This window comes from Propionibacterium cyclohexanicum, assembly GCF_900111365.1.
Taxonomy (GTDB): Bacteria; Actinomycetota; Actinomycetes; order Propionibacteriales; family Propionibacteriaceae; genus Propionibacterium; species Propionibacterium cyclohexanicum.
The window spans coordinates 1-54,248 of sequence record NZ_FOGZ01000020.1 but is presented as its reverse complement, the minus strand read 5'-3'; the positions used below and the strand labels follow the sequence as shown (position 1 = coordinate 54,248).

Annotated in this window: 48 protein-coding genes, 4 tRNA genes and 1 pseudogene; 11 read left to right on the top strand and 42 right to left on the bottom strand. The window is 66.6% G+C overall.

What is annotated here, in order from left to right:
• Positions 1–447 precede the first annotated feature (447 nt).
• The 5 genes from rplA to BMX93_RS09710 form a co-directional block, all read right to left on the bottom strand.
• Positions 448–1,155, bottom strand: a complete 708-nt coding sequence (gene rplA / locus BMX93_RS09730) for a 50S ribosomal protein L1 (RefSeq protein ID WP_091970503.1) — start codon at positions 1,153–1,155, stop codon at positions 448–450.
• Between the two features lie 103 nt (positions 1,156–1,258).
• Positions 1,259–1,690 (bottom strand): 50S ribosomal protein L11, encoded by a 432-nt coding sequence (gene rplK, locus BMX93_RS09725; protein WP_091970501.1) that lies wholly within the window; start codon positions 1,688–1,690, stop codon positions 1,259–1,261.
• 108 nt (positions 1,691–1,798) lie between these two features.
• Entirely contained in the window at positions 1,799–2,653 is an 855-nt protein-coding gene (gene nusG / locus BMX93_RS09720) for a transcription termination/antitermination protein NusG (RefSeq protein ID WP_091970499.1), read from the bottom strand.
• A 19-nt stretch (positions 2,654–2,672) separates the two neighbouring features.
• Positions 2,673–3,251 carry a preprotein translocase subunit SecE gene (gene secE / locus BMX93_RS13335; protein WP_245725817.1) on the bottom strand — a complete coding sequence of 193 codons (579 nt, stop codon included), beginning with the start codon at positions 3,249–3,251 and terminating at the stop codon, positions 2,673–2,675.
• Between the two features lie 173 nt (positions 3,252–3,424).
• Positions 3,425–3,497: transfer RNA gene (locus tag BMX93_RS09710), tRNA-Trp, on the bottom strand.
• Between the two features lie 272 nt (positions 3,498–3,769).
• Between BMX93_RS09710 and BMX93_RS09705 the strand changes: the two genes are divergently transcribed.
• Complete coding sequence (locus BMX93_RS09705; protein ID WP_091970497.1) at positions 3,770–5,332, top strand: sugar transferase; 1,563 nt, start codon at positions 3,770–3,772, stop codon at positions 5,330–5,332.
• Between the two features lie 39 nt (positions 5,333–5,371).
• Here BMX93_RS09705 and BMX93_RS09700 read toward each other — a convergent pair whose 3' ends face one another.
• The 6 genes from BMX93_RS09700 to BMX93_RS09675 form a co-directional block, all read right to left on the bottom strand.
• On the bottom strand, positions 5,372–5,989 hold the full coding sequence (locus BMX93_RS09700; protein ID WP_091970495.1) for an arsenate reductase/protein-tyrosine-phosphatase family protein: 618 nt from the start codon (positions 5,987–5,989) through the stop codon (positions 5,372–5,374).
• A 71-nt stretch (positions 5,990–6,060) separates the two neighbouring features.
• Positions 6,061–7,128, bottom strand: coding sequence for an LCP family protein (locus BMX93_RS09695; protein ID WP_091970494.1), 1,068 nt, complete (start codon positions 7,126–7,128; stop codon positions 6,061–6,063).
• A 131-nt stretch (positions 7,129–7,259) separates the two neighbouring features.
• Positions 7,260–8,693: a hypothetical protein gene (locus BMX93_RS09690; protein WP_091970492.1), complete on the bottom strand. Its 1,434-nt coding sequence runs from the start codon at positions 8,691–8,693 to the stop codon at positions 7,260–7,262.
• A gap of 49 nt (positions 8,694–8,742) precedes the next feature.
• Positions 8,743–9,870, bottom strand: coding sequence for a UDP-N-acetylmuramate dehydrogenase (locus tag BMX93_RS09685; RefSeq protein ID WP_091970520.1), 1,128 nt, complete (start codon positions 9,868–9,870; stop codon positions 8,743–8,745).
• A gap of 41 nt (positions 9,871–9,911) precedes the next feature.
• Complete coding sequence (locus tag BMX93_RS09680; protein WP_091970490.1) at positions 9,912–10,346, bottom strand: MaoC/PaaZ C-terminal domain-containing protein; 435 nt, start codon at positions 10,344–10,346, stop codon at positions 9,912–9,914.
• The gene (locus tag BMX93_RS09675; RefSeq protein WP_091970487.1) at positions 10,343–10,777 is read right to left on the bottom strand and encodes an FAS1-like dehydratase domain-containing protein; all 435 of its coding nucleotides are present in this window, start codon (positions 10,775–10,777) and stop codon (positions 10,343–10,345) included. Before BMX93_RS09675 ends, BMX93_RS09680 begins: the two co-directional genes overlap by 4 nt.
• A gap of 154 nt (positions 10,778–10,931) precedes the next feature.
• On the opposite strand from BMX93_RS09675, the gene BMX93_RS09670 reads away from it, so the two are divergent.
• Together BMX93_RS09670 and BMX93_RS09665 are read left to right on the top strand one after the other, a co-directional pair.
• The gene (locus tag BMX93_RS09670) at positions 10,932–11,411 is read left to right on the top strand and encodes a DUF2975 domain-containing protein (protein WP_091970485.1); all 480 of its coding nucleotides are present in this window, start codon (positions 10,932–10,934) and stop codon (positions 11,409–11,411) included.
• Complete coding sequence (locus BMX93_RS09665) at positions 11,411–11,665, top strand: helix-turn-helix domain-containing protein (protein WP_091970484.1); 255 nt, start codon at positions 11,411–11,413, stop codon at positions 11,663–11,665. The genes BMX93_RS09670 and BMX93_RS09665 overlap by 1 nt, the downstream gene beginning before the upstream one ends.
• Before the next feature lie 101 nt (positions 11,666–11,766).
• Here the strand turns inward: BMX93_RS09665 and rpmG are convergent, their stop codons facing one another.
• The 3 genes from rpmG to BMX93_RS09650 form a co-directional block, all read right to left on the bottom strand.
• Positions 11,767–11,937, bottom strand: coding sequence for a 50S ribosomal protein L33 (rpmG, locus tag BMX93_RS09660; RefSeq protein ID WP_091970482.1), 171 nt, complete (start codon positions 11,935–11,937; stop codon positions 11,767–11,769).
• 90 nt (positions 11,938–12,027) lie between these two features.
• Positions 12,028–12,103, bottom strand: a tRNA-Met gene (locus BMX93_RS09655).
• 73 nt (positions 12,104–12,176) lie between these two features.
• Positions 12,177–12,249: transfer RNA gene (locus BMX93_RS09650), tRNA-Thr, on the bottom strand.
• Positions 12,250–12,418: 169 nt separating this feature from the next.
• Between BMX93_RS09650 and BMX93_RS09645 the strand changes: the two genes are divergently transcribed.
• Entirely contained in the window at positions 12,419–13,147 is a 729-nt protein-coding gene (locus BMX93_RS09645) for a purine-nucleoside phosphorylase (RefSeq protein ID WP_091970480.1), read from the top strand.
• Here BMX93_RS09645 and ahpF read toward each other — a convergent pair.
• From ahpF to BMX93_RS09620, 5 genes are all read right to left on the bottom strand, one after another.
• Positions 13,102–14,715, bottom strand: coding sequence for an alkyl hydroperoxide reductase subunit F (gene ahpF / locus BMX93_RS09640; RefSeq protein WP_091970478.1), 1,614 nt, complete (start codon positions 14,713–14,715; stop codon positions 13,102–13,104). The two genes, BMX93_RS09645 and ahpF, sit on opposite strands and share 46 nt — an antisense overlap.
• A 96-nt stretch (positions 14,716–14,811) precedes the next feature.
• Complete coding sequence (gene ahpC / locus BMX93_RS09635) at positions 14,812–15,375, bottom strand: alkyl hydroperoxide reductase subunit C (RefSeq protein ID WP_091970476.1); 564 nt, start codon at positions 15,373–15,375, stop codon at positions 14,812–14,814.
• A 206-nt stretch (positions 15,376–15,581) separates the two neighbouring features.
• A tRNA-Tyr gene (locus BMX93_RS09630) sits at positions 15,582–15,663 on the bottom strand.
• A gap of 80 nt (positions 15,664–15,743) precedes the next feature.
• The gene (locus BMX93_RS09625) at positions 15,744–16,199 is read right to left on the bottom strand and encodes a hypothetical protein (protein ID WP_091970474.1); all 456 of its coding nucleotides are present in this window, start codon (positions 16,197–16,199) and stop codon (positions 15,744–15,746) included.
• A 75-nt stretch (positions 16,200–16,274) separates the two neighbouring features.
• The gene (locus BMX93_RS09620) at positions 16,275–16,796 is read right to left on the bottom strand and encodes a hypothetical protein (RefSeq protein WP_143052876.1); all 522 of its coding nucleotides are present in this window, start codon (positions 16,794–16,796) and stop codon (positions 16,275–16,277) included.
• A gap of 118 nt (positions 16,797–16,914) precedes the next feature.
• On the opposite strand from BMX93_RS09620, the gene BMX93_RS09615 reads away from it, so the two are divergent.
• Positions 16,915–17,850: an exodeoxyribonuclease III gene (locus BMX93_RS09615; protein ID WP_218139295.1), complete on the top strand. Its 936-nt coding sequence runs from the start codon at positions 16,915–16,917 to the stop codon at positions 17,848–17,850.
• Here BMX93_RS09615 and mptB read toward each other — a convergent pair.
• The gene (mptB, locus tag BMX93_RS09610) at positions 17,844–19,442 is read right to left on the bottom strand and encodes a polyprenol phosphomannose-dependent alpha 1,6 mannosyltransferase MptB (RefSeq protein ID WP_091970516.1); all 1,599 of its coding nucleotides are present in this window, start codon (positions 19,440–19,442) and stop codon (positions 17,844–17,846) included. The two genes, BMX93_RS09615 and mptB, sit on opposite strands and share 7 nt — an antisense overlap.
• A 191-nt stretch (positions 19,443–19,633) precedes the next feature.
• Here mptB and BMX93_RS09605 point away from each other — a divergent pair.
• The 3 genes and pseudogenes from BMX93_RS09605 to BMX93_RS09595 all read left to right on the top strand — a co-directional run.
• A pseudogene (locus BMX93_RS09605) lies at positions 19,634–21,478 on the top strand (2-oxoacid:acceptor oxidoreductase subunit alpha); the annotation flags it as partial.
• A 110-nt stretch (positions 21,479–21,588) separates the two neighbouring features.
• The gene (locus BMX93_RS09600) at positions 21,589–22,683 is read left to right on the top strand and encodes a 2-oxoacid:ferredoxin oxidoreductase subunit beta (protein WP_091970468.1); all 1,095 of its coding nucleotides are present in this window, start codon (positions 21,589–21,591) and stop codon (positions 22,681–22,683) included.
• A 93-nt stretch (positions 22,684–22,776) separates the two neighbouring features.
• A complete protein-coding gene (locus BMX93_RS09595; RefSeq protein WP_091970514.1) occupies positions 22,777–24,741 on the top strand; it encodes a M13 family metallopeptidase in 1,965 nt (654 codons plus the stop codon).
• An 11-nt stretch (positions 24,742–24,752) separates the two neighbouring features.
• Here the strand turns inward: BMX93_RS09595 and BMX93_RS09590 are convergent, their stop codons facing one another.
• From BMX93_RS09590 to BMX93_RS09515, 16 genes are all read right to left on the bottom strand, one after another.
• Positions 24,753–25,730 carry a polyprenyl synthetase family protein gene (locus tag BMX93_RS09590; RefSeq protein ID WP_091970466.1) on the bottom strand — a complete coding sequence of 326 codons (978 nt, stop codon included), beginning with the start codon at positions 25,728–25,730 and terminating at the stop codon, positions 24,753–24,755.
• Positions 25,731–25,741: 11 nt separating this feature from the next.
• Positions 25,742–27,298, bottom strand: coding sequence for an NADH-quinone oxidoreductase subunit NuoN (nuoN, locus tag BMX93_RS09585; RefSeq protein WP_091970464.1), 1,557 nt, complete (start codon positions 27,296–27,298; stop codon positions 25,742–25,744).
• Between the two features lie 3 nt (positions 27,299–27,301).
• A complete protein-coding gene (locus BMX93_RS09580; protein WP_091970512.1) occupies positions 27,302–28,819 on the bottom strand; it encodes an NADH-quinone oxidoreductase subunit M in 1,518 nt (505 codons plus the stop codon).
• 13 nt (positions 28,820–28,832) lie between these two features.
• Positions 28,833–30,740 carry an NADH-quinone oxidoreductase subunit L gene (gene nuoL / locus BMX93_RS09575; RefSeq protein ID WP_281245660.1) on the bottom strand — a complete coding sequence of 636 codons (1,908 nt, stop codon included), beginning with the start codon at positions 30,738–30,740 and terminating at the stop codon, positions 28,833–28,835.
• 10 nt (positions 30,741–30,750) lie between these two features.
• Positions 30,751–31,050 carry an NADH-quinone oxidoreductase subunit NuoK gene (nuoK, locus tag BMX93_RS09570; RefSeq protein WP_091970461.1) on the bottom strand — a complete coding sequence of 100 codons (300 nt, stop codon included), beginning with the start codon at positions 31,048–31,050 and terminating at the stop codon, positions 30,751–30,753.
• Positions 31,047–31,937 carry an NADH-quinone oxidoreductase subunit J gene (locus BMX93_RS09565; protein ID WP_091970459.1) on the bottom strand — a complete coding sequence of 297 codons (891 nt, stop codon included), beginning with the start codon at positions 31,935–31,937 and terminating at the stop codon, positions 31,047–31,049. Before BMX93_RS09565 ends, nuoK begins: the two co-directional genes overlap by 4 nt.
• Positions 31,934–32,503, bottom strand: a complete 570-nt coding sequence (gene nuoI, locus BMX93_RS09560) for an NADH-quinone oxidoreductase subunit NuoI (protein WP_091970457.1) — start codon at positions 32,501–32,503, stop codon at positions 31,934–31,936. Before nuoI ends, BMX93_RS09565 begins: the two co-directional genes overlap by 4 nt.
• A complete protein-coding gene (gene nuoH, locus BMX93_RS09555; protein WP_091970455.1) occupies positions 32,503–33,867 on the bottom strand; it encodes an NADH-quinone oxidoreductase subunit NuoH in 1,365 nt (454 codons plus the stop codon). Before nuoH ends, nuoI begins: the two co-directional genes overlap by 1 nt.
• Positions 33,864–36,329, bottom strand: a complete 2,466-nt coding sequence (locus BMX93_RS09550) for an NADH-quinone oxidoreductase subunit G (protein WP_091970453.1) — start codon at positions 36,327–36,329, stop codon at positions 33,864–33,866. Before BMX93_RS09550 ends, nuoH begins: the two co-directional genes overlap by 4 nt.
• Positions 36,326–37,654 carry an NADH-quinone oxidoreductase subunit NuoF gene (nuoF, locus tag BMX93_RS09545; RefSeq protein WP_091970451.1) on the bottom strand — a complete coding sequence of 443 codons (1,329 nt, stop codon included), beginning with the start codon at positions 37,652–37,654 and terminating at the stop codon, positions 36,326–36,328. The genes BMX93_RS09550 and nuoF overlap by 4 nt, the downstream gene beginning before the upstream one ends.
• A complete protein-coding gene (gene nuoE / locus BMX93_RS09540; RefSeq protein WP_091970508.1) occupies positions 37,651–38,391 on the bottom strand; it encodes an NADH-quinone oxidoreductase subunit NuoE in 741 nt (246 codons plus the stop codon). Before nuoE ends, nuoF begins: the two co-directional genes overlap by 4 nt.
• Positions 38,392–38,453: 62 nt before the next feature.
• A complete protein-coding gene (locus BMX93_RS09535; RefSeq protein WP_091970449.1) occupies positions 38,454–39,809 on the bottom strand; it encodes an NADH-quinone oxidoreductase subunit D in 1,356 nt (451 codons plus the stop codon).
• On the bottom strand, positions 39,806–40,621 hold the full coding sequence (locus BMX93_RS09530) for an NADH-quinone oxidoreductase subunit C (protein ID WP_091970447.1): 816 nt from the start codon (positions 40,619–40,621) through the stop codon (positions 39,806–39,808). Before BMX93_RS09530 ends, BMX93_RS09535 begins: the two co-directional genes overlap by 4 nt.
• Positions 40,618–41,175 (bottom strand): NuoB/complex I 20 kDa subunit family protein, encoded by a 558-nt coding sequence (locus BMX93_RS09525; protein WP_091970445.1) that lies wholly within the window; start codon positions 41,173–41,175, stop codon positions 40,618–40,620. The genes BMX93_RS09530 and BMX93_RS09525 overlap by 4 nt, the downstream gene beginning before the upstream one ends.
• 12 nt (positions 41,176–41,187) lie before the next feature.
• Positions 41,188–41,553: an NADH-quinone oxidoreductase subunit A gene (locus tag BMX93_RS09520; RefSeq protein ID WP_177170170.1), complete on the bottom strand. Its 366-nt coding sequence runs from the start codon at positions 41,551–41,553 to the stop codon at positions 41,188–41,190.
• Between the two features lie 99 nt (positions 41,554–41,652).
• Positions 41,653–43,005 carry a geranylgeranyl reductase family protein gene (locus tag BMX93_RS09515; RefSeq protein ID WP_091970442.1) on the bottom strand — a complete coding sequence of 451 codons (1,353 nt, stop codon included), beginning with the start codon at positions 43,003–43,005 and terminating at the stop codon, positions 41,653–41,655.
• Between the two features lie 252 nt (positions 43,006–43,257).
• Between BMX93_RS09515 and BMX93_RS09510 the strand changes: the two genes are divergently transcribed.
• Positions 43,258–44,499 (top strand): chorismate-binding protein, encoded by a 1,242-nt coding sequence (locus BMX93_RS09510; RefSeq protein ID WP_091970439.1) that lies wholly within the window; start codon positions 43,258–43,260, stop codon positions 44,497–44,499.
• A 56-nt stretch (positions 44,500–44,555) separates the two neighbouring features.
• On the opposite strand, the gene BMX93_RS09505 is transcribed toward BMX93_RS09510, so the two are convergent.
• Positions 44,556–46,352, bottom strand: a complete 1,797-nt coding sequence (locus tag BMX93_RS09505) for a DUF6297 family protein (protein WP_342735982.1) — start codon at positions 46,350–46,352, stop codon at positions 44,556–44,558.
• Positions 46,349–47,041 carry an ABC transporter ATP-binding protein gene (locus BMX93_RS09500; RefSeq protein WP_177170169.1) on the bottom strand — a complete coding sequence of 231 codons (693 nt, stop codon included), beginning with the start codon at positions 47,039–47,041 and terminating at the stop codon, positions 46,349–46,351. Before BMX93_RS09500 ends, BMX93_RS09505 begins: the two co-directional genes overlap by 4 nt.
• Positions 47,042–47,158: 117 nt before the next feature.
• Here BMX93_RS09500 and BMX93_RS09495 point away from each other — a divergent pair, with 117 nt between their 5' ends.
• Positions 47,159–47,854: a demethylmenaquinone methyltransferase gene (locus tag BMX93_RS09495; RefSeq protein ID WP_218139294.1), complete on the top strand. Its 696-nt coding sequence runs from the start codon at positions 47,159–47,161 to the stop codon at positions 47,852–47,854.
• 3 nt (positions 47,855–47,857) lie between these two features.
• The gene (locus BMX93_RS09490; protein WP_091970437.1) at positions 47,858–49,702 is read left to right on the top strand and encodes a TM0106 family RecB-like putative nuclease; all 1,845 of its coding nucleotides are present in this window, start codon (positions 47,858–47,860) and stop codon (positions 49,700–49,702) included.
• 276 nt (positions 49,703–49,978) lie between these two features.
• Here the strand turns inward: BMX93_RS09490 and BMX93_RS09485 are convergent, their stop codons facing one another.
• From BMX93_RS09485 to BMX93_RS09480, 4 genes are all read right to left on the bottom strand, one after another.
• The gene (locus BMX93_RS09485; protein WP_143052875.1) at positions 49,979–50,284 is read right to left on the bottom strand and encodes an RHS repeat-associated core domain-containing protein; all 306 of its coding nucleotides are present in this window, start codon (positions 50,282–50,284) and stop codon (positions 49,979–49,981) included.
• A gap of 155 nt (positions 50,285–50,439) precedes the next feature.
• Entirely contained in the window at positions 50,440–50,976 is a 537-nt protein-coding gene (locus BMX93_RS12770; RefSeq protein ID WP_143052874.1) for a hypothetical protein, read from the bottom strand.
• 2,008 nt (positions 50,977–52,984) lie between these two features.
• Positions 52,985–53,545 (bottom strand): hypothetical protein, encoded by a 561-nt coding sequence (locus BMX93_RS12765; RefSeq protein ID WP_218139293.1) that lies wholly within the window; start codon positions 53,543–53,545, stop codon positions 52,985–52,987.
• A 58-nt stretch (positions 53,546–53,603) separates the two neighbouring features.
• A complete protein-coding gene (locus tag BMX93_RS09480) occupies positions 53,604–54,077 on the bottom strand; it encodes a hypothetical protein (protein WP_143052872.1) in 474 nt (157 codons plus the stop codon).
• Between the last annotated feature and the right edge of the window lie 171 nt (positions 54,078–54,248).

The window sequence follows — 54,248 nt, the reverse complement described above, 5'->3', positions numbered from 1 at the left end:
CCCTCGGCTTCCGCAACCTCACCAACTACATCGCCCGCAGCCTGCTCGAGACCGGCGGCTTCAGACCCCACCTACACCCTCATCTGTGAAGAGCCCCTTTCCTGGTCCAGTCCGGCGGGGTGGTACACCCATCCCGCCGGCATCTGGCCCGGGGTGGACTGGGGCGTGTGCGGCTGGCGCGTCGCGGTCCGGGGCACTGCTGCCCGGCCACTCGCGGGCAGGGATGGGAGTGACGAGGTGGTGGCGTCCGGCGCTGGCGTGGTCACGCGACCATGCTAATCACCGGGCGGCACCCTTTCGGCACGATGACCGATCGGCAAGGGCGCGCAGGGCAATCGCCTGAGAATGCATGACTGGGCCGATCCCAGGAGATCGGCCCAGTCATGACGCGTAGCGGGCGCGCGGTGGGTGACCGATGATCACCCTCACGCCCTCAGTCTGCCTCGATCAGTTCGCGAATTCGGCGGGACGGGCGGCCAATGGGTCGACCTGCACCCCCGGGCCCATCGTGGTGGACAACGTGATCTTCTTCACATAGCGGCCCTTGGAGGTGCTGGGACGCAGGCGATAGATCTCGGCCGCGGCGGCCCGATAGTTCTCCGCGAGTGCGTCCTTGCCGAAGCTGAGGCGGCCGATGATGAACTGCAGGTTCGCGTGCCGGTCAACCCGGAACTCGATCTTGCCGCCCTTGATGTCAGACACCGCCTTGGTGACGTCCATGGTCACGGTACCGGTCTTCGGGTTGGGCATGAGTCCGCGCGGACCGAGCACCCGGCCCAGACGGCCCACCTTGCCCATCATGTCGGGAGTGGCGACCACCGCGTCGAAGTCGAGGTAACCCTCGGTGACCCGCGCGATGAGCTCATCGGCGCCGACCTCATCGGCGCCGGCCGCAACGGCCTCGTCCGCCTTGGCGCCCTGGGCGAAGACGAGGACCCGGGCCGTCTTGCCGGTACCGTGGGGCAGATTGACCGTGCCGCGCACCATCTGGTCCGCCTTGCGGGGGTCGACGCCCAGGCGCATGGACACCTCGACTGCCTCGTCGAACCCGGCAGGCTTGTACTGCTTGATGATGCTCAGGGCCTCATCGGTGGTGTAGAGCTGCGCCGCGTCGCGCAAGTGCGCCGCTTCCGAATAGCGCTTGGAGTGCTTCATTTCTGGTTCCTTTCCGTCAGCCTCGCGAGCTGATCCACCAGTTCCTGGTCCGGGTGCACGACCCCACCAGATTCCTGACCACCGGCAACACCGGTGGCTGTGTTCACTTGACGACGATGCCCATCGAACGAGCGGTACCGGCGACGATCTTCTTGGCCGCCTCGATGTCGTTGGCGTTGAGATCGGGCAGCTTGGTCTCGGCGATTTCACGCACCTGGTCGGTGGTGATGGAGCCCACCTTCTCCTTGTCGGGGGTGCCCGAACCCTTGGCCACGCCCGCTGCCTTCTTGATGAGCTCGGCGGCCGGCGGGGTCTTGGTGATGAACGTGAAGGTCCGGTCTTCGAAGATCGTGATCTCGGCCGGGACAATGGTTCCGCGCTGGGCCTCCGTCTTGGCGTTGTAGGCCTTGACGAACTCCATGATGTTGACTCCGTGCGGGCCAAGGGCGGTGCCGACGGGGGGCGCTGGTGTCGCGGAACCAGCAGGAATGGCGATCTTGACGATCGCCGCTACCTTCTTCTTCTTGGGAGGCATTTCGGGTCCTTCTTGTGCTGGTGTTGTCCACGCGCGCTGCAGGGACGACGCGTGATGGTCAGATGGGGCGCCCTGACGCCATGCCCCTGGCGGGGCTCGCACCGAAGGTCAGTCGACAACCTTCTGGATCTGCGGGAAGGTCAAGTCTACCGGCGTCTCGCGCCCGAGGATTTCGACATTGGCCCGCAGCCGCTGGTTGTGGGTGTTGATCTCGGTGATCGTGGCATGCACTCCCGAGAACGGTCCGTCGATGACCATGACCTGATCGCCCACGGAGTAGTCGACCACCTCGACCTTCTCCTGGCCGCGACCGGGCCGAGCCGTGCCCGAGGCATTGACCTTGGCGATGACCGATGGGGTGAGCATGCGTTCGACCTCGTCGAGATCGAGCGGCGTGGGCGAGGTGGACTGGCCCACGAAACCGGTCACCGAGGGCGTGTGACGCACCGTCGACCAGGACTCGTCGGTCAGCTCCATGCGCACCAGGACATAGCCGGGCAGGAAGGTGCGCGTGACATTCTTCTTCTGGCCGTTACGCATTTCCACGGCGTCCTCGGTGGGGACGATCGTCTCGTAGATGAAGTCCTCCATGCTCAGCGACTTCACGCGATTGTCGATGTTCTGCTTGACTCGGTTCTCCATGCCCGAATAGGTGTGCACGACATACCACTCGCCCGGCTTGACGACGAGCTCGTCGTGCAACTCCTCCAAGGCCGCGGTCAGAACCTCGTCCTCCTCGGCCTCGTCCTCGGACGGGGCCCCGGCGGCGTCCGTGCCGGCCTCCTCGGCACCGATCGCGTCGAGGTCGATCTCGACGCCCCCGCTCTGCGGCTCCGGGGTGGAGAAGTCCGCGAAATCGAGGTTGACTCCCAATTCTTCCTTGGGGGCCTCCTCATCGGGTCCGAGATCGATCTCGATCTCGTCATTCGGCTTGGTGAAGCCGTCATCGGGGGTCTGGGTCACGTCTATCTCCTCCGGCCCCTCAGCCCAACAGCTCGAGGAGCAATTTGCCGAAGCCGAAATCGAGTCCGGCAACGATGGCCATGATCAATAGGACGAAGACGAGGACGACGACGAAGGACTGGCCGAGCTGATCGCCGGTGGGCCAGACGACGCGCTTCAATTCGGCGACCGATTGCTTCGTGAACAACACCGGGTTGGCGCGCCTGTGGGCGGTGTCCTCGTCCTTGCCGCGCTGGCGTGGACGGACCCTGCGCACCGGGCTCGTGGAGTGCTTGCGCACGATCGGTTCCGGGTCCTCGGTGCTGGCCTGGGCAGCACGGCGCTGCGCTTCGCTCAACCGTTCTGCGTCATCGACGATCATGTCTTCGGCGTCGCCGGAGTCCGGGGTGTCGTCGAGTTCCTGCTCGTCGACGCCGGCCAATTCCTCGGCCTCGGGATCGTCGACATGAGAGGCCGGTGGCTCATCCCTGGCGCCGGCCAGCTGCGAACCGGGCAGGTCCGCGGCCGGAGCCGGATGTCCGGAACTGTGGTGCCGCTTCGTCCGGGCAGCGTCGGGCGACGAATCGCGCCCCTCAGAACGCTCTGGCTGGTCTGCCACGAAATGCCCCTCATCGAAGTTGACGGCCAGGTGCGTACCTGAACCCCTCATGCGTCAAGGGCACGTCCACACGGGCCGGCGCCAGGATCATCGGCTGGTCGCCGACCGCCCTGCCACTCGGCGCGGGAGCGACGCGCCCTGTGCGGTGTACAGCCGGTGGGCTGCACCCCTCGCAGGGCACGAGGGACTTGAACCCCCAACCTGCGGTTTTGGAGACCGCTGCTCTGCCAATTGAGCTAGTGCCCTTCGATGGTCAGCCCGGCTTCCGGCCCTTCAGCCGGGCGCAGGACGCCACCAAGTACGAAAGTGTAGCGGCTCGCTCCAAGGAGCGCGAACCAGCGAGGCCCGCCAACTCGCCTGCGCGGCACGCGGCCCGCGCCGGGCAGTTCCCGCCGGGCGGCTCGCTCGCGGATTAGTCGCATCAACCTTCGTAGAATTCTGTGCGCCATCAAGCGACTTGACACAATGGTGCGGTGAGCACATGGCCGTGCGCACCCCCTCCTGCGAGAGGAGCCCCCTTGTTCATCCCTGCACCTCGGGGGAAGAACCCTGCAGTCGGCGGCACACAGCAGCGCAGCCGGGTCTGGGACCCGCCCCAGGGTATCCATGCCATGACGATGCGGCGGCGCCGGCGACGATCCGCCGCGCCCCGAGGTGGACCCGCGCCAGGCTACTGCGACGTCACCCGCCGCTATGCCGCCGCGGTGTCGCTCGTCGACACCATCTGCCTCATTGCCTGCACCATCGTCGCCGTCGAGTTGCGCCTCCTGCTGCCCTTCTTCGATCCTCCTACCCAGATCGCCGAGGTCGTCGCGCCCTTCGGGCTCATCATCCTCGCGGCCTGGCTTGCCGCACTGTGGTGGCGCGGCGCCTACGACACCGGGCAGATGGGATCGGGGGCCCAGGAGTTCGTCCGCGTCGCCCAGGCCTCGATGCTCACCGCGGGCACCCTGGGAATCACCGCCTATCTGTTCCGCTATCCCCTGCCGCGTGGATTCTTCGTGGTGCTCTTCGCCATCGGCATCCCTGCCCTGATTCTGGAGCGGATCGCCCTGCGCGAACTGCTCAAGGCGCTGCGCCGCCGCGGCCTGTTCCGCCGCCGCGTCCTGCTGGGCGGCGACGAGGCTCACATGCTCGATCTGCATACCGTCTTGTCCCGGGAGAGCTGGCTCGGCCTCGATGTGGTGGGGACCCTGCCCTCGGGCACGCTCACCCGCCCCGAGTTCGTCGAACTCCCCCGGTTCGGAAGCCCCGCGGAGTGCCTCGCTGCAGTGCGGGCCACCAGGGCCTCGCTGGTGATCTTCGCCGAGGGCTCCTTCGAGCGCGCCTCCCAGTTCAGCCTGCTGGCCCGCCAGCTCGAGCACGAGAGCGCCCAGCTCGTCGTGGTTCCCGCCCTGACCGACATCTCGGCACAGCGGATGACAGTCCAGAGCCTGGCCGGGGTGCCGCTGGTGTTCATCGAGAGGCCACGGGCCCGAGAGGCCCGCGCCTGGCTCAAACGCGGCTTCGACATTGTCGGCGCGAGCATGCTCTTGCTCCTCGCGTCGCCGATCATGGCGGCGACGGCACTCGCCATCCGGATGGGCGACGGCGGGCCGGTCATCTACCAGCAGCGCCGGGTCGGCATGGGAGGCACGACCTTCGAGTTCTTGAAGTTCCGCTCCATGGTCGTCGACGCGGACGCCCTGCGCGTGAACCTGACGGCATCCAACGAGGCCAGCGGCGCACTGTTCAAGATCCACCACGACCCCCGGATCACTCCGGTCGGGCGCATCATCCGGCGGTACTCGATCGACGAGCTACCCCAGCTCGTCAACGTCCTGCGCGGTGAGATGAGCCTGGTCGGCCCCCGCCCCGCTCTCGAATCCGAGGTGAGCCGCTATGAGGAGCACGTGAATCGACGGCTCGCCGTCCCGCCCGGGCTCACCGGGCTGTGGCAGGTCTCCGGACGCTCCGATCTCTCCTGGGAGGATGCCGTACGCCTCGATCTGTACTACGTGGACAACTGGTCCTTCACGAGCGATGTGACGATCCTGCTGCGAACCCTGCGCGCCGTGCTGAGCCGCGATGGAGCCTACTGACCACGCGTCCAGCTCAGCTGTCCGGGGCCGGTCCCCGGCTCAGCCAGGAGTCCCGCGGCGAGGCTCCGGCGAGTCGGCACCGGGCGCCGCCAGCACCCCCAGAGCCCGCAGCATCGCAGCTGTCATGGCCCCCAGCCTCCTCGCCACCGACCTGGTTGCCTCGTCCCCCCAGCCGCGAGGATCGGGCACATCCGATTCCGGGTCCGCTGCATCCGGGTCGATGGCGCTGAGCGCCCGAGACAGCTGCACGCTGGACCTCATCCCGAACTCGCCCAGCTGAGTGACGAAGCGGCCCAGCACGAAGACCTTCGCCGCATGGTTCGGCCAGCAGTTCGCCACGAATTCGCGCTGGCGCGAATCCATCGTGAGGACGAGATCTGAGCCACTGAGGATTGTCTCGTCCAAGGGGCGACTGCGCACCTGCTCACAGGCCAGCCCGATACGGCCCAGCGCAACCGCCATGGCCGGATCGACCTCATCGCCCACGCGAGCCAACAGGCCCGAGCTGCCAAAGACCGCAAGCTGGGGATCTGCCATCGAGATGGCAAGCAGCTTGCAGAAGGCGGTGCGGCTCACGTCTGCGGTGCCGACGAATTCCACCGCCAGGGGCCGAAAGCCGCGGGTTGCGCTGGCCGAGCGCCAGGGCGGACCGCTCATCTGTGCACCTGTGAGCCGGTGGTCTGGGCGCTGACCGGCCTCGGATGGCGGGCAGGCATCGCGCGAACCACTCAGGCCCGATGGTTCTGCCAGTAGGCGTCGAGCTGATCGGACGCCATCGCCTTGCTCAGCTCCGCCAGTCCAGCCCGGTCAACGATGTCGTAGGACTGGCCGTCGGCGCTCGTCCCGAAGCCTGCCAGAGGTGCCTGCAACTGCCTCACGCCATCGCTTCCGGTGAATCTCATTCCGGTGGCGATCTTCCACAGCTCGCCCGATGTCAGGGAACTGTCGACGGTCATATAGCCGCCGAGTTGGCCAGTCACGGACGCGAACTTCTGCGGATCGGTGAGGGTGTCCTTGCTCGCGACCTTGGACATGATCGCCGTGATCACCTCGCGCTGGCGCTTGGCGCGATCCAGGTCCCCGTTGGGCAGGTCATAGCGCTCGCGGACGAAGGCCAGGGCCTGCTCACCCTGCACGGTGATCGGGCCCTGCGCGAAGGTGTAGCCCATCCATGAGCCGGCGTGCTCGTTGTCGACAGTGACACCGCCGAGGGAATTGGTGAGATCGACGAAGCCCTGGAAGTCCATGACGACGACGTGGTCCATCTTCACGCCGGTGAGGGACTCAAGGGTCGAGACGGTGAGCGCGGGGCCGCCATAGGCATAGGCGGCATTGATCTTGGCCGTGCCGTGACCGGGGATGTCCACCCACATGTCGCGAGGAAAGCTGATCAGGTACAGATGCTTCCGATCGCCGGTGAGATAGGCCACCATGAGGACATCGCTGCGGCCTTGGCTCGCCGACGCGGTGCGCGAATCGGAGCCCATGATGACGAAGGTGAGGGGCTCGTGATCGGCGGTGCTGGTGGGGCTGCTGGCGCTGCTGGCGCTGCTGGGCATGAGATTGGCGTCGCGGTGCATTTTGTCGAGGGCGGAGTTCACGGTGCCGAGATAGTAGGCGGCGACTGCGCCCACCATGAGCACGAGCGCCGCAACTAGGGCGAGCAGCACGAGCAGCGCGCGGCGGGTGCCCCGCGCATGCCGGTGTTCGGAGCTGCCAAGTCCCAGGGAGTCGGCCATCTCCTCGCTCGCGGCCCGTCTGGGCCCATGGTCATTGCTCACGTCAGTTCCCTCCATGCCTCAGGCTCGTCGGCTCGGCTCCCGGGCACCCAGCCGTGAACCGCGCACTCAGGGTCAATCTAGCCTGCCCGGAGCCTCGACGCCGCGATCGGAGCGCGCGTGGGGCTCTCATCGGTCCATGCGAGCGGTCATGGGCAGGCGAACTCAGTCATCTCCATGGCGCCGTAGTGGTCGGTGCGGGTGGGCGTGCACGCGGGCGGCGCAGACCTCGGGGAATCCTCGGCGGTGATCCAGACCAGGCGGCCGTGCACACCCTCCAGGCCGGCGGGGCGGGTGGCCCATGGGGAGGACGAGACGACGGAGAAGATGGTGCGATGCTGGGCGGGAAGATCGGCCCGGCTCTGCTGCCACAACCGGGCGTCTCCCAGTTGCGCAGCGACCGCCGCACCCAGGCCCGTCACCGCGAGGTCGTCCACGACGACGACCTGCCCCGGCTGGGCACGCATGGCCAGGTCGCGCGACAGCGGCGGATTGCCGTCGGCATTGTGCCAGCTCGGGGCGACGAGGGCGTGGCCGCGCCAGCCGACAAGGGCGAGGGCAACGACGAGCGCCACGACGACGATCCGATGTCGGGTCCGGCCACTCCACTGGGCTGCCGCACATCCGGCGAGCAAGGCAACGCCCAGCACCACCGAGGTCATCGTCTCGGCGCCCATGGCGCCGGGCCATCGCCCGCCGCCCAGGACCACGGCGAGGGGCGTGAGCACGACAAGGCCAGCAGCCAGCGCCAACCCGGGGTCGCGCAATGCCGCTCCACCGCTGTCCAGTGCCGAGACGAGGATGACGAGCAGCGCCGCCGCCGGCACGAGCCAGAACAGCGAGGACGGACCTGCGAGGGCCTGGCCGAGTTCGCGCCACACCGCCGCCATGGTCTGCGGACCGGTCCGCGGGCCCCCACCGGACCACAACCAAGCGGCGGCGGCCGCGGCGAGCAGCCAGCCTGCGGCCAGCTGCGCCCAGCCGCGTGCGGACGGCCTCTTGGCGGCGGCGAAGGCGATCTGGGCGATCACGGCCGGCGCCAGGGAAACATCGAGCCCCACCGCGAGGACCAGCAGGAGAGCGTGGAGGATCGCGGTGCCGGACCCGAGCTCCTCGTAGTCCCTCAGCCGGGTAGCGGTGAGCAGGCTCGCCAGGGCGAATGCCGCCAGCGCGGGAATTGGTGGACCTGCCGTGGTCGCGAGCGGGACCAGGAGCGGCTGCACCACCAGGAGGCCCCCGCAGACCAGTGCCGACGCGGCTCCCCAGCACACCGCGGCCGTTCTCGCGGCGGCGAAGACGACGATGATTCCGGCGATCAACGAGACCCATCGCAGCATCGTCAGGGCATCGGATCGGTCTGCCATTGGTCCGGCGAGCAGCCAGTACGCGAGGGGGGCACGGCCGGTGACGCCGCTGCCTTCCAGCAGGGCACCGCTGGCCAGCTGAGCGTGGAGGAGGTTATCGGCCTCGGTGTGCAGCATGGGCGCCAGGGCCCGGCTTGGCAGCCACAGGACACCGAAGGCCACCGTCGGGACGAGTGTGGCGAGCCAGCCCAGCGGATCGTTGCTGCTGCGTGGGGCCACGCCTGCACCCTAGTGCCTCACGAGCGGTTGACGGCCTCCGGAGTTCAGCTCACAGCGCGCAACCGACGAGATTCGGCTCGGGGACGAGGGTGATACCGAATCGTTCCCGGACACCCTCGCGTATCCGGCGGGCCAGTGCCAGAACGTCCGCTGCGCTGGCGGTGCCAGTGTTGGTGATGGCCAATGTGTGCTTTCCTGAGATCCTTGCGGCGCCATCACCGAAGCCCTTGTGGAAGCCGGCGTGGTCGATGAGCCAGGCGGCCGAGGTCTTGACCCGGCCGTCCGGTTGGGCGAACCGCGGCGCCTGGAGCGGAAGTGACGCCGCGGCGGTGGCGTCGACGATCGGATTGACGAAGAAGGAGCCAGCCGACCAGCTGTCGTGGTCGACAGGATCGATGACCATGCCCTTCTCGTGACGCAGCCGCAGCACCTCTTCGCGTACCCGGCGCGCGTCGGTGCGCTCACCAGGTTCGACGCCCAGGCGGTGCGCCAGCTCGGTATAGCGAATCGGCTGGGACAGCGTACCGAGCAGGAACTGCAGGCTCACCTCGAGCACGACGAATCGCCCGGTCGGCGAGCCGGGCATCGTGGCGCGCTTGAAGACCGAGTCGCGGTAGCCGAACTGGCAGTCCGCATTGGCGAAGGTCCGGTAGCCCTTGGTCTGACGATCCCAGGTGCGCACCCGATAGACATAGCCGGAGACATCGCAGCCGTAAGCGCCGATGTTCTGGATCGGGGCGGCGCCCACCAGACCGGGAATCCCTGAGAGCGCCTCCACTCCCGACCACTCCTCATCGATGGCGTGGGTCACCAGGGCGTCCCACTGCACACCCGCCTGTACCGCGACCACTGCCCCGCCACATCCGGAGACCTCGGCGGACAACCCGGTGGTGGCCACCCGAACGACCGTCCCGGGAAAGCCGTCGTCGCCGATGAGCACATTGGAGCCGCCGGAGAGCACGAGCAGCGGCTCGCCGTCGTTGTCGGCGCGCGAGACCTCGTCGATGAGCTCCTGCTCGGTGTGGGCCACCACGAGTCGCCTCGCCGGGCCACCGATGTGGAAAGTCGTTTGATCGGCGAGCCTGGTCGACTCGCTCAGCGCAGCGGTGGGCAGCGAACCCGGCTCGTGCAGCACCTCGCAGACCGCCGCGCCGAACTCCTCCAGGTCACTGACCATCGGCCGCGACAGCTGCTGCGGGACTGGCCGCTCCATGCTCATCAGGCCTCCACGCTGACGTGCGCGGTGGCCATGCCAAGCACCTTGACAGGCTTGTCACCGGGTATCCGAACCTCCAGCGCAAGCGTCGCGAGGCCGTCCTCGACGGCCGTCACCTGCGCGTGTACTTCCAGGCGTGCCCCTTCCTCGTCATCGGGCACCGGGACAGGACGCACGAAGCGCACCGAGTAGTCGGCCAGCCGGGCGGGGTCCTCGCACCAGTCGGTGACGATGCGCAGCGCGGCGCCCATCGTCCACATGCCGTGAGCGACGACGCCAGGCAGGCCGAGGGCGCGAGCATGCCGATCGCTCCAGTGGATGGGGTTGAAGTCGGTCGAAGCGCCCGCATAGCGGATCAGGTCGGCGCGCGTGACTGTCAGCTCAAGAGCTGGCAGCTGGTCGCCGGCACGCACGGTATCGGGTTCGAAATGGCTCATGCCAGGGCCTCCGGGTGGGTGTGGATGAGCAGCGATGTGGCAGTGCCCAGTACATCGCCCGCCACGGCGTCGAGCCGCACGGCGATGGTCACCATGTCGGTGGTGCTCCGGCTGCGCACCTTCGAGATGGTCAGCGTGGCGAGCACGTCATCGCCTTCCCGCAGTGGCCGGACAATATCGAGGCGCTGTTCGGCGTGCACAATGCGCTGCAACTCCAGACCGAGCTCAGGATCGTCGAACAGAGCCTGCCAGGCGCGCGCGGCGATGACCGCTGCGAAGGTGGGTGGTGCCACGACCGGCTCGGCGTCCTCGCAGTACCTGGGATTGGTGTCGCCCAGCGCAGCGGCGAACTCGGCGATCTTGGCGCGGCTCACGCGGTAGGGACGGGTCGGCGGGTAGACCCGCCCTTCGTGTTCTGGACCAATGGGCACGGCTCCACGCTACCCAGCCGAGGTCACCGCCGGGCACTGTGGCCCGCCCCACTCGCTCACAGCATCACGGCCTCACGACGCGGAGCGGTACTTGTGGACGCAACAACGAGAGATATCTATTGACTATCGATAGATACACATCGAGAATCATGACATGTTCACCTTGCGTCGTATTCTCCCCCTTCTGCGGGCGAGCCTCGTCGTGCTCTTCGTCCTGCTGCTGGTTCTCCAGACCATGTCCTTCCCGGGACAGTTCGCCTACCAGGCGCGCCAGCATCCCGACCGGGCGTGGCTGCGATGGCCGCTCACGCTCTTCACAGGGATACTCATCGTGTGCGTCGAGGTCGTGCTGGTATGCACCTGGCGACTGCTCGGACTGATCGGCAATGACCGCATCTTCACCCAGGCCGCCCTGCGCTGGGTCGACGCCATCATCGCCGCGCTGTGTACCGGGTGGATTCTGGCCGCCGCGGGATCGCTGTGGGCGCTGCAGGGGGCCGATGACCCCGGTCCGGCATTCCTGCTCGTCACCGCGCTGCTGGTCGGCGCGGTCGTCGTTCTCGTGGTGGTCGTCATGCGCGAACTGCTGCGCCGGGCCACCGGGCTCAACACCGAGTTGGCGACGGTGATCTGATGGCGATCATCGTTCGACTCGACGTGGAACTCGCCCGGCGCAAGCTGGCGGTCGGTGAGTTTGCCGAACAGATCGGCCTCACCCCCGCCAATGTGGCAGTTCTCAAGAACGGCCACGCCCGCGCCATTCGGTTCACCACCCTCGAAGCCATCTGCCGCGTGCTCGGCTGTCAGCCCGGTGATCTGCTGGAGTATGTGCCCGACGAGCCAGGGGACCCCTTCCCGCTGGCAGACCAGGAATCCCACCCGCAGTGAGGCCAGCCCAGGGCACGGCGAGGCCGCCAGGCCAGCCCATGACACGGCGAGGCCGCCGGGATATCCCGGCGGCCTCGGCACAATGAATGGGTGGTGCGGACTCAGCGGGTCTCGCGGTGCGCCGTGTGCTTGCCGCACCTGGGGCAGAACTTGGACAGTTCCAGCCGATCCGGTGTGTTGCGGCGGTTCTTCTTCGTGATGTAGTTGCGCTCCTTGCACTCAGTGCAGGCAAGCGTGATCTTGGGGCGAACGTCCCCTGCCTTCTTGGCCATGATCGATCCTCTGAGGTCTTGCCGGTGCTCGGTGGAGCACGGACGTCTGTTCAAATGTAGGCCCGGGCGCAAGGGCCCAGCATCTCGCCCTGGTAGCGGGAGCGGGACTCGAACCCGCGACACAGCGATTATGAGCCGCTTGCTCTACCGCCTGAGCTATCCCGCCTCCGCGACCCCGCAGGGACGCAGCGCGCTGCGTCCCTGCGGATATCACGCGGTAAGTGATCCAGACGCAACGGAGCCCCCATGCGGAATCGAACCGCAGACCTTCTCCTTACCATGGAGACGCTCTACCGACTGAGCTATAGGGGCCAGCCGACGAGGAACACTACCGGATGATCGGCACACATCTCAACTCGGCCCAGTCATGGGCTCCGCCCCAGGGTGCGAGAATGCAGCCCGGGGCTCCAGACCACGCCGGCAAGCTCGCTGGCCTGAAGCGCGCGCCCCACCGGCTCGTCCGCCGCACCGAGAGGATGCCATGTCCACACCCCATATCAGCGCCGAGTACGGCGAGATCGCCCCGCTGGTCCTCATGCCCGGCGACCCGCGCCGGGCCGAGCGGATCGCGCGAGAGCTGCTCACCGATGCCCACTGCGTGAGCGAGGTGCGCGGTATCGGCGCCTGGACCGGCACGCTGGACGGTGTGCCCATGAGCGTGGTGGCCTCGGGCATGGGCATCCCGTCGCTGACGATCTACGCCCACGAACTGTTCGCCGACTACGGTGTGCGCCGAATCTGCCGGGTGGGTACCGCAGGCGGTATCTCGCCCCAGGTGGCAATCCGCGATGTGGTGATCGGGGCCGCCGCCCACACCGATTCGCGGATCGCCTCGATGCTCGTCCCCGACCTCAGCTGCTCGCTGTTCGCCGATCCCGAGATGCTCGCGGCTGCCATGGCCGCCACCCGCCATCCGTCCGCGAAGAACACCGCCGGCCGGGTGCACATAGGGGCGCTCTACAGCTCGGACTACTTCTATCTCGATCGCCCCGACATCACCGATGGACTGGTCCGGATCGGCGCCCTGGCCGTCGAGATGGAAGCAGCCGGTTTGTACGCGTGCGCCCTGCAAGCGCGCAGACAGGCGCTCGCCGTGTGCACGGTAAGCGACCATCTGCGCACCTCGCAGGACCCGGCGATGACACCGCAGGAACGCGAGACGGGCTATGCGACAGCCCTGTCGATTGCGGTGGCGGGCCTGCTGGCCTGAACCGGCGACTGCGGCACCGCGGTGCGGATGAGCGACTCCCAGGAGGACAGTCCGGCCGTGGCGCCGGCGCCTGTGGCAACGACGATCTGCTTGTAGGGGACGTCGGTGCAGTCACCGGCAGCGAAGACCCGCGGCACATCGGTGGCACCCTTGGCGTCCACGACGATCTGGCCGCGATTGTCCAGGCCCACCACGCCCTTGAGCCATTCGGTATTGGGCACCAGCCCGATCTGGACGAAGATGCCGTCGAGCGCCAGCTCGTGGGGCTGCCCGCTCGCGCGATCGGTGTAGCGCAAGGCCGTGACCTGCGAGCCGTCGCCCACCACCTCGCTCGCCGCCGCATTCGTGAGGATGTCCACATTGGGCGAGGCATCGAGCCGGTCGAGCAGGATCTGGTCGGCCTTGCAGGTCGGCGCGAATTCGAGCACCGTGACATGACGCGCCACGCCGGCGAGGTCGAGTGCCGCCTCGGCACCCGAGTTCCCGCCGCCGATGACGGCAACGTCCTTGCCCTTGAAGAGCGGCCCGTCGCAGTGCGGGCAGTAGGTGACGCCCTTGTTGCGGTACTCGTCCTCGCCCGGCACGTTCATATGGCGCCACCTCGCCCCAGTGGCCAGCACCACCGCGTCGGCGCGCAGGGATGCCTCGTCGCCGACCTTCACCTCAACCTGCTCCCCGGGCACCAGCTCGGTGGCCTTCACCCCGTCGATGATGTCGATCTCGTAGGCGCTGGCGTGCGCGCGCAGATCTGCGGCGAGCTTGGGGCCATCGGTGTGCGGCACCGAGATCAAGTTCTCGATGGCGAGCGTGTCGTTGACCTGCCCGCCGAAGCGCTCCCCCACCAGGCCGGTACGGATTCCCTTGCGGGCAAGGTAGATGGCGGCGGAGACCCCCGCCGGCCCCTGCCCCACCACGAGCACCTGGTACGGCGCCCGTTCGGCGAGCCCGGCGGCGAGCGAGCTCGCGGCACTCTCGTCGATCCTCGCAAGGATCTGCGCGGCTTCCATCCGGCCCTGGCCGAACGGCTCGCCATTGAGGTAGATGGTGGGCGTGGCGAGCACCTTCTTGGCCTCGACCTCCTCGCGGAACAACGAGCCGTCGACGACTTCGCTGGTGATGAGCGGGTTGAGGACGCTCATCGCGTTGAGCGCCTGGACCACCGTCGGGCAGTTCTGGCAGCTCAGCGAGATGTAGGTGAGGAAATGCAGTGGCCGGTCCAGCCCCTTGACCGCCGCCGCGACCCGCTCGTCGAGCTTGACGGGATTGCCACCGACCTGCAGCAGGGCCAGCACGAAGGAGCTGAACTCATGGCCCAGTGGCAGCGCCGCGAAGGTGATGGCGCCCGCCGAGCCCGGTGCAGCGATCGAGAAGGCGGGTGTGCGCTGGTGAGCTGCATCGTCGCGGCGGACGGTGATCTGGCTGGATAGCGCCGCGACCTCGTCCAACAGGCTCTTCATCCTGGTGGACTGCTCACGGCCGTCAAGGCTGACGACCAGCTCGACCGGCTGCGTCACCCGGTCCATCAGCGAGTTGAGTTGGGCTTTGAGAGACGGTTCGAGAACAGGCATGTCATCCTTTCGGGGAGCGTGAATCGGTTGCGGCGCAATCCAGCGACCTCACAGACCAAGGTTCACTGAATCTGGAGGCCTGGGTATCGGGCGGTTTCAGATCTTGCCGACCAGATCCAGCCCGGGAGCCAGCGTGTCGCCGGTCTCATCCCAGTGCGCGGGGCACACCTGGTCGGGATGCTGGCGGATGTACTGGGCGGCGCGGATCTTGCGCAGCAGTTCCCCGGCGTCGCGGCCCACGCCGTCCGCGCTCACCTCGAGCAGCTGGATGATCCCGTCGGGATCGATGAGGAAGGTGCCCCGGTCGTCGAGTCCCTGGCCCTCGCGCAATACCTGGAAGTTCGTGGCCAGCTGACCGCTGGGGTCACCGAGCATGTAGTACTGCACCTTGCCCACCTGGTCGGACTCGCGGTGCCAGGCAGCATGGACGAAGTGCGTGTCGGCCGACACGGAGTAGATCTCCACGCCGAGTTCGGTGAACTCGGCATAGTGATCGGCGAGATCGCCCAGCTCGGTGGGGCAGACGAAGGAGAAGTCGGCCGGGTAGAAGAAGAAGACGGCCCACTTGCCGGCGAGGTCGGCCTCGGTGATGTCGACGAACTCGCCCTGGTGGAAGGCGGTCGAGGTGAAGGGAAGAATCTTGGTGCCTACGAGTGACACGGTTGCCTCCTGGGTTCGGATGTACTGTCTTCCCAGCTTGAAAGGGTCCTGAGTTATTCCGGAGGCGGACGGATTCCACCATGTAACACGGCTTGTGCCCGGAACGACGATGGAGCGCCACCGGGTTTTCATGAGAACAACATGAGAAGGGGCTCCGCACCCATCCGGTGCGGAGCCCCGAGGTCACCGGGCCGAGGCCCAGGACGTGGCAGGTGAAGGATTCGAACCTTCGTAGGCATCGCCGACGGTTTTACAGACCGCTCCCATTGGCCGCTCGGGCAACCTGCCGTGCGAGGACAGACTCTAGCAGGGACTGGCGAATCTCACGAAACCCCCTCGGCACACCGCCCGCAGTGCCGGGCGAGGCGTCAGTCCCGGCGCATCGTCACCGGCCGGGGCGGGATGAAGACGAGGACCGTGGCGACTGCGATGAGCGCAAGGCTTGCGAGCGCCCAGACCCAGTTGAACAGCACCACCTCCTTGCCCTCCAGGACTGCGCTGGACGTGCCCCAGACGGCGAATCCCAGCTGCATCGCGGCGCAACCCAGGATCAACGCCGCCCCCACCCTCGGCGTGCCCCGATCACGTACCACCGCGACGAGGGCAAGCGCGCCGGAAACCAGGCCAAGGCCCGCGCTGGCGAGGAGAAACCTCGCCAGCCAGCTGTTCAGCGCGCCGGGAGAATTCCCCAGGGCGGCTCGCGCCACGGGCTGGCCGATGCACAACAGGGCGACGATGGCCAGGGCGGCGATCACGCACCCGATCGATGCCCAGGTGCGGCGTACCGGACCGTCGACGCGGTGGACAGTGCGCGAGGCAGACATGACCCCAGTATCGCGGCGGGCGCTGTGCGCCCTCGAGTGCTGCCGGCGCTGTGCGCCCTCGAGTGCGGGCGGTGCTCAGGCACCCGGCCCATGAGGAGTCCCGGGCGGCTGCGCGGCGCCTGCCCAGGCAGGCTCAACCGCCCGCGGAGTCGTGGATGTGCCACGGCGCGGTGCGCTCATGACGAGAACGGCGCCGAGCAATGCCGTTATGACGATCACGACGAGTGCACCGGAGGCCGCCGGCGCGGCCGGCTCGACCTGCAGGATCATCGCGACGACCAGCAGACCTGCCAGGACGTCCGCGCTCAGGACGAGGGCCACACCTACCCGAGCGCGTCCCCAGTCGCGGAACAGGGCCAGCAGCGCACAGACCGCGCTGCCTGCCGCCGGCAGGCACACCGCGAGTGCGAAGGGCACGGCACCCACACCGCTGAACAGCCCCGCGAAGAGCACGCCGAGAGCCACCAGCCCGAGAACCACGCCGGCTACCGCTAGCCCGGATCTCCTGGGGAAGCCTCCGCTCCCGGTGAGCACACGCCGGACCAAGGACCTGTCCCTGCGCACCTCGCGCCGTGCCTCGCCATGCGAACTCGTCATGTCCCTAGTCTGGCAGTGCCATGCTGGGCCGACGGTCCTGCCCGGAATCCGCCGGCACGACTCTGCCAGCAACTCCTGGACAACGATGCCTGCGACCATCGCTAGGGTGGTCGTCATGCTGCGGCTCGCCACCTTCAACGTCAACGGGATCCGGGCGGCGCAACGCCGCGGCTTCTCCCCCTGGATCCAACAATGCGTTCCCGATGTAGTAGCCCTGCAGGAGGTCCGCTGTCCCCTCGAGGCGCTCCCGGTCGAGGCCTTCGCGGGCTTCCATGTGCACTACACACCGGGAAACCTGGCCGGGCGCAATGGCGTGGCCGTTCTCACCCGTATCCCGCCGGCGGCGGTGCGCGGCTGGGGCGGGTCGATCTGGTCGTTCGATCCGACTGGGCACGCGCAGCCACTCGCTCCCGCAATGCCTGGCGCGCCAACAGCCCTGGCCCGGGAACTGCGCCCCTTCGTCGACGAGGGGCGTTATCTGGAGATCGACCTGGCCGACCACGCCCTCACAGTGGCCTGCCTCTATCTGCCCAAGGGCGACTCGCCACTGAACCCACAGACTCGCACCGGCGAGCCATTGACAGCCGAGCGGATCGCCGCCGTGCAGCGCCGTTACGACCGCAAGATGAGCTTCCTCGCCGGCTTCGCCCGGCAGCTCAGCCGCTCGAGGCGTGCTGCGCTGGCTGCGGGCCGCCAGTTCGTGGTGGTCGGCGATTTCAACATCGCCCACACGCCGCACGATGTGAAGAACTGGCGGGCGGCCCGCACAGCCTCGGGTTTCCTCCCCGAGGAGCGCGCCTGGCTGGACGCCCAGCTGAACCCGCGCACCCTCGTCGACGTGATCCGCCGCCTCCATCCCGACCAGGACGGCCCCTACTCGTGGTGGAGCTGGATGGGTCAGGCCTTCGCGCGCGACACCGGCTGGCGGATCGACTACCAGCTGGCCAGCCCGGCACTGGCCCGCACGGCATCCACCGGTTTCGTGGATCGCCAGCCCGAGGCACCCGAGCGCATCAGCGATCACGCGCCGGTGGTCGTCGACTACGACTATTGATCCTGCCGGGCGGCCAGCACGAGGTGAGCCGCCGAGCCGGGCTCGCGGGGCGGCATCTTGATGACGCTCTGGTGGTGGTAGGTCATGAATATCGAGGCCGCCACGGCCGCCACGGCGATCGCAGCGCCATTGTTGCGCCAAGCCATGTCGATGGCATCGTAGCCCAGCAGGGATACGTTGACCCAGATGGCGATCGTCACGGTGCGCGCGCTCGGGCGGGCCAGTGGAAGCGCCAGGCCGCCCCACAGCATGTACCAGCTGTGCAACGCCGGGCTGGCGAGCACCACGACGAGGTAACCCCAGGAGATGAACGCCATCGGCCTGCGCCTGGCGATCGTCACCGCCCCGATGGTCAGGACGACGCCGCCGATCACCAGGAACAGGGTGTGGGCGAAAGCCACTCCCGCTCGCCCGGTGGGATCGAGCTCGAAGAAACCGAGGACCGCCTGGACGAGCTGCCCGAAGAGCGAGGCGGGCGCCGGGGTGACGACACTGCCCGGCACGGAAACCGCGTTGTACCAGCCGAAATCCAGCCCGGTGGCCATGCTCACCAGTGCGAAGACCCCTCCTGCGACGACAAAGCTCACGAGCACGCGGGTGACCGTGATGACGGTCTCGCGGACGCGAAGCGACGACCAGCGGCGCGAGATCAAGGGCACGACATAGGCCGCGAGCAGCGCGGGCTGCTTGATGGTGGCTGCCAACCCGATCACTGCGGCCGCCGCAAGCCACCACCACCCGCCGGCCGACCACCGTCCTCCGGTCGTCACCGGCCCGCCGCGCACCGGGGTGGTCGCCACCCACAGCCCGAGCACGACGAGTCCCATCATGAGCGAGTCATTGTGGGCACCGCCCACGAAGTCGATGATGAGCAGCGGATTCAGCGTGCCGAACCAGGCCGTGAAGGCAGGATCGATGTCGAGCCGGACGGCGATGCGCGGCAGGAAGACAGCGATGAGCACGACACCTACGACAGCGGGGATTCGCTGGGCGACCGCCGAGAGATAGGGGTCGAAGCCGAAGACGTGCAGGAGCAGATTGGAGATCTGCATGGACAACGGGCCATAGGGACTGGGGGTATTGCGCCACACCCAGGAGACCTGGTCGGCGAAGGCTCCCGGCAGAACGCCGGGACCGTAGTAATAGGGGTTGATGCCGTTGTGCACCAGCCAGCCCTGCGCGGCGTACGAATACGCGTCACCACTGAAGATGGGCGGGGCGAGCAGGAACGGAAGGCTCCACAGGGCGAGGACCGCCCAGTGCTTCACATCGCTGTAGACCTGCAACCCCGGGGCGGAGTCGGGCCGCATGTGTCGTGGACGCAGCCTGAACCAGGCGTCCATGAGCAGCAGGAGCCCTCCCATCGTGACGACCGTGCCGGCGATCTTGGCGGGGGCACCCTCGATGCGCCATGAGGACAGCAGCGTCCACCACGGCGAATTGCGGGGCAGATAGGCCGGGCTGATGGTGCCCAGCGCGATGAGCATGGTACCGATCAGCCCACGGCGAACCGCGGCGATCCGCAGCGCATGACCCAGATCCGACCACCGGGCGCTCGACCAATCGCGCATTCGAGAGCTGCCAGGCGTCATGCTCACAGCGTATCGGGGGACGCAGTCAGCCCCCTGTGAACCGGCTAGCCTGGACCGGACACGCTGGGCCGGACAGCTGCGCTTTCGCCGTCCGCGGATCGCGTGCCAGTTGGCAAGCGTCTATGCGCCGGGCCGCTCCGGACGGGCCGATGCGCGCAACGCGATGCCTCACCAATTCCGAGGAGAACTCCATGAGTGATCGCCCACAGCAGACGCAACGGCGCCGTCTGGAGAAAGTGGTGATCCGATTCGCCGGTGATTCCGGCGACGGCATGCAGCTGACCGGTGATCGTTTCAGTTCCGAGTCGGCCAGCTTCGGCAATGACATCGCGACCCTGCCGAGCTTCCCCGCCGAGATCCGCGCGCCCCAGGGAACGATCGCCGGGGTCAGCAGCTTCCAGGTGCACTTCGCCGGTCGTGACATCGTGACCCCGGGAGATCGCGCCGATGTGCTCGTGGCGATGAATCCGGCAGCGCTCCTCGCCAACCTCGGCGATCTTGTGGCAGGCGGGCTCATCATTGCCGACGAGCACGAATTCACCCCGCGTGCGCTGAAGAAGCTCGGACTGAACTCCAACCCTCTCGAGGATGACTCGCTGGGTGAGTACCAGCTCGTGAGCCTGGACATCACCAAGCTCTCGGCTGGCGCCGTCGGCAGTTTCGGGCTGGGCCGCAAGGACACCGGGCGAACCCGCAATATGTTCGCGCTGGGCCTGGTCAGCTGGCTGTACGGCCGCCCGATCGACGAGACGGTGAACTGGCTGGGCACGAAGTTCGCCGCCAAGCCCACCATCCGCGACGCCAACATCGCCGCTGTGAAGGCGGGTGAGCACTACGGGGAGACCGCGGAACTGTTCACCGTGCGCTACGAGGTACCGGCCGCGCCGATGCCGGCCGGGCGCTACCGCAGGATCACCGGGAACATGGCCACCGCGTACGGGCTGATGACCGGAGCTCATCGTGCCGGGCTGACGCTGTTCGTGGGTTCCTATCCGATCACACCGGCATCCGACCTGCTGCACGAGTTGTCACGCCGCAAATCCCATGGTGTCATCACCTTCCAGGCCGAGGACGAGATCGCCGGCGTCGGCGCCGCCCTGGGCGCGAGCTTCGGTGGCTCGCTGGGCGTCACCACGACCTCCGGCCCCGGCTTCTCCCTCAAGCAGGAGATGATCAATCTGGCCGTGATGACCGAGCTGCCCTTGGTCGTCGTGGACGTGCAGCGCTCAGGCCCGTCGACCGGCATGCCCACCAAGACCGAACAGGGCGAGCTGTTGCAGGCCATGTGGGGGCGCAATGGCGAGTCGCCCGTTCCGGTGCTGGCGCCGTCCTCGCCCTCGGACTGCTTCGAGATGGCCATCGAGGCGTGTCGAATTGCCGTGGAATACCGCACCCCCGTCGTCCTGCTCACCGACGCCTTCCTGGCCAATGGCGCCGAACCGTGGAAGATCCCCGAGCTGTCGACCATCCCGCCAATCGAGCCGCGGCTGGTCAGCGGCCCCAACGGCGTGGACGGCAAGGGCAGCGCCAGCTATCTGCCCTACCGACGCGACCCGGTGACGCTGGCCCGGGACTGGGCGATACCGGGTACCGCGGGGACCGAGCATCGCCTCGGCGGACTGGAGAAGTCGGTGGAGGCCGGATCCGTCAGCTATGACCCGGACAATCACGAGAAGATGGTCCAGCTGCGCGCCGACCGGATTGCCGGCATCCCGGTTCCCGAGGTCCAGGTGGACGATCCCGGCGAGCAGGCGGAGGTTCTGGTGATCGGCTGGGGCTCCACCTGGGGGCCCATCACCGCCGCCGTGCGCCGATTGCGCCAGCGAGGACGAGCGATCGCGCAGGCCCATGTCCGCAATCTCAACCCGCTGCCAGCCAATCTGGGCGATGTGCTGCACCGGTACCGCCGGGTCGTCGTTCCGGAGGTCAATCTCGGGCAGTTCTGCCTGGTGCTGCGGGCCCACTATCTGGTTGATGCCCGCAGCTACCATCACGTTCGTGGCCTGCCGCTGGCGATGGATGAGCTGACCGAGCATCTCGAGGGAGTCATCGACGAGCTCGATCAGGCGAATTCGCGCGGCGGCGAGCCGAACCCGCTGGGCGCCGTGCAGACCAGCAGCACGATCCCGAACAGGAGGAAGCAGCTGTGAGCACCCTCACCTCGTCAGATGGTCTCGCCGGCGTCCCGACGGCGCCCGAGCCACTCAAGCGCAAGGACTTCATCTCCGATCAGGAGGTGCGCTGGTGCCCCGGCTGCGGCGACTACTCGATCCTGGCCGCCTTCCAGCAGATCCTGCCGAGCCTGGGCATCCGTCGCGAGAACACCGTGGTCGTCTCCGGCATCGGCTGCTCCTCGCGACTTCCGTATTACATGAACACCTATGGCATCCATTCGATCCACGGGCGGGCCCTGACACTCGCCACCGGCCTGGCCATGACCCGCCCCGATCTGGCGGTCTTCGTCGTGACCGGCGACGGGGATGCCCTCTCGATCGGCGCCAACCATCTGGTCCACGCCCTGCGCCGTAACATGAACATCACCGTCCTGCTGTTCAACAACCGCATCTACGGGCTGACGAAGGGCCAGTACTCCCCCACCTCGGAAGTGGGCCAGGTCACCAAGTCCAGCCCGATGGGCTCGGTCGACCAGCCGCTCAACCCCGTCAGCCTGGCACTGGGCGCGGAAGCCACCTTCGTGGCCCGCGCGCTGGATTCCGACAAGGCAGGTCTGGAGGCGACGCTGAGCGCGGCCGCGAAGCATCGGGGTGCAAGTCTCGTGGAGATCTACCAGAATTGCTCGGTCTTCAATGACGCGGCCTTCGAGGAGCTCAAGGGCCCTGGATCCGCCGAGTCCCTCATCCGGCTGGAGGAGGGCAAGCCCATCGTGTTCGGTACCGACAACCACCTCGGCGTGGTGTCCGATCCCGGTGGCGGAGTGCGGGTGGCCGAGGTCAGCGAGGTCGGTTCGGATGCAGTGCTCGTGCACGATCCGCACACCGCCGATCCGAGCCGCGCCTTCGCCCTGAGCCGGCTCACCGATCAGGGAGTGATCCGCCGCGCCCCGGTGGGGATCTTCCGCGATGTCGAACGTCCCAGCTACGACGACCAGGTCCGTGCCCAGGTGAATCTCGCCGAGCAGGGCCAAGGCCGCGGCGACGACGCCCCCCTGGAGAAGCTGCTGCTCGGGCCCGACACCTGGCAGGTCGTCTATCCGAGAGCCACGCGCAGGCCCACCGTCTGAGCCGCCTGGGCCCCGCTCGGACGAATCGGCGCCGGTTCACCTGCCGGGCGCTTCGCTGCTGAATGCGCTCATGTGCTGAGTAGTCTCACAGTGGTGAGCACACTTGCATTTCACTTCGAGGACTTCGACACCACAGTCCCCCCCACCGATGATCTCTTCCGCCACGTCAACGGGAAATGGCTGAAGACAGCCACGATCCCCGAAGACCGGGGCAGCTGGGGTGCATTCGACAAGCTGCGCGAGGACTCCGAGAGCGCCGTGCACGAGATCATCGAGTCGCTGCGCACCAGCGAGGACAGCTCCGATCCCGATTCCGAGGCCGCGAAGATCGCCAACCTCTACGGCTCCTTCATGGACGAAGACGCCATCGAGGAGTTGGGCACCGAGCCGCTGGCTCCCCTGTTCAGCCGCATCGACGCCATCGAGTCAGTGGCGGAGCTGGCCGGATTCTGGGGATGGTGCACCCGCCACGGCATCAATGCGCTGGGCGACTTCGACAATGACTCGGATCCGGGCAATCCGCAGCGCTATCTCATGTTCGTCGGCCAGTCGGGCATCGGCCTGCCCGACGAGGAGTACTACCGCCTGCCCGAGTACCAGACGATCCGCGAGCAGTACCTGGCGCACATCACCCGCAGCTTCGAATTGGCCGGTATCGCCGATGCTCCCGCGCAGGCCACGGCGGCCTTCGAGCTGGAGACCCAGATCGCGGCCTGCCACTGGGACAAGGTACGCACCCGCGATATGGTCGAAATGTACTACCCCCAGAGCTGGGCGGATTTCACCGCCGCAACCCCCCAGCTCGAATGGGACGCCTTCCTGGCCGGGGCCCAGTTGCCGGCCGAGGCGGTCGCCGAGGTGGTCAACTGCCAGCGCACCTTCTTCGCCGACGCTGCCGGGCTCGTCGTGCCGTCCCGGCTTCCGGACTGGCGCAGCTGGGCCCGCTGGCAGGTGGTCAACTCACTGTCGCCCTATCTGAACAAGGCGCTGAGCACCGCCAGTTTCGACTTCTACTCCAAGACACTGCGGGGCGTCCCCCAGCAGCGTCCCCGCTGGAAGCGCGGCGTCTCGCTGACCGAGGGTGTCCTGGGGGAGGCAATCGGCAAGCTGTACGTCGCCAAGCACTTCCCGCCCGCCACCAAGGACGCCGCCGACCAGCTGGTAGCCAATCTGCTGGCCGCCTACCGCCAGTCGATCGGCGAACTCGACTGGATGACCGATCAGACCAAGGAACAGGCCCTGGACAAGCTGTCCAAGTTCCGCGCGAAGATCGGCTATCCCGACACCTGGCGTGACTACTCCGCGCTGCACATCGACCCGCACGATCTGGTCGGCAACGTGCTGCGCTCGGACTCCTTCGACTTCGACCACACCATCGAGCAGCTGTCCGGGCCGGTCGATCGCGACGAGTGGTTCATGTACCCCCAGACGGTCAACGCCTATTACCACCCGCTTCGCAACGAGATCGTCTTCCCCGCCGCGATCCTCCAGCCGCCCTTCTTCAATGTGGACGCCGACGACGCGGTGAACTACGGCGGTATCGGTGCGGTGATCGGCCATGAGATCGGGCACGGCTTCGACGACCAGGGCTCCACTTGCGACGGCGATGGCAGGCTGCGCAATTGGTGGACCGACGCCGATCGGGCCGCCTTCGAGGAGCGCACCCATGCCCTCATTGCCCAATACAGCGAGCTCGCGCCCTCGGTCTGCCCCGATGTGCATGTCAACGGCGACTTGACGATCGGGGAGAACATCGGCGATCTCGGGGGCCTGACCATTGCCGTGCGGGCCTGGCGGATCGCCACCCAGGGCAGTGCACCGCAACCCATTGACGGTTACTCCGGCCTGCAGCGGCTGTTCCTCGGCTGGGCGCAGGTCTGGCAGGATCTCACCCGCCCCGAGCAGATGCGCCAGAGCCTGGCGGTCGATCCGCATGCGCCCGACGAGATCCGCTGCAATCAAGTGGCGCGCAACATCCCGGCCTTCCACGAAGCCTTCGCGACCAAGCCCACAGACGGCATGTGGCTCGACCCCGCCGCACGGGTGCGCATCTGGTGAGCTGTTCCCGTTCAGTGCGAGCGGGACACCACCTCGTCGCACACCCTGTCCAGGGCCCGGCGTGCCGGGCCCTGGGGAAGGATGGCGAGTTCGGCCCGTGCCGCCTCGGCGCGCGCCATGATCTCGTCGCGGGCCTCCTCGATGACATGTGAGGCGCGCAGCATGCTCAGCGCCCGCGCCAGTTCGCGGTCGTCGGCCAGATCGTCGGCCAGCAGCTGCTTGAGGGGCTCGTCCTCGGGGTCCTCGCTCGCGTCGAGCAGCAGGATCGGCAGGGTCGCGACGTGCTCGCGAAGATCAGTCCCGGGCGTCTTGCCCGTGGTCGTCGAGGTGATGTCGATGAGATCATCGGACAGCTGGAAGACCATGCCGATCTGCATCCCGAAGCGCCCGAGCGCCTCGAGCACCCGCGGCTCGGCGTGGCTGGTCATCGCGCCGAACAGCACCGAAGTCCTGATGAGCGCACCGGTCTTGCCGGCGATCACGTCGAGATAGTGCGACAGCGGATCCTCCCCCGCATCGCTGCCGCGCATCTCGCCGATCTGGCCCGCGACCAGCTCGGAGAAGGTGTCGGCCTGCAATCGCACGAACTCGGTGCCCAGCTGAGTGACCAGTGAGGAGGCCCTGGAGAACAGCCAGTCGCCCACCATGATGGCGATCGAGTTGCCATAGGCCACATTGGCGCTCGTGACGCCGCGCCGCATCGAGGCCTCGTCCATCACGTCGTCGTGGTACAGCGAGGCGACATGGGTGAGCTCGACGACGGCTGAGGCCAGTTCCATCCGCTCGTCGCTGGGTTGTGGGCCGAGGTGACTGGTCAGCGCCACCAGCAGGGGCCGGAAACGCTTGCCCCCCGCGTTGATGACGTGCCGGGAGGCCTCGGCGATGAAGGGATTGTCAGCACCCAGCGCCACCTGGCCCAGCCGACGCTCCACACCCTCCAGCTGCTGCTCGACGCGGGCTCGGAATGCCTCGTCCTCGGCCAGCGTCACGTGATCTCCTATCAGCGCAGGAAGTTTGCAGCATTCGCAAACAGGTCAAGCGCAAAACCTGGCACCAGACCGAGTACCAGCGTACCGAGAGCGCACACGGTGATCACAATCCCGGTGGGCCATCCCGGGTGGACGATGTCGGTCTCGGTATTCGGCTCGGCGAAGTACATCACGTAGACGACCCGCAGATAGTAGGCGGCGGTCACCAGCGCGAATGCCATGGCGAACAGCACGAGCCAGCCGTACCCGCCCTGCCAGGCAGCGGTGAAGGCCACCAGCTTGCCGATGAACCCACCGGTGAGCGGAATGCCGGCCAGCGACAGCAGGAAGAGTGTCATGACGGCCCCCAGGGCGGGACGACGCCGGGCCAGACCCAGCCAGGCGTCGATGGAGGTGGCCTCGCCGCCGGCCTGGCGCACTGTGGTGAGGATGGCGAAGGCACCCGTATTGGCCAGGCCATAGGTAGTCAGATAGATCAGGGTGCCCGAGACGGAGCCGGAGCGCCCTGCGTCCAGACCGGTTCCGGTGGCCATCGCGCCGACAACGGCGACAAGGATGAAGCCTGCGTTCGCAATGGAGGAATAGGCCAGCATCCTTTTCACGTCGTCTTGCACCAGACCGGCCAGCGAGCCGAGCACCATGGTGACCACTGCCACCGCCGCAAGGAGCAACTGCCAGTCCCACCGGATGCCGCCCAGCGCGACGAACAACACCCTGAGAAAGGCCCCGAAGGCGGCGATCTTCGTACAGATCGCCATGAACGCGGTGACCGGGGTCGGAGCGCCGGTATAGACATCGGGGACCCACGAGTGGAAGGGCACTGCCCCCACCTTGAACAGCATGGCGACGCTCACCAGCCCGGCCCCGGCCAAGAGCAGCGGCAGGGCCTGGGTGGATCGGGTGATCGAGGCGTCGACATCGGCGAGGGTGAACGAGCCGGAATAGCCGTACAGCAGCGCCGTCCCGAACAGGAAGAAGGCGCTGGACAGCGCACCGAGCATGAAGTACTTCAGTGCCGCCTCCTGGGACAGCAGCCGCCGGCGACGCGCCAGCCCGCACATCACGTACAGCGGCAGCGAGAGGATCTCCAGGCCGACGAACATGGTGAGCAGGTCGTTGGCGGCCGGCAGGACGAGCATCCCCAGCAGCGCCATGGAGAACAGCGGGAAGACCTCGGTGTTCTCCTGCCGGGCGGCGATGGCCTCGCGTTCGGCGAGGCTGCCGGGCACGGCGTTGGCCTGGGGAGCGAAGGCAGTGGACCCGCCGCCGATCCGCTTCTCCCCGTACAGCAGCACCGCCAGCAGCCCGAAGACCAGCAGCAGCGCCCAGATCATCCGGGTGGGCCCGTCGATCGACAGCGCCCCCATGACCGCCTGACCGGGACGGTCATTCCAGCCGACGGTGACGAAGGCCAGCGCGAGCAGCTGGCTGATCACCGCAATACCCAGCTGCACCCGATGGCGGGTGTGCCGCGGCACGAAAGCCTCCACGATCACCGCCGCCACGACGGCGAGGATGAGGACGACAAGCGGGGCGATGAGTCCGTATTCGATCGTTGGTGGGGTCATGGCTCATCTGCTCCCTGTTGGAACACTGGGTTGAGGATCGGTTGCGCCGATCTGTGCCATCGCATGGGCGGCCGTGGACTGCGCCACCTGGAGAGTGGGCCTCGGCACGAAACCGAAGAACAGGATGAGCACGATGAGCGGCGCGATGACGAGCTTTTCGCGGGCGTCGAGATCATGGTGCAGACGCTCGGCGCTTTGCGGGGAGACCGGGCCGGTGAAGACCCGCTGATACGCGAGGAGCACGTAGAGGGCCGCGAGCACAGTACCCAGCACCGCCAGCGCCACCCATACCAGGTGATGGCGCCAGGCACCGGCCATGATGAGGAACTCGCCGACGAAATTGGCGGTGCCGGGCAGTGCCAGGGTGGCGAGTCCGGCGGTGAGGAAGACCCCGGCCAGCACGGGGACCAGCTTCTGGGCTCCGCCGTAGTCGGCGATGAGGGCCGAGCCGCGCCGCTCGACAAGGAAGCCGACCACAAGGAACATCGCTGCCGAACTCAGCCCGTGGGCCAGCATGTAGAAGATGGAGCCGGACAGCGATGCCGTCGTCAGGGCAAAGATGCCCAGGACCATGAACCCGAAGTGCGAGATCGAGGTGTAGGAGACCAGACGCAGGAGATTCTTCGATCCCACCGCCATGAGCGCCCCATAGAGGATCGAGATGACCGCGAGGGCCAGCACGAAGGGGGTTGCCCACCGGCTGGCCTCGGGGAAGAAGGCCAGGCAGAAACGAATCATGCCGAAGGTGCCGATCTTGTCCAAGGTGGCGACCAGAAGTGCCGATGCCCCCGGGCGAGCCTGCTCGGCGGCGTCCGGCAGCCAGCTGTGCACCGGGAACATGGGGGCCTTGACGGCGAAGGCCACGAAGAAGGCGATGAACAGCCAGCGTCCCGTCCACTGCCCGATCGGCAGGCCGGTCAGCTCCGCGGTGAGCAGACTCGGCGTCCGGTCGCGGGCGGAGACGACGTACATGCCGATGACGCCCACCAACAGCACGAGCCCACCGGCCAGGCTGAACAGCAGGAACTTCAGCGCCGCACCGGCGCGGCGCGGCCCGCCCCAGCCGGCGATGAGGAAGTACATCGGGATGAGGGTGGCCTCGAAAGCGATGTAGAACAACAGCAGATCGCTGGCCATGAAGACGAACAGCGTGAAGGACTCGAGCATGAGGGCGAGCGCCGCGAACGACTCCCCGCTCCACCGCGAGAGGGGTGTCGCGGCGGAGTTCGGGTCCCCCGGGCTCCACTCGGCGACGAGTACCAAGGGCACGAGAATGACGGTGAGCAGGATGAGCAGCTTCGCCATGCCATCCGCATCGAGCGCATACCATGCGCCGATCGTGGGGATCCAGCGCACTTGCTCGCCCAGGCCGGTCATGAAGAAGACCGCCACGCCCAGCGCGGCTGTGAGCAGCGAGAACGACAAGGCGACGATCCGCCCGCCGCGCCCGCGGCTGGCGAAGACGACGCCGGAGCCGACCAGCGGCACGAGTCCCAGAAGGGTGAGCCAGGGAATTGCCATCATCTCTCCCCCCTCAGGCCAGCCGGCCGAGGATCATGACCAGACCGACGGCCACGATGCCGAGGGCCATCGTCGCACCATAGCTGCGCACATACCCGTTCTCCGCCAGACGCAGCACCCCGCCTCCGGCTTTGGCCAGTTCGGCGCTGCTGCGGGCGGCGCCGTCGACCAGTTCCTTGTCGGCGAAATCCAGGCCCTCGCACAATGCCTGGCCGGGCCGCATGAGAACCGCCTCGTTGAGGGCATTCGCGTACAGCTCGTTGCGCCCGGCGTTGACGAAGAAGTTGTGGCTCACCGGCTGCTGCTGGGCGATGGGGCGGCGATAGAGGACAACGCCGAGCGCCACCCCCAGACCGACGACCAGCAGGGTCACCGCACCCATCCAGCTCAGTTCGAGCAGATGGCTGGGCTCGACCTCGGCCCCGACGGCGGGCGCCAGCCAGCCCTGGATCCAGCCGTTGAGCGCCAGGCCACTGAATACTGAGGCGGCTGCCAAGACGACCAGCGGGACGACCATCACTGGTCCGGGCCGGTGCGGATGCACCCCCGGCAGGTGCCGCGCCGGGCCGAAGAAGGTCATCATGACCAGTCTCGTCATGTAGAAGGCGGTGATGCCGGCACCTGCGAGCGCGAGCCAGCCGAAAACCGGGCTCTTGCCGAACGCCGCCGAGATGATGTGGTCCTTGGAGTAGTAGCCGGCGAAGAAGGGGAAGCCGATGATGGCCAGATAGCCGCAGGCGAAGGTGGCGAAGACCCATGGCATCGCCCTCGCGAGGGCGCCGTAGTGGCGCATGTCGACGTCATCGTCCATGCCGTGCATGATGGCCCCGGCGCCGAGGAAGAGATTGGCCTTGAAGGCGCCGTGGGTGAGCAGGTGGAAGATCGCGAAGGCCGCGCCGGCCGGGCCGATACCGGCCGCAAGCATCATGTAGCCGATTTGGCTCATCGTCGAGCCTGCCAGCACCTTCTTGATGTCGTCCTTGGCGCAGCCGATCCACGCCCCTGCGAAGACCGAGGCCAGTCCAACGATGCTCACCGCCAGGCTCGCGGGCTCACTCAGGGCGAAGATCGCGTGAGAGCGGACGACCAGATAGACGCCGGCGGTGACCATCGTCGCGGCATGAATGAGCGCAGAGACCGGTGTCGGACCCTCCATCGCGTCCAGCAGCCACACCTGCAGCGGAACCTGGGCCGACTTGCCGCAGGCCGCCAGCAGCAGGAGCAGGCCCAGCGCGGTCGCCCACCCGCTGGGCATCGCCGGGGCCTGGGCGTTGACGGTGCTGAAGTCCACCGAGCCGAACAGTGCGAACATCGCGAACATCGCGGTGAGCAGCCCCAGGTCACCGACCTTGTTGGTGATGAACGCCTTCTTCGCGGCCAGCGCAGCGGAGTTGCGCTCCTGCCAGAAGCCGATGAGCAGGTAGGACGCCAGCCCCACGCCCTCCCATCCGACGAACAGCACGAGATAGTTGTCAGCCAGGACCAAGATCATCATCGCGGCGACGAAGAGGTTGAGGAAGGCAAAGAAGCGACGCCGTGCGGGATCCTCGCGCATGTAGCCGATCGAGTAGACGAAGATGAGCGAGCCGACACCTGTCACGAGCAGCGCGAAGAGAATCGACAGCTGGTCGACCAGCAGACCGGCGGAGACGGTCCACGACCCAGCCGAGATCCACCGATAGGTGCCCACCGACACGGCCCGCGCGCCGTCGCCGGAGCCGAGCATCGAGATGAACAGGAGCAGGGCGATGACGAACGAGGCCATCGGTGCGGCCGCGCCGAGCAGATGCCCCCAGGCGTCGCCGGCACGTCCGACGATCAGCAGCAGGCCCGCGACGACCAGCGGGATCGCGATCATCAGCCAGGCATAGCTGAACAACCCGGTCGCAGCGACCGGATTCACGACTTCCAAAGGATTCACCGATTCCCCCTCAATGCCTCAGCAGGTTCTCGTCGTCGACCGAGGCCGAGCGGCGGGTGCGGAAGATCATCATGATGATCGCCAAGCCGACGACCACCTCGGCCGCCGCCACGACCATGACGAAGAACGCGGCCACCTGGCCGTCGAGATTGCCGTGCACATTGGCGAAGGTCACGAAGGACAGGTTCGCGGCATTGAGCATGAGCTCGATGGACATGAAGGCGACCAGCGCATTGCGCCGCACGAGGAAGCCGAGCAGCCCCAGGCAGAACAGGATCGAGGACAGCACGATGTAGGCATTGGGGTTCATGGGGTGATCTCCTTGGCCGGCCCGCCGGGCACGGCGGACAGTTCAGCCTCGCCGGGCGCGGCGGACAGTTCAGCCTCGCCGGGCAGGATTCCGTGCTGCTCGTCGTGCACGTCCGCGAGCGCCTGGTCTGCTCGGACAGTGGGCGCCACCAGCCGGCCCTTGTCCACGATGACTGCGCCGCGGGCGGCGAGGGTGGCGATCACCGAGCCGTCGGCGATCGCCCCGTCGGGCAGCAAGGCGGGATGGTCGACGGAGTTGTGCCGGGCGTAGATGCCGGGGCTGGGCAGGGGGCCGGGGTCGGCCCCGGTGGCGGCGAACTCCTTCGTGCGCCGCTCGAGCCGGGCACGCTGGCGTTCCTTGCCCACCAGGGGCTCCCCGTGGCTGAGCACCATCGCGGCGAGCGCAGCGGTGATGAGCAAGGCTGCAGTGGCCTCGAAGGCGAAGACATAGCGGCCGAAGACGAGGAAGGCCAGGGAACGGACATTACCGGCCTGCCCATTGGCCTGTGCAAGGCCCTGGGAACCGGTGAGGATGCCGTGGCCCACTGCCGAGACGAGCAGTACCGCGAGGCCAAGGACGGCAATCGCAGTGGCTGCCCGCTGGCCTTTGATCGTCTCGACCATCTCGTCGACGGAATCGACACCGATCATCATCATCGTGAAGACGAACAGCATCATCACCGCGCCGGTGTAGACGATGATCTGGGCAACGAACAGGAAGGGCGCATCGAGGCTCGCGTACAGACCGGCCAGGCAGCACATCAGCCCGGCCAGGCACAGCGCACAGTGGACCGGCTTGCGGCTGAACACCATGCCGGCGCCCGCCGCGATGCTCAGCGGGCCGAGGATCCAGAAGGCGATCGCCTGCCCGGTGACCAGTGGAATCATTGCCCTGCTTCCTCTCCCGATGCCGCCCCGCTGGGGGCCCCTCCCGTGCCGCGCTCGTCGGGCACGCCGGTGGGCGGGAGACCGAGGAAGTACTCCTTCTCGGTGGCACCCAGCCGCCGCTCATGTGGTGGCTGCTCCATCCCTGGCAGCAGGGGTGCCAGCAACCGATCCTTGTCATAGATGAGGCTTTCACGGCTGCGATCGGCCAGCTTGAATTCGTTGGTCATCGTCAGTGCCCTCGTCGGGCACGCCTCGATGCACAGACCGCACAGGATGCAGCGCAGGTAGTTGATCTGGTAGACCCGCCCGTAGCGCTCGCCGGGGCTGTAGCGCTCCTGTTCGGTGTTGTCGGCGCCCTCCACGTAGATCGCGTCGGCCGGGCACGCCCAGGCGCACAGCTCGCAGCCCACGCACTTCTCGAGGCCGTCGGGCCAGCGGTTGAGCTGGTGGCGTCCATGGAAGCGGGGTGCGACGACGCGCTCCTTGCCCGGCTCGGGATAGCCCTGCGTGAACGACTTGCGGAACATCGTGCGGAAGGTGATGCCGAAACCTGACCAGGCGCCCATCAGTCGTGCACCTCCTCGCCCGGCTCGTCCTCGCCCCGCGCGGCTCGTGCGGGCTGGGTCATGGAGCCGGCTCGGGTCAGCGCCCCGGCCAGTGCCAGTGGACGCTGCCCAGGCATCGGGGGCACCGGATATCCGCCGGCGAAGGCATCGAAGTCCTCGGCGGCCAGCCCCCCGGCCGGCTCGGCCTCGATGCTGGCCGACGTGCGTCTGGGCCACAACACCCAGGCCAGCAGGGCCACGATGAGCAGTCCAATGATGATGCGCGCTGCCGTGGAGGCGAACCAGCCGTTGGCGATACCGCCGCGCATCACGGCCAGCACCATGATCCACACCAGGCTGATCGGGATGAGCCACTTCCACCCCAGATCCATGAACTGGTCGTATCGGAAGCGCGGCAGCGCGGCCCGTACCCAGCAGAAGAAGAAGATGACCAGCTGCACCTTGAGGAAGAACCACAGCAGGCCCCACCAGCCGGTATTGAGCCCGGCGATCATGCTCAACGGCCAGGGCGCGCCGTATCCGCCGAGGAACAGCGTCGTGCAGATCGCCGAGACGGTGGCGACATTGATGTACTCGGCAAGGAAGAACATCGCGTAGCGGAAGCCGGAGTAGTCGGTGATGTGACCCGAGACCAGCTCGGATTCGCACTCGGCCAGGTCGAAGGGCAAGCGGTTCGTCTCACCGAAGATGCTCACCACGTAGATCGCAAAGCTCGGTGCGAGCAACAGCCAGTAGTGCGAGGGGAAGACCGTGTGGATGCCGAAGAAGTTGAGCGGGGCGATCTGCGCCTCGACGATCTCGCTCGTGCTCATCGAACCGGCGTACATGAACACCGCCACGAGCGCCAGGCCCATTGCCACCTCATAGCTGATGAGCTGGGCGGTGGCGCGCATCGAGCCCAGCAGCGAGTAGGTGCCGTTGCTGGCCCAGCCGGCCAGTACCACCCCGTAGACACCTACCGAGGCGATGGCGAGGATGAGCAGCACCGAGACCGGCAGATCACTGATCTGCAAGCGGGTGGTGTGCCCGAACATCCTCACCTCGCCGCCCAGCGGTATGACGGCCCAGGAGGCGAAGGCAGCGACGGCAATGAGCACCGGGGCGAGACTGAAGACGATCCTGTCGGTGCGTGCCGGGCGGAAGTCCTCCTTGAACAGCAGCTTCATGCCGTCACCGAGGGCCTGGCCCAGGCCGAGGGGCCCGTTCATGATCGGTCCCTTGCGGTTCTGCATCTTTCCGAGCACGCGGCGCTCGAACCAGACGTTGAAGATGGTCCAGGCGAGCAGCATCGCGAAGACCACCACCACCTTGATGACCACAAGCCACCAGGGGTCGGTCCCGAAGACCACCTGTTGCGCGATCATTGCGCACCTCCATCGGACTGGTTGGGCCCGTCCGGGCGGCTACCCGGAGCAGTGACGTGGACGCGGTCACCCGGATGGGCGCCCAGCGTGGCGAACAGCGAGGAACCGGTGTTCAACGGCAGCCAGACGACCCCGGGCGACATCTCTCCCACCAATTCCACCGGCGCGACGAGCCGACCCGCCGGGCCGCTGATCTCCACCGGGTCGCCGCTCACCAGGCCGAGCCGGGCGGCATCCGCGGGAGCGAGTCGGGCCACCCGGGCCGGCGCTGTGGCAAGCAGCTCGGTTGCCCCGTCCAGCCCGGCGGCGTCGTCGATGAGCAGCCGCCAGCCCGCGAGCACGAGGCTGTCGGGCGCGGGCGGCTGGCTCGTGACCGGGCGCCCGCCGCCCGAATCGATGGGCCCGTGCGCCCGTTCGCCGGACCAGTCGGCGATCTGAGCGAATTCGGCGCGCGCCTGGGCCGGTGAGCGCATCCCCAGATCGGCTCCCATGGCGTCGGCGAGTGCGGCCAGCACCCGCACATCGGTCATCGGCGAGGGATTCTCGTCGATGACCAGTTGCACCGGCCGGATGCGGTGCTCCCAGTTGATGAAGTGACCCACCTGCTCGGTGATCGGCGCCACCGGGAACACCACATCGGCGCGTTCGGTGACCTCGGTGCGGCGCTGCTCCAGGCTGACGACGAAGTCCACGGACTCCAGTGCGTCGAGCAGGGCACGGGGGTCGAGAAAGTCCTCGGCCTGGATACCAGCGGTGACGAGGGCCTGCAGCTGCCGGTTCCCGGCAGCCTCGATGATGGCGTTGACCTCGCGCCCGGTGGTGGCCGGCAATGAGGCCACCCCCCACGCCGCTGCCAGGTCGACGCGGGCCCCGGGGTCGGCCACCTGGCGTCCAGCGGGCAGCAGGGCAGGCAGGGCACCGGCCTCGATGGCCCCGACCTCCCCGGCGCGGCGGGGAATCCAGGCGAGCCGGGCGCCACGCCGCTTTGTCAGCTCCGCTGCCGTGGCGAGGGCACCGGGGCTCAGAGCGGCGCGCTCACCGATGAGCACGATCGTCTGCTCATCGAGCAGGCCGTCCGCGGCGAGCGTCCTCAACGCGTCGGCCTCGCCACCGGGCGCCGTGGCATGCAGGCGGGCGCCCAGCTTGGTGGCACCTGCGGAGTTGAAGGGTGCCACGTTGACGATCTGCAGGCCATGTGCCCGCCAGGCCTTGCGCAGTCGCAGGAAGACGATGGGCGACTCGTCCTCGGGTTCCAGGCTGACCAGCACGACCCGCGCGGCCGCCTCCAGGTCGGCGTAGTGCACCGCCTGCTCGAAACGCCTTCCGGCGATGTAGCTGGCGAGGAAGGCGCTCTCCTCGGCGCTGGCCGGGCGGGATCGGAAGTCGATGTCATTGCTCCCGAGGACGGCCCGAGTGAATCGGGAGTAGGCATAGGCGTTCTCGACGGTGAGGCGCCCGCCGGGCAACACCCCGACGTCGTGGCCGGCACGGGCCAGCCCGCGGGCGGCGGCGTCGATGGCCTCGGGCCAGCTGGCCGGTTCCAGGACGCCCTCGCGGCGCACGAGTGGCGAGGTCAATCGGTCGGCGAGCATCGTGGAGCGGAAACCGAAGCGCCCCCGGTCGCAGTTCCATTCCTCGTTGACCTGCGGATCGTCGCCTGCCATCCGCCGGCGCACGGTTCCGGCCCGGTGGTCGATGCGCAGCTCGCAGCCGTCTGCGCAGTGCTCACAGCTGCTCGTGGTGCTCACCAGGTCGAAGGGGCGCGACTGGAAGCGGTAGTCGGCACTGGTCAGGGCACCGACCGGGCAGATCTGCACGATGTTGCCTGCGAAATAGGATTGGTAGGGCGTGTCCTCATAGTTCTTGATCTGCGACAGCGCGCCACGTTCGGCGAGCTCGATGAACTCGTCCCCGCTGATCTGGGTGCTGAACCGGGTGCAGCGCTGGCACAGGACGCAACGCTCGCGGTCCAACAGGATCTCGGCGCTGATGTGCACCGGCTTGGGGAAGGTGCGCTTGACGCCCTCGTAGCGGCTCTCCCCGGGCCCGTGGCTCATCGCCTGGTTCTGCAGGGGGCACTCCCCGCCCTTGTCGCAGATGGGGCAGTCGAGCGGATGGTTGATGAGGAGGAATTCCAGCATGCCCTCCTGGTGCTTGGCCACGGTGGCGTTGCTGGCGGCCGTCTCCACCTGCATGCCGGGCATCGCCACAAGGGCGCAGGCCGGCTGCGGCTTCATCGGACGTCCGTTGCCGGCGTCGGGCACCTCCACCAGGCACTGGCGGCAGGCCGCGACGGGATCGAGCAGCGGGTGATCGCAGAACCGCGGAATGCCGATGCCGATCATCTCGGCGGCGCGGATCACGAGGGTGCCCTTCGGCACGCTCAGCTGCTGGCCGTCGATGGTGAACTCGACGAGCTCCGGCTTCGCAGCGGCGCGGGAGGACCCGGTGTCCACGCTCATGAGGCCACCTCCTCGACCTGGCGGGGACGGGCGAACAGCGCGCTCTTCTCGTAGGGGAACAGTTCCCAGGCCGGGGTGTGATAGCCGGCCTCGAACTCGGGACGGAAGTGCTTGATGGCGCTGGTGATCGCGGCGACGAAACCGTCGGCCAGCGTGCAGAAGCTCTTCATCGATGTGTTGTCGCACACGTCCAGCATTTTCTCGATGTCTCCCTCCTGGCCCCTGCCGGCCTCGATGTTGCGCAGGGTCTGCACCAGCCACCAGCTGCCCTCGCGGCAGGGCGTGCATTTTCCGCAGGACTCGTGCTTGTAGAACTCGGTCCAGCGCAAGGTGGTCCGCACTACGGAGGTCGTCTCGTCGAAGCACTGCAGGGCCTTCGTGCCGAGGATGGACCCGGACTTCGCGACGGACTCGTAGTCGAGTGGTACGTCGAGATAGTCGGGGGTCAGCATCGGCGTGGACGAACCGCCGGGAGTGAAGAACTTGAGGTGATGGCCCTGTCTCATGCCGCCGGAGAGCTCGAGGATCTGGCGCAGCGTGATGCCCAACGGAGCCTCGAACTGCCCAGGATTCCTCACATGCCCGGACAGCGAGTAAATGGTCGTACCTTTGCTGCGCTCGGTGCCCATCGACTGATACCAGGCTGCCCCGTGCCGGATGATCGCCGGCACGGCGCTGATCGATTCGGCGTTGTTCACCACCGTGGGGCTGGCATAGAGCCCGGCCACCGCCGGGAACGGCGGGCGCAGCCGGGGCTGGCCACGGCGTCCCTCCAAGGAGTCGAGCAGCGCGGTCTCCTCGCCGCAGATATAGGCCCCGGCGCCGGCGTGCACGACGACCTCCAGGTCATATCCGCTGCCAAAGATATCGGTGCCCAGGAAACCGGCCGCCCGGGCGTCCTCGACGGCCTTGCGGACCCGGCGGACGATGTGCAGCACCTCACCGCGGACGTAGATGAAGGCCTGGTGAGCGTTCACCGCATAGGACGCGATGATGACGCCCTCGAGCAGGGTGTGCGGACTGGCCATGAGCAGCGGCATGTCCTTGCAGGTGCCCGGCTCGGACTCGTCGCAGTTGACCACCAGATAGGTGGGCTTGGGACTGTCGCGGGGGATGAACGACCACTTCGCCCCGGTCGGGAATCCGGCGCCGCCGCGGCCGCGCAAACCGGCATCCTTGACCTCCGAGATGACCTGCGCAGCCGTCATCTCGGTGAGTGCCTTGCGAGCCGCAGCGTAGCCGCCGCGCGAGCGATAGTTCTCGAGCTGCCAGGAGCCGGGTGTTCCCCAGTTCTCGGTGAGGACGGGTGTGAGGACGTCGGTCATTTCTGCTCCTCCCCGAGGGAGCCCGAACCGGGATCGTCAGGAGCGTGCCAGTCATTGCGCCGGGCGATCTCGAGGCCCCGCAGTGAGGCGTCGCCGGCACTCGGGCCCTCGTCGGCCCGTCCGTCGTCGAAGCCGGCCAGCACTCGCTCGGCCTGCTTCCAGTCCACCACGGTTGCGCCGCGGGTGGACTGCACCGGCTTTCCGGCGGCGAGCCGGTCGATCAGTTCATCGGCCTTCTCGGGGGTCATGTTGTCCATGAACTCCCAGTTGACCATCATGATCGGGGCGAAATCGCAGGCCGCATTGCACTCGATCCGTTCGAGGCTGAACTGCCCGTCAGGGCTCGTCTCGCCCTCGTGAATGCCCAGCCGCTGCTCCATGTGCTCCAGCAGGATGTCGCCGCCCAGCACTGCGCACACCGAGGTGGTGCACACACCGATGTGGTGCCGGCCGGGGGGCCGGCGCTTGTACATGCTGTAGAAGGTGGCGACCCCATTGACCTGGGCCGTGGTGAGACCGAGTACCTCGGCACAGATCTTGATGCCGGCATTGCTGAGGTAGCCGTCCACCGATTGCACCAGATGCAGCATCGGCAGCAGGGCCGAGCGGCGGTCGGGATACCGGGCAGCGAGACCTCGCATCTCCTCGATGGTGTGCTCGCCGATCCTGGTCTGCTCGGTGCTCGTGTCGATGCCGCTGGCATCGTCGTAGGACGAGACGAATTCATGCCCGCTCATGGTGTGCATCTCCTTGCCGGCAAGGCCGATGGTGCGATCGGCCGGCTGTGCGTTGGGGCGGGTCATCGGTCGACCCCGCCCATCACGGGATCGATCGAGGCGACCGCCATGATGGTGTCCGAGAGCATGGAGCCCTCGCACATCAACGGGAGCGCCTGGACGTGGTTGAAACCGGGGTCGCGAAGATGCACCCGATAGGGCCGGGTGCCGCCGTCGGAGACCAGATGGCAGCCGAGTTCCCCGCCGGGTGCCTCGATCGCCTGGTAGACCTCGCCGGCTGGGACGTGGAATCCCTGGGTGACGATCTTGAAGTGGTGGATGAGGCCCTCCATGGATTCGCCCATGATGTGCCGGATGTGCTCATTGGAGTTGCCCTGGCCATCCGAGGCGACGGTGAGCTCGCCGGGCCAGCGCAAGTCCGGATCCTCGATGCGATAGGGCTCTGCCTTGCTGGCGGCGAGCGCGTCGCGCACCTGCTCGAGGATGTTCACCGACTGGTCCATCTCGCGCAGCCGGATGACGAAGCGCCCGTAGGCGTCGCAGGAGTCGGCCGTGCACACCTCGAAGTCGTAGTTCTCGTATCCGCAGTAGGGCTGGGACTTGCGCAGATCCCAGGGATAACCGGTGGCGCGCAGCACCGGCCCCGAGCAGCCGAGCATCATTGCCGCCGGGAGGTCGAGATAGGCGACGTTCTGCATCCGGCCCTTGAAGATCGGGTTGTCCATGGTGAACTCGGCGATCTCGGGAAGGTTCTTGCGCAGCTGGCGGATCAGCTCGTCGAGCAGGTCGAGGCCGTCCTCGGGCAGGTCGTTCTGCACTCCGCCGGGGCGGATGTAGGCGTTGTTCATGCGCAGCCCCGTGACGGCCTCGGTGAAGTCCAGGCAGCGTTCGCGTTCTCGCAGGCAGACCTCCTGAACGCTGGTGGCACCGAGCTCCAGGCCTCCGGCGCCGACACCGGTCAGGTGCGAGGCAATCCGGTTGACCTCGAGCATGAGCACCCGAAGCTGGCTGGTGCGCCGCGGCAGGGCGTCGGTAATGCCCAGCAGCTTGTCCACGGCCAGCGAATAGGCCGCCTCGTTGGAGATCCCGGCCACGTAGTTGGCACGCGTCACGAAGGTCGAGCCCTGGGTCCAGTTGCGGTACTCGGCGTTCTTCTCGATCCCGGTGTGCAAGAAGCCGATGCTGGGGCGCAGCGAGACGACGGTCTCACCGTCCATCTCCATGACCAGCCGCATCACGCCGTGCGTCGAGGGATGTGCCGGCCCGACGTTGACGACGATCGTCTCGTCGGAACGGTCACGCTGGGACTCGACGACCTGGTCCCAGTCGGCGCCGTTGGCCAGATAGGCCGGGCCACTGACCGTCTCGTCCGGGCCCGCGAAGACGTCGTGGGGATCGTGCTGGGTCTGCTGGCTCATTGGTCGTACCTCCTGCGCTCCTCGGGCGGCGGCACTGCCGCCCCCTTGAATTCCACCGGGATACCGCCCAAGGGGTAGTCCTTGCGCTGGGGATGGCCCACCCAGTCGTCGGGCATGAGGATCCTCGTGAGGCCCGGGTGCCCGTCGAAGACGATGCCGAACATGTCCCAGGTCTCGCGCTCGTGGAAATTGGCCATGGGATAGACGGGCACGACACTGTCCACATGGGGATCGGCGTCATCGAGCTCGACCTCGAGGCGAATCCGGCGATTGTGGGTGATGGACAGCAGCTCGTACACCGCGTGGAGCTCCTGGTGCACCTGCTCGGGGTAGTGCACCCCACTGACCGAGACGCAGACCTCGAAGCGCAGGGCAGCGTCGTCGCGCAGCACCCGCGCCAATGCGAGCAGCTTCTCGCGGGCAACGAAGAAGGTGATCTCCCCGCGGTGCACGCTCACTCTCGTGGCAAATCCGGGAACCAGCTCGGCCATCTTGTCGGCCACATCGTCGAACCAGCCGCCGAACGGCGGCTCGGTGACGCCCGGCAGCACATAGGTCTTGTGCAGCCCGCCGAATCCGGACGTGTCACCGGGCTCGGTGCCCGGTCCCCACATGCCTCGGCGGGTGGCTATCACCTCGGGTTCGGCGGGCGCCGCCGTGTACAGCGCGGCCAGATGGGGGTGGGTGAGCTCGATTTCGCCGGCCCTCGCCGCGCGATCGCCCTCCTCGGCGCCGGGCCCGGCCTGGGGGTGCGGATCGATGTCGTTCGCCCGCTTGGCGTTGGCCTCGGCTGGGGTGTTCTCGTCACTCATCGCATGAGGCCCTTCTGCTCGATCGTGGCAGGCGCCTCGAGGGCGGCCTGCTCGGTCTCGGCGATCGCCCGGTCCATGTCCGCACCCACCGGGTGCTTCATGACCTCGTTCTTCTTCAGCTTGAAGACGGCGTCGATGAGCATGTCGGGACGAGGCGGGCAGCCGGGGATGTACATGTCCACCGGGACGATGTGATCGACGCCCTGCACGATGGCGTAGTTGTTGAACATGCCGCCGCTACTGGCACATACTCCCATCGAGATGCACCACTTGGGATTGGGCATCTGGTCCCACAGCTGGCGCACCACCGGAGCCATCTTCTGACTGACCCTCCCCGAGACGATCATGAGATCGGCCTGCCGGGGAGAGGCCCGGAAGACCTCTTGGCCCCAGCGTCCGGAGTCGGCTCGAGGGCCGCCGTAGCTGATCATCTCGATGGCGCAGCACGCCAGGCCCATGGTCAAGGGCCAGAACGAGGTCTGGCGGGTCCAGCCCTGGGCGGCCTCGAGCGTGGTGAGCAGGATGCCGCTGGGGATCTTGTTCTCGATGCCCACGATCGTGTCCTTTCAGTCCCAGTCGAGTCCGCCGCGACGCAGCACGTAGGTGTAGGCCGCGAAGACGACGATGATGAATGCCAGCATTTCGGCCACGGCGAAGGCTCCCAGCTGATCGAAGGCCACCGCCCAGGGATAGAGAAAGACGATCTCTATGTCGAAGATGATGAACAACATGGCGGTGATGTAGTACTTGACCGAGAACCTGCCGCCTCCGGTGGCGGTCTGCGGGGTGGGCTGGATGCCGCACTCGAAGGAGTCGTATTTGGTGCGGTTGTAGCGGTGCGGGCCGATCTTCGGGGACAGCCAGATGGCACCCACCCAGACGAACACGACGGCAAGGGCCACCAACCCGACAATCGGAATGTACGGACTCATCGCCATCCTGTCCTTTCCCGCGAGATCCTCGTCGACACACTCAGGAGTGGAACACTGCCGGCTGGGACGAACCTCCTCGCTCGTCCTGCCCAGTACCCATCACACGGACGGAACAACTCTGCTCAAACCGTTGATGACATGGTCCATAGCATCCCCTCGATGGCGATCGGTCAAGTTGGCGAGCAGCTTGTTCACGAAAACCATCAAGGTGCGGTGCGGCAGCCCATAGGTGGTGCACAGGTGCATGATGCGGGGATTGCCGATGAGCTTGACGAATATCGTGCCAAGCCTGTAGTAGCCGCCGAAGCGTGCTGCCAGCGCCGTGGGATAGCCCGCCAGCGCCCGCTCGGACGCGCGGGTCGTGATCCCGCGGGCATGAGCCTCGGCAATTGCGTCGGCAGCCAGTTCTCCGCATTCCATGGCATAGCTGATGCCCTCGCCGTTGAAGGGGTTGATCGCACCGCCCGAGTCGCCCACCAGCAGCAGGCCATCGGCGTAGGCGGGCTGACGATTGAAGGCCATCGGCAGGGCCGCCCCCGTGATCGGCGCAGTGCGGTGGTCCTCGTCGAACTGCCACTCCCCCGGCGTCGTGGCGAGCCATCTGCGCATGAGGCCGCGGTAGTCGGTATGGCCGAAGGCGGGTGACGAGTTCAGCATGCCGAGGCCGACGTTGCAGGTGCCGTCGCCCATCGGGAAGACCCAGCCATAGCCGGGAAGCTGATGCGAGCGCCCAGGCTCACCGTCCCACAGCTCCAGCCAGCTCTCCATCCACTCGTCGTCGTGGCGAGGGCTGGTGTAGTAGCTGCGCACTGCCACGCCGAGCGGACGGTCCTCGCGCCGCTGACGGCCCATCGAGATGGCCAGCCGCGCCGAATTGCCGTCGGCGGCGACAACGATCGGCGCGCGCACCGAGTGGCCGTCGGCGGTCCGCACCCCGACGATCCGCTCGCCCACCAGCAGCGGTGCGCTCACCGTGGCACCTGTCACGAGGTGGGCGCCCAGGGCCATGGCACGCCCGGCCAGCAGGTCGTCGAGACGTGCCCGGGTACAGGTGAGCCCATAGTCGGGATAGTCGGCGAGCTGTGGCCAGGGCAGCTCGAATCCTTGTGCCCCGGAACCATAGACGCGAAGTCCCTTGTTGTGCTGCCAGCCGGCCTGCTGCGAGGTGTTGATCCCGAGTCTGGTGAGCATCCGCACCGCCCGCGGCGTGAGACCATCGCCACAGACCTTCTCACGGGGGAAGTGTGACTTCTCCAGCAGCACGACATCGAGGCCGCGCTGGGCCAGGAAGGCCGCTGTGGACGACCCGGCCGGCCCGGCCCCGACGACGATGACATCTGCCTCAGTGGGAAAAGCGCTGTCCGACAGCTCACCGCGCCGGGCCGTGAGGACCGAGGCGAGTTCGACGCCGGGGCTCTCGGGCACTGCCTTGTGCCCCACCTCGTGTTCCATGGCTCTCCTCCGACACTGGAATGGGCTCGCCGGAAAACCGGGCTTCCTCGCGCGGCCAGTCTAGAAGGCATGGGGCATGGTGTCAGCAATCCGGGCAACAGAGTTCCTAGTCGCGGGGCTGGAGCTGGCGCACCAGCTCACCCGATCCGCCCAGCGCCCTGGCTCGACCGGCCCGGCGCGAAGCTGCCTGGGTGCACGCCCCATCTGACGAACGAGCTCGGCACTGCGGCCCTGGTCGATTAATCTCATGGCGTGATCATCAACCCGGGATCGTCGCGACTGCACGCTTCAACCATCGCCATTCCCGACCCCGGACCGCTCACCCGCTACACCGACGGCTCGGGCGCTGCCTTCCTGCGCGGCAATGACGGGTTCGTGGCGCTCGGCGAGATCGCCCGGCTGGACGGTCCGACGATGGCCGAGGCCAATAGCTGGTGGTCCGAGTTCGCCGCCACGGTGGAGAACGAGACCGAGATGCCCGGACGGTTCGGCACCGGCCCGCTGGCGTACGGAGCCTTCGTCTTCGACCCGGAGCGCGGACATACGAAACCGGTCTTCGTCGTCCCCGAGGTGATCATCGGGCGCCGCGACGGAGTCGCCTGGCTGACCCAGGTCGGCTATGACCGGGTGAGCCCGGTGCATCCCCCCGTCCAGCCGGCGCCCCAGCCGCCGATGGGGCTGTACTTCCAGGACGGCGAGGTCACCGGCGCGAGATGGCTCAAGCTCATCGCCCATGTGAGCGAGCGGATGCAGCGCGGCGATGCGGAGCGGGTGGTGCTGGCGCGCGATCTGCGAGCCATCGCCACGAGTCCGATCTCGATGGCCTGGGTGCTGCGCCAGTGGCTCATCAACTACAACTCGTGCACCTGCTATCTCGTGGACGGCGTGGTCGGCGCCACTCCCGATGTCATGCTCCACCGCGAGAACGGGCTGGTCACTTCGCGCGTCCTGGCAGGCGGGATCGAGCGGCTCGGCAGCATCGACAATGCCACCAGGATGGCGACCCTGCTCTCCTCCGGCGAGCGGATGCATCAGCACAAATTGGCCATCGAGGCCTCGAAGGAATCGCTGAGCCCTTTCTTCACCGGCATGCACATCCCCGAGGCGCCCTTCGTGGCCACCTTCCCCGACATGCTCTACCTGGCCACCGACATCTCGGGTGTCGCAGCCCCGGACAACTCCTCGCTCGAGTTGGCCGCGGCACTGCACCCGGTGGCCTCGGTGGTCGGCTCACCGCGCGGCAACGCCCGCCAGATCATCGCCGAGGACGAGAAGCTGGAGCGCCGGCACTTCACCGCGCCGGTGGGGTGGATCGACGCCCAGGGCGACGGCGAGTGGTACGTCGCCCAGCGCACCGTGCACCGGATGCCGAACCGCACCGAGCTGACGATGTATGCCTCCTCCACGATCTCGGCGAGCACACTTCCGCACAACAAGCTGGTCTCCACCGAGATGAAGTTCTCCCAGATGCGGGAGATCCTGCGAGGCCAGTGACCGGGCAGCCGGCGGGCTTATAGAACGGCTATTGCAGCCGGCGGGCTGCAGAGCGGCTATTTGGTGCGCAGCGGCGGGCGCTTGCGCACCGGGACCGTCCCCGAGCGGGTGACGACCTGCTTGGGCCGGGCGGGACCGGTCTGGGTGACCCCGCTCTTGCGCTCCTCGCGCATCTTGGCGAGTTCCTTGCGCGACTCCTCGGAGGCCTCGAGCATCTCCTGCTGGTTGATTCCTCCGCTGCGCAGCACCGACCACGCGATGACAGCGATGATCACCGAGACGATGGGGGACCAGCTCATGATGAGCGGGAAGGTGACGACAACGACGATGTCCAGGCCTCGCACCATGTTGAACATGAGTCCCGGGGGCACCGCGCCCGCACCGGTGGAGACCATCGGGGCGTTGTAATTGGCCGATTTCGCGCTCACCCAGCGGATTGCCCCGAGCAGGCCCGCGACGCCCGCCACGACTCCGTACCACAGGTGCGCGGGGGTGGCCGGTTGACCGCCGAGCGGCAGGATGAAGGCCGGTGTGGTGAGCAGCGCCCACACCAGGGTGAGCATCACCGGCACGATGGTCACCGCATCGCGCAGTTGAGCGTTGCTCATCGGGAACAGCCTGGCCAGGCCCTTGGTGCGGCTGAGCACGCGCATGGAATCCATGAAGGGAACCATGACGGCCACCAGGACCAGAGCCGACAAGCTCGCTGACATGACGCTCAGTCCCAGCGAGTTTAGCGCATAGGGAACCACGACACTCACGGCCAGCCCGATGAGCGGCGCCGGGTTGCGCCACAGCCGCTGGACGTCGCGCCACACGATGGCTTTCGTGCCCAGCCCGCGCCCGCGTTGCGGCTTGACCTGCCCGCGGATCTGATTGCGCCGCTCCACCAGGATGTCGCGCATCAGGGCGAAGTCGAGGGCGAAGGCGGCACCCTGCATGCCCGAGACGAGCTCGCCGCCATTCACAAGCTGACTGCGGCCCACGTGGTCGAGGCGGCGCCGTGCCAGCACGGCCGCGATGACACACAGCACCAGACCCACCGCGCCAACGACGATGGCCAGTGGAGCCGAGAGTCCCGAGCCCACTGCCAGGCTCACCCAGCCGCTGGCGGTGGCGATGACGGCCAGCAGCACAAGTACTGCCAGGGCAGCCACGATGGCCTGGGCGAGACGTACCAGAGCGGTGCGTCCGGCGCCCTGCTGAGCCGCGGCGAAGGCGATCCATCCTGCGCCGGTGATGCCGGTGGCGATCGTCCAGGCGATGACCGTGTGGGTGTCCAGCCCGGTCAGTGCAGTGACCAGCGCAGCCAGTACCGCGCCGAGCAGGCCGGCGCCGGCAACCATGAGCCACAGCCTTCGGGCCAGCAGCTGGGAGCGGCGCAGCGGCGCATCGAGCAGCCAGAAGCCCTCCGCAGCCGATGCGACGACGGGCCCGAAGATCCGGCTGATCGCCAAGAGGGCCACCCACAGCCCGGTCATCACGAGCCAGGGCAGTAGCTCACGGGCGGTGGAGCAGCCCCCTGTCGTACATCCGGAGGCCTGGTGCTGGGCTGCCCGGATGGCGCTGATCACCATGGCGGCCACGACGACGAGCGTGAACACGGCCACATAGCCGTCGGTGAGCACGTCCCACAGGGTGCGGGTGGCGCGCCCCTTGCGCCAGTCCTTGACGAGCAGCATGAGCTGGCGCTCGTCGACAACGCCCTGGGCCTCGGGGTTGATGTCGACGAAGTCATAGTCGATCTGAGGGGCTTGCGGTTCAGCCTGCGGTGTCTCGGCGACCGCCATGTCCTGCTGGGTCGGGTGCGACGCCTTGGGTGCGTTCCTGTGGCGGTTGCGCCGGCGGCTCATATCAGCTGCTCCGGCTCCGCCAGGGACTGCGCGGAGCTCTCCGGCGCACCCAGGCGCACGACCCGCGCCCCGACAGCGGCCACGAGACTGGGCTCATGACTGGCCATGACGATGCACAGCCCGTTGTCGTCCTTCTCGTGGCGCAGCCGTTGACCGAGCCAGGCGATACCCTCCTGGTCGAGGCGCTGCTCCGGCTCGTCGAGGATGAGCAGCTTCTTGGGCCGCACGAAGGCCGTGGCCAGAGCCAGGCGCCGGCGCTGCCCGCTTGACAGCGTGCCTGGCAGCTGCCCGGATTGGGGCACCAGCTGGACCTCATCGAGGATGGAATCGACGAGTTCGTCGGTGTCCTCGAGACCGTGGGCCCGGGCGAGCAGGTCGAGGTGCTCCACGACCGACAGATCGGGGAAGAAGTCCAGGTCGTCGATGACGGTGGCCACATTGCGGCGGAATTCGGGATCGGTGTCCTTCGCCTTGACGCCCAGTACCTCGATGGTGCCCTCCGTCGGCTTGTCGGAGCCGACGATGCATCGCAGCACAGTCGACTTGCCCGAACCATTGCGTCCGGTCAGGGCTATCGCCTCGGATTCGTGTGCCTCCAGACTGAACCCGCTGAGCACCGTGTGCTCCCCGTATTTCTTCACCAGATTGCTGATCTTCAGGACCGTCGCGCGCCTCGCCATGGCCCCCATTGTGGTGCACGGCGGCGATCCGTCCCAGTCGAGCCCCCGGCGCACACCCGCCCTGCGTGCCGCAGGCCTGCCAGAGGAAGCCGGGGCCGGGTCCCCCCGGTCTGCCAGAATAGGCTCGTGGTGACCCGTGCGACGCTGGAGAAGAAGCGCGACCAAGTGGCCGGAATGTTCGACCAGGTGGCGCCCCGCTATGACCTGCTCAACGATCTCATGAGCCTGGGCCAGGACCGGGCATGGCGCAGGCAGGTCGTCCGTGCCGTGAACGCCCGGGCTGGTGAGAATGTCTTGGACCTGGCTGCCGGGACGGGTACCTCGTCGGCGCCCTTCGCGGCTGCTGGTGCGCATGTCTTCCCCACCGACCTGTCCATGGGCATGCTGGTCACCGGCAAACGACGCCAGCCCGGGCTTTCCTTCGTGCGCGGCGATGCGACGGCGCTGCCCTATCGTGACGGGGCCTTCGATGCCGTGACGATCAGCTTCGGACTGCGCAATGTCGAGGACACTGCGGCGGCGCTACGGGAGTTGCGCCGGGTGACACGACCGGGCGGGCGGCTGGTGATCTGTGAGTTCTCCACGCCGACCTCCACCCCCCTACGGATGGTCTACAAGGACTTTTACCTGGCCACCGTGATGCCTCTGTTTGCCAGGCTCGGCTCGAACCCGGATTCCTATTCCTATCTCACGGAGTCGATCCTGGCCTGGCCGGCGCAGCAGCCGCTGGCCGAGATGCTGGCTGCAGCTGGTTGGTCACGCATCGCCTGGCGCAATCTCTCCGGGGGCATCGTGGCCCTGCACCGGGCGTGGGCGGAATGAGGCATGGGCGGCGATCCGCTATCGGGCGCGTCGGCGTCCGCACTCCTGCTCGATGCCGATGCGGCCTGGAGATGCCCAGTTGCGACGCACAACTGGTTCGACCCGGCGGTGTCGCGCCCGGCGCGCGACGGCAGTGCGGGCGCCGCTGAAGCAAGCCCTCTTGCTGAGGCGCCGGCCACGACGCCCGGGCCCGAGGATCTGCTCGAGCGGCTTGGCCAATGGCCGGGGGCCGTCGATCTGCGGGGCCTGGCGGGGGATGAGGAAGCAGCCCAGGTGGCCGCGACGGTGGCGGCGGTCGACCGGATGGCCCCGGTGATCGTCTGGCCTCGGCTGCCACATGACATGGCCGGCCATCGCAGCGGGAGTCCGGATGCGCTTGTCCTGGCCGGTGGGCCTGGAGGGCATGCCTCGGGATATCGTCCCGTGCTCCTCGTGCGCCACCGGGTCCTTCAAAAGTCCGAGCACGGGGATGGGCCCGACGCCCAGCTTGTGGGAGAAGGCGCGGCACACATCGCCGTCGTGGGGGCCGTGGTGCGCATGAGCCGCGAGAGGGACCTGCTGAGGCTTGCCCATCATTGGCGGATGCTGGAGTCGCTGGGCTGGCAGGCGGGCGGACGACCCAGCGGTGGTCTCATCGGTACGGACCGGGTGGTGCCCGCCCCGGCGAGTGGCGGCCAGGAGCGGCCTGCGGGGGTGGGCGGCGCCGCTGCCTGGACCCCGGTGTCCGGTTCACCCGAGGGCTTTGCGAGCGGTGGCCGGGCCCTCATCACATGGTGCGCGCTCGATGCCCCGGTGCTGCGTGTCTTCGCCCGCACCGCCCGCAGTGGCTGGCGGCGCTTCAGCGCGCTGGAGCGCTATGACCACGAGTTCGAGTTCCGGCTGCACGTGGCGCGGGTGGCATTGGGTCGTCATGGCGGCGGCACTGGCCCCGAGCCTGCCGTGCGTCCGGTGGTCGTGGACGAGTGCGAGGGGTGCCCGTGGTGGCCGGTCTGTCGGCCGCGCTTCGACGAGAACGACCTGAGCCTGCACATCGACAAGGCCCGCCTCGATGCTCGGGAGGTCAGTCTGCTGCGGGCCATGGGCATCCAGACGATCCAGCAGCTGGCCAGCGCCGACATCGAGGCGCTGCTGCCGGACTATCTTCCGCAGGTCGCGCACAGGGCGGGTGGGGAAAAGCGGCTGCGGGTCGCGGCACGCCGGGCTCGGCTGCTCGCCCGAGGGGAGACGCTGGAACGCACCCGCCCGGGAGCGATCGAGTTGCCGCCCGACGGGTGGTCGATCGACTTGGACATCGAGACCTCGGTACGCGATCGGGTCTACCTGTGGGGTTTTCTTGTGAGCGATCCTCAGGACTCCGCCGGTTCGCACTATGTGCACTTCTCGCGCTTCGCCGTGCTCGATGAGGCAGCCGAACGGGCACTGGCCGAAGAGGCGATGACATGGCTCGTTGCACAGCTGGAGGCGCATCCGGAGGGACGCGTCTACCACTACTCGGATTTCGAGGTGGTCCACATCAGACGGATCGCGGCCTCCGGTGGCCTGCCCCAGACCGTACGGGCCGCCAATCGACTCACCCGCACTGCCTTCTTCGATCTCTTCCCGGTCGTCCGGAGCAACTTCTTCGGAGCTCATGGGCTTGGCCTCAAGGCGCTGGCTCAGTCTGGGGCGGGGTTCCGGTGGCGAGACGAGGAACCCGGCGGGTTGAACTCCCAACGCTGGTTCGCCAGAGCGGTCGGCTCCGCCGACGCTGTGGAGAAGGCAGCTCTGCGGCGCCGGGTGCTCGAATACAACGAGGACGACACCCGCGCCACCTTGGCGCTTCGGGAATGGCTGCGGACTCTCCGGTAGGCCGGTTTCCATATCTCTCCGGCCACCATTTCAGCGTACCGGGAAGACGCTTGGAAACCTGAATTGGTCTGCATCTGCAGGACCTATCCAGGTGTGAACGGCCACCTCGAACAGCCCGCTGCGAGCTCTACCTCACCGCCTGCCCCTCACCCATCACAGGGAACAACAGGAGTGACACCACGCCACGGGACTTGACCATTACCAAAGACCGCGCTCGCTGCGCCCGCCACGAAAGCCTGCCAGGAACGTCCGGTGGGGTCTATTCGGTTGAGGGTGTCATCGCCGGTGTACAACATAGGCCTGCCCGGTCAGCGCCACGAGAGGATCGACAGTGAGGAACACCGCCGTGGCCGGATCGTAGTAGCGGGCCTGCAGGTAGAGCAGCCCAGTCTCCGCATCCCTATACGCCCCCGCAAACAGAATCGACGTCGACGCGGCACCACTATGCGCCGTCACAACACCCCACGGACTGTACGCCCACGTGGCATCCACGGTTCCGGTGCTGTTGGTCAGGGCGACAGTGGAACCATGCGGATCCGAAAAATAGAACTGCTGGTTCCCCGCCCCCGACGCCGGGGTCATGGCGGTGCCCTGTCCGGTGCCGATAGACGAATAGGTCGCCGCACCCGACACAAGAGCACCACACCCCAGTCACCGCCAACGAGGCCAACCAACACAACCGCCCCGCCGCATCAAACGCCTGGCTCGTACCATCCTTCGCTCTGGACGGCAGACCCCTAAATCGGGAAATTCTTTGTTGCCCATAGCCACACATCATCAACATCTAGTTCTGGGTCAGGACCGGTCTGGATAGCAACATGCAACTGGTGGCGTGGCCCCTTGAGCCGGCGAGCAGTCAGGTCATATGGAGGTGTCCAGCGTCGCTCCAAGGGCCCGAAACGTCGTTCAGAAAACGATCCGACGCGCCACACCACCGTTCCATCCGCGTGGAATGTGATCTTCCCACCAAGTGTCATGAATTCCTCGGTATTCGGACGTCGGCTGACCACCTCCTCAAAGGACCGCGCACGCATTGATGCCGACCAAACCCCTACGGGGGTCTCGTGAGGTCTCACGAGATGATCCGGTTGCACCGGGATCACCACACTCAACGTGAGATATGCGGCTGCGACGCCGAGCACAACAAGCAACCCAGTAACCCACGGTCCTCCACCGTGCATGAAGGCCACCACAAGAATGAAGGTGAACGTACCCACCCTTGGCCACACCCCCATCAGCCGACGCGACTCACGCTCTTTGGCATACTCAGTCAATTGGTCCATAATAGCCCTTGTTCAATGCGATTTGCAGGATAATTCGCCTCCCGCAGCTGCACGAGGCGATACTTCTGATCATTCTGTGACTGACCAAGTGCCACATCGAGAAGCCGTGGAGTCAGCATGGAGATCCGCCATCAAAAGAAGACTCAGAGTAGCCATAACCAGAATTCCCTCCACTGTGAGATCCCGTTCCCGCAGATCTGGTCTCCCCACGCCCATCTCTCGAAGCGATCCCTCGCCTGATCCTATCTCCTCTCGCAGCCCATCCCCGGATCGCGACACACCACCGAGAACCAGAACACTTGGAGAGCATTATCCCATCCAACAACCAGAACGGTATCTGGGACCCCTAGACCCCAGGAGTTCTTCCCTATCGTGGCTCATTTGTGTCAAGAATGCACTTGATATCCGGCTCGTTCAAGAGCAGCTGAGATGTTCCGTGCGTGACGGAAACTGGTAATCATGGCCGATGATTCTTCTCCCCCCCAATGTCCACTTTATTCTCAGACTGAACAAGCCCACTCGGATCGACGTGATAGAACTACGTGGCACCCAAGAGTTCGACATGAAATTTCCCACATATAGCCCGCGCTGATAGATTAGAAATTCCCGAAAGAAGGGCCAACTCGCATTGAAGCCCCCTCCTCGACCGATCCTGATCCCGACAGCATAGGGAGTAATCGTGGCGATAAGTTCGCCGCATTCGTTTTCGCTCATCATAAGCCCACTCCAGAATAGGTACAAACTCCGACTAAGCGGTGACTATGTGCTTCACATCATATATCTCCGCGCGACGATCATCCCTCTATCTATTCTATCTTCATCCCGGGCAATCTGCGGAAGTGGCATAGTACTGGTGCACAGTACTTCCATATTCAGGCGCCGCACTCTGCGGAGAACTTCCCCTTGAACTTCCCGATGAGGACGATCCCCTTGGTGACTGATCGCTTGACGACGAATCCTGATTTTCATTTGAACATCCTGCATAGCTCCCGAACGGCGCCCACACACACGTCTTGGAAAGTCCCACATTGACATCCCAACCGAAGTCTCCCCCACCGCTGAAATCGATCTCGGCAGAAGTAGGAGATTCCCCACACTCTCCCGCCCCCGTCACTGAGATTCCGATTGCTGCTGAACCACCGGCACCTGCTGTGCACGCTGTCCCAGCGAGTTGATTCACAGTGTCTTCGCTTCCGCCTTCAGCCGCCACGAACACATCGCCTCGTCGCAGCCGTACCGGGTGGGGGTTCCCGGTCGTGCCAGTGGTCGCGAGGTCAACCCTGACTTTGGGCAGCGGACCTCTAGATCGGGAAATCTTTGGCCAGATGGAGCCATATGTCATCAACGTCTTGTGCGGGGTCAGGACCGGTCCGAATTATCAAGTGTACCTGACCTCCTATCCCTTTAAGCCTGCGAGCCGACAAGGTATATGGTGGCTGCCAACGTCGTTCTAGAGGCCCAAAGACCATTCGGTTGCTCTTACCCATGACCCACACGATGGTCCTGTCGGATTCGAAGGTGATACGCCCCGGAAGTTCTGCGAAGTCTTCTATCCTCGGTCGCCGTTCAATTACCCGTTCGAAGGACTTCGCCCGAACCATCGCTGGCCAAGCGCCTGCCGGCTGCTCTCGCAATGGAACGAGATGATCCGGGTGTACAGGAACCATCATTGATACAGAGAGATATGCCATGAACACAGTCAACAAGAGCAGTAGGGCAATCAGCCACCACAAAGTTCGACCGCCAAGAAGTGCTGATGCGGCCAGAGAGGCAATCATGCATCCCGTGAATCCTCCCATTACGAAAGCGTTTTGAGAACGGCGGGATTCTCGCTGCTGTGCATATTCAGTAAGTTCAGACAATATTCATCCATCTCACTCAAAAACCATGATATATGATATAATATCCTGAAGATATATTATCTCCTCTCCGCGATTCGGTTCGAGAGAAGGGGTCATCTTCCAATCCGGCGTTCACTGATAAAGTTCTGCCCACCATCTCAGCATGGGTAGCCGTATCCTGTCCTTGTATAATCTGGATAGGAACTCGAACCCCAGCTTGAGTGTACCCCTGAGGACCGGTTCCCAGGATCTTCACCAAATGAACTGGAATCACCCGAGGTGGATCCATCGGCTGAAGAGCGGGAACTGGCGTCCTCATCGTCGTCGCGAGTATCATCATAGATAGTGACTCCGACGCTCTCCCACGTATAGACATCAGAAAGACCGCCCATTGCCATCGAAAAAGCTCTTCCCAAGTGGGAAAAATCGCCAACTATTCCCGCACCACCAAATCCCAATGATAACGTATCTAAGCCACACTGGAGGCTCTTCCAGTCATGTGAGCAATCAACTCCAGTTGATACAGCCCCTAGTCCCGCGGCGCCGATATCTGCTTCTATACCAATTCCCGCGCCCAAGAAGGTCAAATCACCAACTCCTGCTGTGGAGATTGTTAATGCTGCGATTCCCACAACTCCTGCTGTGATTCCCAGTGCAAGTCCCCAGTCGAACAACCCGGTGGGGTCTGTCCGGTTGAGGGGATCATCGCCGGTGTACACATACGCCTGCCCGGTCAGCGCCACGAGGGGTGGGAGGCAACACTCACCGTAACCATGCCTAGAGCGAACCGGTATGCAATGCCAACAACACCCGTGCCATCGCGATCGCCACAAAACAGCCGATGAGCACCCACCGGATCACCCGCATGACACGGCGGGAATGCCTTTGTGCCGGGCCCCCACCCGACTGGAAGCCCGTGCCGCCCCCTACAGGGACCCGGGGGTGCGGATCGTGCTCTTCGGCCCGCAAAAGCCTGAACGTCAGATAACGCCCCCCTTTGGGAAGAGCCTCGCCACTGAGCCTCAGCAGATTACCCGTCTTGGGATCACGGATCGAGATACTCTCTGTAGACCAGGGAAGTGTTGTGTACCCAGCATAGATCTCTTTCTTCATTTTTGCGAATCCAGCAAGGGCGGCACCGATGAAGGAAGCGATCAGCGCTAAGGAAACTACTTCGAGTACGTTCGAGAGAACATCAAATTTACCCCATAAAAGAAACGTGAGTATCGCCGTGACCATCAAATCAACCATAAAAGCGGCCCACAGCAAGAAGGCCCACGCAAAAAGCGTGTAAGCAGTAGGGCCCCGAAGGAGTCCATTGGGTTTCCGGGCTCTTCCCAGATGAGGGTGTAGGCGACGCAGCAGCCGTGGTGGGAGGGCGCGGCGCGTCGGTGCCCGGATAGTGGCCGAGGCCTTCCGAGG

Excerpts from the sequence above, each read along its gene's own strand:
- rplA (WP_091970503.1), bottom strand. The coding sequence starts at position 1,155 with ATGAAGCACTCCAAGCGCTATTCGGAAGCGGCGCACTTGCGCGACGCG.
- rplK (WP_091970501.1), bottom strand. The coding sequence starts at position 1,690 with ATGCCTCCCAAGAAGAAGAAGGTAGCGGCGATCGTCAAGATCGCCATT.
- BMX93_RS09700 (WP_091970495.1), bottom strand. The coding sequence starts at position 5,989 with ATGAGCGGTCCGCCCTGGCGCTCGGCCAGCGCAACCCGCGGCTTTCGG.
- BMX93_RS09695 (WP_091970494.1), bottom strand. The coding sequence starts at position 7,128 with ATGGAGGGAACTGACGTGAGCAATGACCATGGGCCCAGACGGGCCGCG.
- BMX93_RS09685 (WP_091970520.1), bottom strand. The coding sequence starts at position 9,870 with ATGGTCAGTGACCTGGAGGAGTTCGGCGCGGCGGTCTGCGAGGTGCTG.
- BMX93_RS09680 (WP_091970490.1), bottom strand. The coding sequence starts at position 10,346 with ATGAGCCATTTCGAACCCGATACCGTGCGTGCCGGCGACCAGCTGCCA.
- BMX93_RS09670 (WP_091970485.1), top strand. The coding sequence starts at position 10,932 with ATGTTCACCTTGCGTCGTATTCTCCCCCTTCTGCGGGCGAGCCTCGTC.
- BMX93_RS09665 (WP_091970484.1), top strand. The coding sequence starts at position 11,411 with ATGGCGATCATCGTTCGACTCGACGTGGAACTCGCCCGGCGCAAGCTG.
- rpmG (WP_091970482.1), bottom strand. The coding sequence starts at position 11,937 with ATGGCCAAGAAGGCAGGGGACGTTCGCCCCAAGATCACGCTTGCCTGC.
- BMX93_RS09645 (WP_091970480.1), top strand. The coding sequence starts at position 12,419 with ATGTCCACACCCCATATCAGCGCCGAGTACGGCGAGATCGCCCCGCTG.
- ahpF (WP_091970478.1), bottom strand. The coding sequence starts at position 14,715 with ATGCCTGTTCTCGAACCGTCTCTCAAAGCCCAACTCAACTCGCTGATG.
- BMX93_RS09625 (WP_091970474.1), bottom strand. The coding sequence starts at position 16,199 with ATGTCTGCCTCGCGCACTGTCCACCGCGTCGACGGTCCGGTACGCCGC.
- BMX93_RS09620 (WP_143052876.1), bottom strand. The coding sequence starts at position 16,796 with ATGACGAGTTCGCATGGCGAGGCACGGCGCGAGGTGCGCAGGGACAGG.
- mptB (WP_091970516.1), bottom strand. The coding sequence starts at position 19,442 with ATGACGCCTGGCAGCTCTCGAATGCGCGATTGGTCGAGCGCCCGGTGG.
- nuoN (WP_091970464.1), bottom strand. The coding sequence starts at position 27,298 with ATGACCCCACCAACGATCGAATACGGACTCATCGCCCCGCTTGTCGTC.
- BMX93_RS09580 (WP_091970512.1), bottom strand. The coding sequence starts at position 28,819 with ATGGCAATTCCCTGGCTCACCCTTCTGGGACTCGTGCCGCTGGTCGGC.
- nuoK (WP_091970461.1), bottom strand. The coding sequence starts at position 31,050 with ATGAACCCCAATGCCTACATCGTGCTGTCCTCGATCCTGTTCTGCCTG.
- BMX93_RS09565 (WP_091970459.1), bottom strand. The coding sequence starts at position 31,937 with ATGATTCCACTGGTCACCGGGCAGGCGATCGCCTTCTGGATCCTCGGC.
- nuoI (WP_091970457.1), bottom strand. The coding sequence starts at position 32,503 with ATGGGCGCCTGGTCAGGTTTCGGCATCACCTTCCGCACGATGTTCCGC.
- nuoH (WP_091970455.1), bottom strand. The coding sequence starts at position 33,867 with ATGATCGCGCAACAGGTGGTCTTCGGGACCGACCCCTGGTGGCTTGTG.
- BMX93_RS09550 (WP_091970453.1), bottom strand. The coding sequence starts at position 36,329 with ATGAGCGTGGACACCGGGTCCTCCCGCGCCGCTGCGAAGCCGGAGCTC.
- nuoF (WP_091970451.1), bottom strand. The coding sequence starts at position 37,654 with ATGACCGACGTCCTCACACCCGTCCTCACCGAGAACTGGGGAACACCC.
- nuoE (WP_091970508.1), bottom strand. The coding sequence starts at position 38,391 with ATGAGCGGGCATGAATTCGTCTCGTCCTACGACGATGCCAGCGGCATC.
- BMX93_RS09535 (WP_091970449.1), bottom strand. The coding sequence starts at position 39,809 with ATGAGCCAGCAGACCCAGCACGATCCCCACGACGTCTTCGCGGGCCCG.
- BMX93_RS09530 (WP_091970447.1), bottom strand. The coding sequence starts at position 40,621 with ATGAGTGACGAGAACACCCCAGCCGAGGCCAACGCCAAGCGGGCGAAC.
- BMX93_RS09520 (WP_177170170.1), bottom strand. The coding sequence starts at position 41,553 with ATGAGTCCGTACATTCCGATTGTCGGGTTGGTGGCCCTTGCCGTCGTG.
- BMX93_RS09515 (WP_091970442.1), bottom strand. The coding sequence starts at position 43,005 with ATGGAACACGAGGTGGGGCACAAGGCAGTGCCCGAGAGCCCCGGCGTC.
- BMX93_RS09505 (WP_342735982.1), bottom strand. The coding sequence starts at position 46,352 with ATGAGCCGCCGGCGCAACCGCCACAGGAACGCACCCAAGGCGTCGCAC.
- BMX93_RS09500 (WP_177170169.1), bottom strand. The coding sequence starts at position 47,041 with ATGGGGGCCATGGCGAGGCGCGCGACGGTCCTGAAGATCAGCAATCTG.
- BMX93_RS09490 (WP_091970437.1), top strand. The coding sequence starts at position 47,858 with ATGGGCGGCGATCCGCTATCGGGCGCGTCGGCGTCCGCACTCCTGCTC.
- BMX93_RS09485 (WP_143052875.1), bottom strand. The coding sequence starts at position 50,284 with ATGACCCCGGCGTCGGGGGCGGGGAACCAGCAGTTCTATTTTTCGGAT.
- BMX93_RS09480 (WP_143052872.1), bottom strand. The coding sequence starts at position 54,077 with ATGGTTGATTTGATGGTCACGGCGATACTCACGTTTCTTTTATGGGGT.